Origin of the sequence: Rhizobium deserti (assembly GCF_004358025.1) — a bacterium.
Taxonomy (GTDB): Bacteria; Pseudomonadota; Alphaproteobacteria; order Rhizobiales; family Rhizobiaceae; genus Neorhizobium; species Neorhizobium deserti.
On the sequence record NZ_SMTL01000008.1, the window covers coordinates 1 to 57,111 of the forward strand.

The 57,111-nt window shown below is 61.5% G+C and carries 51 protein-coding genes and 2 riboswitches (1 of these 53 only partly in view); of the genes, 38 read left to right on the forward strand and 13 right to left on the reverse strand.

Annotated elements, in window-relative coordinates:
- Nucleotides 1-180: 180 nt before the first annotated feature.
- A complete protein-coding gene (locus E2F50_RS20800) occupies nt 181-453 on the reverse strand; it encodes a hypothetical protein (protein ID WP_133318111.1) in 273 nt (90 codons plus the stop codon).
- A 34-nt stretch (nt 454-487) separates the two neighbouring features.
- On the opposite strand from E2F50_RS20800, the gene E2F50_RS20805 reads away from it, so the two are divergent.
- The 5 genes from E2F50_RS20805 (at nt 488) to E2F50_RS20825 (ending at nt 8,148) form a co-directional block, all read left to right on the forward strand.
- On the forward strand, nt 488-1,438 hold the full coding sequence (locus E2F50_RS20805; RefSeq protein WP_133318112.1) for a phosphoribosylaminoimidazolesuccinocarboxamide synthase: 951 nt from the start codon (nt 488-490) through the stop codon (nt 1,436-1,438).
- 38 nt (nt 1,439-1,476) lie between these two features.
- Complete coding sequence (locus tag E2F50_RS20810) at nt 1,477-2,079, forward strand: TetR/AcrR family transcriptional regulator (RefSeq protein ID WP_133318113.1); 603 nt, start codon at nt 1,477-1,479, stop codon at nt 2,077-2,079.
- A gap of 149 nt (nt 2,080-2,228) precedes the next feature.
- Nucleotides 2,229-3,428 carry an efflux RND transporter periplasmic adaptor subunit gene (locus E2F50_RS20815; RefSeq protein ID WP_133318114.1) on the forward strand — a complete coding sequence of 400 codons (1,200 nt, stop codon included), beginning with the start codon at nt 2,229-2,231 and terminating at the stop codon, nt 3,426-3,428.
- Nucleotides 3,429-3,472: 44 nt separating this feature from the next.
- Complete coding sequence (locus E2F50_RS20820; RefSeq protein ID WP_133318115.1) at nt 3,473-6,583, forward strand: efflux RND transporter permease subunit; 3,111 nt, start codon at nt 3,473-3,475, stop codon at nt 6,581-6,583.
- Between the two features lie 116 nt (nt 6,584-6,699).
- Nucleotides 6,700-8,148 carry an efflux transporter outer membrane subunit gene (locus E2F50_RS20825; RefSeq protein ID WP_133318116.1) on the forward strand — a complete coding sequence of 483 codons (1,449 nt, stop codon included), beginning with the start codon at nt 6,700-6,702 and terminating at the stop codon, nt 8,146-8,148.
- A gap of 113 nt (nt 8,149-8,261) precedes the next feature.
- Here E2F50_RS20825 and efp read toward each other — a convergent pair whose 3' ends face one another.
- On the reverse strand, nt 8,262-8,831 hold the full coding sequence (gene efp, locus E2F50_RS20830) for an elongation factor P (protein ID WP_133318117.1): 570 nt from the start codon (nt 8,829-8,831) through the stop codon (nt 8,262-8,264).
- A 165-nt stretch (nt 8,832-8,996) separates the two neighbouring features.
- Here efp and epmA point away from each other — a divergent pair, with 165 nt between their 5' ends.
- The 7 genes from epmA to E2F50_RS20865 all read left to right on the forward strand — a co-directional run bounded on the left by epmA (nt 8,997) and on the right by E2F50_RS20865 (nt 17,235).
- Nucleotides 8,997-10,067, forward strand: a complete 1,071-nt coding sequence (epmA, locus tag E2F50_RS20835) for an EF-P lysine aminoacylase EpmA (RefSeq protein WP_133318118.1) — start codon at nt 8,997-8,999, stop codon at nt 10,065-10,067.
- Nucleotides 10,064-11,110 carry a lysine-2,3-aminomutase-like protein gene (locus E2F50_RS20840; RefSeq protein ID WP_133318119.1) on the forward strand — a complete coding sequence of 349 codons (1,047 nt, stop codon included), beginning with the start codon at nt 10,064-10,066 and terminating at the stop codon, nt 11,108-11,110. The genes epmA and E2F50_RS20840 overlap by 4 nt, the downstream gene beginning before the upstream one ends.
- A 313-nt stretch (nt 11,111-11,423) precedes the next feature.
- On the forward strand, nt 11,424-11,675 hold the full coding sequence (locus E2F50_RS20845) for an acyl carrier protein (protein WP_133318120.1): 252 nt from the start codon (nt 11,424-11,426) through the stop codon (nt 11,673-11,675).
- The gene (locus tag E2F50_RS20850; protein WP_133318121.1) at nt 11,675-12,856 is read left to right on the forward strand and encodes an acyl-CoA dehydrogenase family protein; all 1,182 of its coding nucleotides are present in this window, start codon (nt 11,675-11,677) and stop codon (nt 12,854-12,856) included. The genes E2F50_RS20845 and E2F50_RS20850 overlap by 1 nt, the downstream gene beginning before the upstream one ends.
- Nucleotides 12,857-12,905: 49 nt before the next feature.
- Nucleotides 12,906-13,817: an amino acid--[acyl-carrier-protein] ligase gene (locus E2F50_RS20855; RefSeq protein WP_133318122.1), complete on the forward strand. Its 912-nt coding sequence runs from the start codon at nt 12,906-12,908 to the stop codon at nt 13,815-13,817.
- A 5-nt stretch (nt 13,818-13,822) separates the two neighbouring features.
- Nucleotides 13,823-14,812 (forward strand): DUF1839 family protein, encoded by a 990-nt coding sequence (locus E2F50_RS20860; RefSeq protein WP_133318123.1) that lies wholly within the window; start codon nt 13,823-13,825, stop codon nt 14,810-14,812.
- Nucleotides 14,809-17,235 carry a glycoside hydrolase family 2 protein gene (locus tag E2F50_RS20865; RefSeq protein ID WP_245515523.1) on the forward strand — a complete coding sequence of 809 codons (2,427 nt, stop codon included), beginning with the start codon at nt 14,809-14,811 and terminating at the stop codon, nt 17,233-17,235. The genes E2F50_RS20860 and E2F50_RS20865 overlap by 4 nt, the downstream gene beginning before the upstream one ends.
- Nucleotides 17,236-17,299: 64 nt before the next feature.
- Here the strand turns inward: E2F50_RS20865 and E2F50_RS20870 are convergent, their stop codons facing one another.
- Nucleotides 17,300-18,349, reverse strand: coding sequence for a glycoside hydrolase family 5 protein (locus E2F50_RS20870; protein ID WP_245515524.1), 1,050 nt, complete (start codon nt 18,347-18,349; stop codon nt 17,300-17,302).
- Between the two features lie 325 nt (nt 18,350-18,674).
- On the opposite strand from E2F50_RS20870, the gene purU reads away from it, so the two are divergent.
- Together purU and E2F50_RS20880 are read left to right on the forward strand one after the other, a co-directional pair.
- Nucleotides 18,675-19,559: a formyltetrahydrofolate deformylase gene (gene purU / locus E2F50_RS20875; RefSeq protein ID WP_133318124.1), complete on the forward strand. Its 885-nt coding sequence runs from the start codon at nt 18,675-18,677 to the stop codon at nt 19,557-19,559.
- Nucleotides 19,560-20,103: 544 nt separating this feature from the next.
- Nucleotides 20,104-20,301, forward strand: a complete 198-nt coding sequence (locus E2F50_RS20880) for a hypothetical protein (protein ID WP_133318125.1) — start codon at nt 20,104-20,106, stop codon at nt 20,299-20,301.
- A 51-nt stretch (nt 20,302-20,352) separates the two neighbouring features.
- Here E2F50_RS20880 and E2F50_RS20885 read toward each other — a convergent pair whose 3' ends face one another.
- Together E2F50_RS20885 and E2F50_RS20890 are read right to left on the reverse strand one after the other, a co-directional pair.
- Nucleotides 20,353-20,589, reverse strand: coding sequence for an Lrp/AsnC ligand binding domain-containing protein (locus tag E2F50_RS20885; protein ID WP_133318126.1), 237 nt, complete (start codon nt 20,587-20,589; stop codon nt 20,353-20,355).
- Between the two features lie 53 nt (nt 20,590-20,642).
- Nucleotides 20,643-21,566, reverse strand: coding sequence for a LysR family transcriptional regulator (locus E2F50_RS20890; RefSeq protein ID WP_133318127.1), 924 nt, complete (start codon nt 21,564-21,566; stop codon nt 20,643-20,645).
- A gap of 98 nt (nt 21,567-21,664) precedes the next feature.
- On the opposite strand from E2F50_RS20890, the gene E2F50_RS20895 reads away from it, so the two are divergent.
- The 5 genes from E2F50_RS20895 (at nt 21,665) to E2F50_RS20915 (ending at nt 27,219) form a co-directional block, all read left to right on the forward strand.
- Nucleotides 21,665-22,948, forward strand: a complete 1,284-nt coding sequence (locus E2F50_RS20895) for an NAD(P)/FAD-dependent oxidoreductase (protein WP_133318128.1) — start codon at nt 21,665-21,667, stop codon at nt 22,946-22,948.
- A gap of 69 nt (nt 22,949-23,017) precedes the next feature.
- A complete protein-coding gene (gene amaB / locus E2F50_RS20900) occupies nt 23,018-24,559 on the forward strand; it encodes an L-piperidine-6-carboxylate dehydrogenase (protein WP_133318129.1) in 1,542 nt (513 codons plus the stop codon).
- Nucleotides 24,560-24,569: 10 nt separating this feature from the next.
- A complete protein-coding gene (locus E2F50_RS20905; protein WP_133318130.1) occupies nt 24,570-25,583 on the forward strand; it encodes a P1 family peptidase in 1,014 nt (337 codons plus the stop codon).
- A 98-nt stretch (nt 25,584-25,681) separates the two neighbouring features.
- Complete coding sequence (locus tag E2F50_RS20910) at nt 25,682-26,377, forward strand: hypothetical protein (protein WP_133318131.1); 696 nt, start codon at nt 25,682-25,684, stop codon at nt 26,375-26,377.
- A 5-nt stretch (nt 26,378-26,382) separates the two neighbouring features.
- On the forward strand, nt 26,383-27,219 hold the full coding sequence (locus E2F50_RS20915; protein WP_133318132.1) for an alpha/beta hydrolase: 837 nt from the start codon (nt 26,383-26,385) through the stop codon (nt 27,217-27,219).
- Between the two features lie 12 nt (nt 27,220-27,231).
- On the opposite strand, the gene cobD is transcribed toward E2F50_RS20915, so the two are convergent.
- Nucleotides 27,232-28,314 (reverse strand): threonine-phosphate decarboxylase CobD, encoded by a 1,083-nt coding sequence (gene cobD / locus E2F50_RS20920; RefSeq protein ID WP_245515525.1) that lies wholly within the window; start codon nt 28,312-28,314, stop codon nt 27,232-27,234.
- A gap of 5 nt (nt 28,315-28,319) precedes the next feature.
- On the opposite strand from cobD, the gene cbiB reads away from it, so the two are divergent.
- Nucleotides 28,320-29,285, forward strand: coding sequence for an adenosylcobinamide-phosphate synthase CbiB (gene cbiB / locus E2F50_RS20925; protein ID WP_133318133.1), 966 nt, complete (start codon nt 28,320-28,322; stop codon nt 29,283-29,285).
- Here the strand turns inward: cbiB and E2F50_RS20930 are convergent.
- Genes E2F50_RS20930 through E2F50_RS20945 form a run of 4 tightly spaced genes read right to left on the reverse strand, consistent with a single transcriptional unit; the run spans nt 29,269 to nt 32,306 of the window.
- Complete coding sequence (locus tag E2F50_RS20930) at nt 29,269-30,738, reverse strand: cobyric acid synthase (protein ID WP_133318134.1); 1,470 nt, start codon at nt 30,736-30,738, stop codon at nt 29,269-29,271. The two genes, cbiB and E2F50_RS20930, sit on opposite strands and share 17 nt — an antisense overlap.
- A gap of 3 nt (nt 30,739-30,741) precedes the next feature.
- Nucleotides 30,742-31,356 (reverse strand): cob(I)yrinic acid a,c-diamide adenosyltransferase, encoded by a 615-nt coding sequence (gene cobO / locus E2F50_RS20935; RefSeq protein WP_133318135.1) that lies wholly within the window; start codon nt 31,354-31,356, stop codon nt 30,742-30,744.
- Nucleotides 31,353-32,117 (reverse strand): CbtA family protein, encoded by a 765-nt coding sequence (locus E2F50_RS20940; protein ID WP_133318136.1) that lies wholly within the window; start codon nt 32,115-32,117, stop codon nt 31,353-31,355. Before E2F50_RS20940 ends, cobO begins: the two co-directional genes overlap by 4 nt.
- Nucleotides 32,118-32,129: 12 nt before the next feature.
- Complete coding sequence (locus E2F50_RS20945; protein ID WP_133318137.1) at nt 32,130-32,306, reverse strand: CbtB domain-containing protein; 177 nt, start codon at nt 32,304-32,306, stop codon at nt 32,130-32,132.
- A 36-nt stretch (nt 32,307-32,342) separates the two neighbouring features.
- Nucleotides 32,343-32,554: riboswitch (cobalamin riboswitch) on the reverse strand.
- Between the two features lie 59 nt (nt 32,555-32,613).
- Nucleotides 32,614-32,821, forward strand: a riboswitch (cobalamin riboswitch).
- 99 nt (nt 32,822-32,920) lie between these two features.
- On the opposite strand from E2F50_RS20945, the gene E2F50_RS20950 reads away from it, so the two are divergent.
- From E2F50_RS20950 to E2F50_RS20980, 7 genes are read left to right on the forward strand one after another with little or no spacing between them, the layout of a single operon-like run.
- Entirely contained in the window at nt 32,921-33,331 is a 411-nt protein-coding gene (locus E2F50_RS20950) for a DUF1636 family protein (RefSeq protein WP_161974298.1), read from the forward strand.
- Complete coding sequence (cobW, locus tag E2F50_RS20955) at nt 33,328-34,383, forward strand: cobalamin biosynthesis protein CobW (protein WP_133318139.1); 1,056 nt, start codon at nt 33,328-33,330, stop codon at nt 34,381-34,383. Before E2F50_RS20950 ends, cobW begins: the two co-directional genes overlap by 4 nt.
- 28 nt (nt 34,384-34,411) lie before the next feature.
- Complete coding sequence (gene cobN / locus E2F50_RS20960) at nt 34,412-37,702, forward strand: cobaltochelatase subunit CobN (RefSeq protein ID WP_133318140.1); 3,291 nt, start codon at nt 34,412-34,414, stop codon at nt 37,700-37,702.
- A complete protein-coding gene (gene cobG, locus E2F50_RS20965; RefSeq protein WP_133318141.1) occupies nt 37,699-39,039 on the forward strand; it encodes a precorrin-3B synthase in 1,341 nt (446 codons plus the stop codon). Before cobN ends, cobG begins: the two co-directional genes overlap by 4 nt.
- Complete coding sequence (locus E2F50_RS20970; RefSeq protein WP_133318142.1) at nt 39,036-39,665, forward strand: precorrin-8X methylmutase; 630 nt, start codon at nt 39,036-39,038, stop codon at nt 39,663-39,665. The genes cobG and E2F50_RS20970 overlap by 4 nt, the downstream gene beginning before the upstream one ends.
- Nucleotides 39,662-40,456, forward strand: a complete 795-nt coding sequence (locus tag E2F50_RS20975) for a precorrin-2 C(20)-methyltransferase (protein ID WP_133318143.1) — start codon at nt 39,662-39,664, stop codon at nt 40,454-40,456. Before E2F50_RS20970 ends, E2F50_RS20975 begins: the two co-directional genes overlap by 4 nt.
- Nucleotides 40,453-41,226 (forward strand): precorrin-3B C(17)-methyltransferase, encoded by a 774-nt coding sequence (locus E2F50_RS20980; protein ID WP_133318144.1) that lies wholly within the window; start codon nt 40,453-40,455, stop codon nt 41,224-41,226. Before E2F50_RS20975 ends, E2F50_RS20980 begins: the two co-directional genes overlap by 4 nt.
- On the opposite strand, the gene E2F50_RS20985 is transcribed toward E2F50_RS20980, so the two are convergent.
- Nucleotides 41,181-41,969, reverse strand: a complete 789-nt coding sequence (locus E2F50_RS20985) for a cobalt-precorrin-6A reductase (protein WP_133318145.1) — start codon at nt 41,967-41,969, stop codon at nt 41,181-41,183. The two genes, E2F50_RS20980 and E2F50_RS20985, sit on opposite strands and share 46 nt — an antisense overlap.
- A 1-nt stretch (nt 41,970) precedes the next feature.
- Here E2F50_RS20985 and cbiE point away from each other — a divergent pair, with 1 nt between their 5' ends.
- From cbiE to cobM, 3 genes are read left to right on the forward strand one after another with little or no spacing between them, the layout of a single operon-like run.
- Nucleotides 41,971-43,218: a precorrin-6y C5,15-methyltransferase (decarboxylating) subunit CbiE gene (gene cbiE / locus E2F50_RS20990; RefSeq protein ID WP_133318146.1), complete on the forward strand. Its 1,248-nt coding sequence runs from the start codon at nt 41,971-41,973 to the stop codon at nt 43,216-43,218.
- 2 nt (nt 43,219-43,220) lie between these two features.
- Nucleotides 43,221-43,607, forward strand: a complete 387-nt coding sequence (locus E2F50_RS20995; protein ID WP_133318147.1) for a cobalamin biosynthesis protein — start codon at nt 43,221-43,223, stop codon at nt 43,605-43,607.
- On the forward strand, nt 43,604-44,398 hold the full coding sequence (cobM, locus tag E2F50_RS21000) for a precorrin-4 C(11)-methyltransferase (protein WP_133318148.1): 795 nt from the start codon (nt 43,604-43,606) through the stop codon (nt 44,396-44,398). Before E2F50_RS20995 ends, cobM begins: the two co-directional genes overlap by 4 nt.
- Here the strand turns inward: cobM and E2F50_RS21005 are convergent.
- Nucleotides 44,362-45,507: a cobalt-precorrin-5B (C(1))-methyltransferase gene (locus E2F50_RS21005; RefSeq protein WP_133318149.1), complete on the reverse strand. Its 1,146-nt coding sequence runs from the start codon at nt 45,505-45,507 to the stop codon at nt 44,362-44,364. The two genes, cobM and E2F50_RS21005, sit on opposite strands and share 37 nt — an antisense overlap.
- Nucleotides 45,508-45,554: 47 nt before the next feature.
- Between E2F50_RS21005 and cobA the strand changes: the two genes are divergently transcribed.
- From cobA to E2F50_RS21040, 7 genes are all read left to right on the forward strand, one after another.
- Nucleotides 45,555-46,340, forward strand: a complete 786-nt coding sequence (gene cobA, locus E2F50_RS21010) for a uroporphyrinogen-III C-methyltransferase (RefSeq protein ID WP_133318150.1) — start codon at nt 45,555-45,557, stop codon at nt 46,338-46,340.
- Nucleotides 46,337-47,650 (forward strand): cobyrinic acid a,c-diamide synthase CobB, encoded by a 1,314-nt coding sequence (locus E2F50_RS21015; RefSeq protein ID WP_133318151.1) that lies wholly within the window; start codon nt 46,337-46,339, stop codon nt 47,648-47,650. Before cobA ends, E2F50_RS21015 begins: the two co-directional genes overlap by 4 nt.
- 325 nt (nt 47,651-47,975) lie before the next feature.
- Complete coding sequence (locus E2F50_RS21020) at nt 47,976-49,565, forward strand: ABC transporter substrate-binding protein (protein WP_133318152.1); 1,590 nt, start codon at nt 47,976-47,978, stop codon at nt 49,563-49,565.
- A gap of 88 nt (nt 49,566-49,653) precedes the next feature.
- The gene (locus E2F50_RS21025) at nt 49,654-50,676 is read left to right on the forward strand and encodes an ABC transporter permease (RefSeq protein ID WP_133318153.1); all 1,023 of its coding nucleotides are present in this window, start codon (nt 49,654-49,656) and stop codon (nt 50,674-50,676) included.
- Nucleotides 50,673-51,500, forward strand: coding sequence for an ABC transporter permease (locus E2F50_RS21030; protein ID WP_133318154.1), 828 nt, complete (start codon nt 50,673-50,675; stop codon nt 51,498-51,500). Before E2F50_RS21025 ends, E2F50_RS21030 begins: the two co-directional genes overlap by 4 nt.
- Complete coding sequence (locus tag E2F50_RS21035; protein ID WP_133318155.1) at nt 51,493-53,124, forward strand: ABC transporter ATP-binding protein; 1,632 nt, start codon at nt 51,493-51,495, stop codon at nt 53,122-53,124. The genes E2F50_RS21030 and E2F50_RS21035 overlap by 8 nt, the downstream gene beginning before the upstream one ends.
- Before the next feature lie 29 nt (nt 53,125-53,153).
- The gene (locus E2F50_RS21040; RefSeq protein ID WP_133318259.1) at nt 53,154-55,154 is read left to right on the forward strand and encodes a CocE/NonD family hydrolase; all 2,001 of its coding nucleotides are present in this window, start codon (nt 53,154-53,156) and stop codon (nt 55,152-55,154) included.
- A gap of 43 nt (nt 55,155-55,197) precedes the next feature.
- On the opposite strand, the gene E2F50_RS21045 is transcribed toward E2F50_RS21040, so the two are convergent.
- Entirely contained in the window at nt 55,198-56,118 is a 921-nt protein-coding gene (locus E2F50_RS21045; protein ID WP_133318156.1) for an alpha/beta hydrolase, read from the reverse strand.
- A gap of 253 nt (nt 56,119-56,371) precedes the next feature.
- On the opposite strand from E2F50_RS21045, the gene E2F50_RS21050 reads away from it, so the two are divergent.
- On the forward strand, nt 56,372-57,111 hold the 5' portion of the coding sequence (locus tag E2F50_RS21050) for a WecB/TagA/CpsF family glycosyltransferase (RefSeq protein ID WP_133318157.1). It continues 19 nt past the right edge of the window; only the first 740 of its 759 coding nucleotides appear in the window; its start codon is at nt 56,372-56,374; its stop codon lies off the right edge, out of view.

The following is a 57,111-nucleotide window of genomic DNA, read 5'->3' on the forward strand; positions in this document are numbered from 1 at the left end:
CCAATCAGCATGCGCCAACTTAATAAGGATTTCTCAAGAACAAAGGACTTCGTCGCCAGCAGCGCCGCCGCCCTCGTCAGTGAGCGGTTTATAAATCTAACCAACCAAACAAGTCAACACAGGTTTTTCGAAAAACAAGAAAAAGATGTAAGGCGATGATTTGAAACCATAATCCGGAACTCAATCTAAACCGGCAGCCGATACCGGCAAAATCGCCGACCAATACCGCTCTCGGATCAAGACCCGAAGACACACCTCGAAATCTGTCGCGATCAAAACCGCCACGGCATCATGCTCAATGTCTCGCTGATGACCAAAAGATGGGGCGCAAAAGGATGATTTATAAGGGATGATGGGCAAAAGCAGGCCAAGGGCGGCCATACGCTGACCCCCAGCAATGGTCATATTCTTGTGCAGGTGCAGCAAAATATGCGATAGCCAGCACATCAACATGCCATTTTGGGCTCCTATCCGGAAAGAGCATTCCTTGCGCATCCTCTCAGACGCCTTCATCCCCGAGCTCCCCAATTACTATCGCGGCAAGGTGCGCGAAAATTACGATCTGCCCGACGGCCGGCGCATCATCATTGCCACCGACAGGCTGAGCGCTTTCGACCGCATCCTCACCTCCATCCCCGACAAGGGGCATGTGCTGACCCAGACGGCGCGCTACTGGTTCGAGGCGACCGGCGACATCTGCCCCAATCACGTGCTCGCCTATCCGGATCCCAATGTCGTCATCGGCAAGCGTCTCGACATCCTGCCAGTCGAAGTTGTGGTACGGGGGTATCTGGCCGGCACCACCGGCACGTCGCTGCTGACCCTCTATAAGAATGGCGAACGCAATATGTATGGTCTGGCGCTTCCAGACGGGTTGCGCGACAACCAAGTCCTGCCGCAGCCGGTGATCACGCCGACCAGTAAGGCCTTTGATGGCGGCCATGACGAGCCGCTGACGCCCGGCGAGATCCTCGAGCATGGCCTGTTGACGCGCGAGCAGTGGCAAACCCTGTCACACTATGCGCTGGCGCTTTTTGCCCGCGGACAGCAGCTGGCGGCAAAACAGGGACTGATCCTCGTCGACACGAAATATGAATTCGGCACGGATCTCGACGGCAATATCATGCTTGCCGACGAAATCCACACGCCCGACAGCAGCCGCTACTGGATCGCCGACAGCTATGAGGCGGCCTTCCGCAATGGCGGCCGCCCGAAGAGCTTCGACAAGGATTTCATCCGGTCCTGGGTGGTGGAACGCTGCGATCCCTATAAGGATGCCATCCCCGAGATCCCGCAGGACCTGGTCGCCGAAACCGCACAAGTCTACCGGAGTGCCTATGAAACCATCACCGGCCGACCGTTTTCGCCCGACACAATCGGCGAAACTGTGCTTGCCCGGATCCGCCGCAATCTCGAGTCGTTTTTCGTCGCCGGCTGATGCGGGCATCTGGCGCAAGCGGATGATGGGAGGGTCGGTTGAGAAGACCGAGACGCAAAGCCGAGGAAACGAGAGACGATATCCTCGTCACAGCGGAAGCCCTTTTGCGCAAGAAAGGCATATCCGGCTTCTCCATCGCCGACCTGGCCGGCGAGCTGCAAATGTCCCCAGCCAATGTCTTCAAGCATTTTCAGTCGAAAGCGGTTCTTGCCGACGCCATCTGTGATCGCCATATCAGTCATATGATCGGGCGTTTCCAGGCGTTCGACGAACCGGCCCCGGCGCCCGAACGATTGGCCATCGTGGTGCGCAAGCTGATGGAAGCGCATCTGGCCGATATCCGCGAAAACCCATTTCTCTTTGAGATGCTGGTCGTCATGTCTGAAGCCAACCTCCCCAGTGGCCGGCACTATAAGGAGTTGATCGAGAATCTCTTCTCCGACCTTATCCGTCACGGCATTTCCAGCGGCGTGTATACCTGTTCGGCCGATACACCGATCAATCGGACGGTCGCATCCGCCTTTGCCAGCGTCCTGCATCCCGTCTTCTTGATCGGAGGCGACGAGGAGGAACTGCGCGAGCGTTGCACTGCACTTGCCGAACTTGTGAATGCTGCGCTGCAAAAGCCGCTTGCAAAGTGACGATAGGTTACTTACGTCACTTCAATCGACCCGCGGTGGAAACTCTTGGTCCCGGCCACTGTTCCGTAAGCTGCATACGAGTTAACCTTCTTCCTGCCGTCGGACCAATGGTCGGGCGGTGATGCGCAACACCTGCCTTGGACGACGCCATGACCGGACGCAAACTTGCACTTTTCCTCCTTCTTCCCGTTTTGCTTGCCGCCTGCAGCGATTCCGGTGACCAGAAGTCGGCAGGCGGCGCCGCCAATGGAGGCGCGCCGCAAAAGCCGCCGCAGGCGGTCAGTGTGGTCGTTATGAAAAAAGCCGAGCGGCCGATCACCGCCATTCTTCCGGGACGCGCGGTTGCATTCCAGACCGCGGAAATTCGTCCGCGGGTCACGGGCGCGATCAAGGAAATCGCCTTCAAGGAAGGCAGCGAAGTGAAGGCCGGCGACATCCTCTACCAGATCGAGGACAACACCTATGCCGCGGCCTTCGCGCAAGCTCAGGCAACATTGTCAAAAGCCCAGGTCAGCATTCCTTCGGCGCAGGCCAACCTCAATCGCTACGAGCGCCTGGTCAACAGCGGTGCCACACAGATCGAATACGAAAATGCCAAGGTGACTTTGCTGCAAGCGCAGGCCGACGTCGAACAAGCAAAGGCGGCCCTTCAGTCGGCAGAAATCGATCTAGACCTGACGAAGATCCGGGCACCTTTCGATGGCGTTACCACCATTTCCGCCGTCAGCATTGGCAATATCGTCACCGCCAATCAGACAACGGCGCTGACCACATTGCGCCGGCTTGACCCGATCTACATAGACCTCATCGATTCCAGCACCAACCTTCTTGATCTTCGCGCTGCCATGGCATCCGGCCGCCTGAGCGGTGACCCGCGCAAGGCCGACATCCGGCTGAAGCTCGAGGACGGCACTAACTACCCGCTGACCGGCAAGCTGGACATGTCCGAAATGGCCGTCAGTGAAACCACCGGAACCTACCAAATCCGGGCTCTCTTCGACAACCCGGACGACATCATCCTGCCGGGCATGTATGTGCGCGCCAGCATCACCGTCGGCAACGAGAACGGCTACCTCATTCCGCAGCGGGCAGCGACCCGCAATGCCCGGGGTGAACTGTCTGCCAAGTTCGTAGGCGCGGACAACAAGGTGGAAACCCGCACCTTCACGGTGAGCAAGTCCTCCGGGAATAACTGGCTGGTCACCGACGGCATCACAGACGGCGATCGCCTGATCGTCGACGGGTTCCAGTGGATCAGCGACGGCGCTCCGGTTCAGCCGGTGGAGGCGACGGTCAACGAGCAGGGCTTTGCGGTTGAAAAGCCGAAGGTGGACGAAGCCAAGCCATGATCGACGCCGGAACCGCAGCTAGAGATTTGGCAAGGAATATCTGAATGGCGCATTTCTTCATCCGGCGACCGGTCTTCGCCTGGGTCATCGCAATCGTGATCATGCTCGGCGGTGCTCTTGCCATCTCGACCTTGTCGATCTCGCAATATCCTGACATTGCCCCGACGACGGTGCGAATTACCTCCTCCTACAGCGGCGCCAGTGCCGAGACCGTAGAGAAATCGGTGACCAGTATCATCGAAGACGGCATGACCGGCCTCGATGATTTGACTTATATGACGTCGGCTTCCTCCACTGGCCGCTCCACCGTAACCTTGACCTTCGGCAACAGCATTATGCCGGACATTGCCCAGGTGCAGGTGCAGAACAAGCTGCAACTCGTCCAGTCCCAGCTTCCCGACGTGGTGCAGCAGCAGGGAATCGAAGTCGCGCGCTCTACATCCAGCATTTTGTTGGTCGGCGCTTTGGTGTCGACAGACGGAACGCGCAGTTCCGTCGACCTCGGTGACCTCTTCGCTACCTCGATCGAGGATCAGATCCAGCGTCTCGAAGGCGTCGGAAGCATCAATGTCTTCGGTTCCGGCTACGCTATGCGAGTCTGGCTCGACCCGTTCAAGCTGCAGAAATACCAGCTGACGACCTCCGATGTCACTTCTGCGATCGAAGCCCAGAACACCCAGGTTTCGGTGGGCTCTCTGGGCGCGCAGCCCGTTCTCGAAGGCCAGCAGCTGACGGTCACCATGACGGCGCAAAGCCAGCTGACCACTGTCGATGATTTCGAGCGGGTGATCCTCAAGGTCGAGCAGGACGGCGCAACCGTGCGGCTTAGCGACGTGGCACGGGTGGAAATTGGCCAGGAAACCTATGGCGGCAGCTCGCGCCAGAATGCTCGGCCGGCAGCAGGTTTTGCGGTCAACCTGGCAACCGGCGCCAATGCGCTCGATACGGCTTCCCGCGTGCGGGCAGAACTTACGCGTGTTGCCCCAGGCCTGCCTCAGGGCGTGGAAATCACCTATCCCTATGACACGACGCCATTCGTCGAGCTGTCGATCGAAAAGGTCGTGCACACGCTGATCGAGGCGATCGTTCTCGTCTTCGTGGTCCTTTTGGTCTTCCTTCAGAACCTACGGGCGACATTCATACCAATGATCGCCGTGCCGGTCGTGCTTCTTGGCACTTTCGGCATCCTGGCCATCACCGGTTACTCCATCAATACGCTGACCATGTTCGCCATGGTCCTGGCCATCGGCCTGCTTGTCGACGATGCCATCGTGGTGGTCGAAAACGTTGAGCGCATCATGGATGAAGAAGGCTTGTCGCCTTTGGAAGCCACTGAAAAGTCCATGCATGAAATCACTGGCGCCATTGTCGGTATTGCGCTGGTCCTGACGGCCGTCTTCATTCCAATGGCCTTCTTCGGCGGCTCGACCGGCATCATCTATCGCCAGTTCTCGATCACCATTGTCTCAGCCATGCTGCTCTCGGCCCTCATCGCGATCGTGCTGACGCCTGCGCTTTGCGCAACCATGCTGAAGCCGATCAACCACGATAAGAAGGGCCGCGGAATCGGCGCCTGGTTCAACCGCGGCTTCGACCGCACAACCAATGGCTATGTCGGCACGATCGGCTACCTGTTGAAGCGCCCGCTGCGGGTAATGATCCTGTTCGCTTTGATCGTCGGCGGCTGTGCTTGGTTCTTCACGCGGCTGCCGAGCTCCTTCCTTCCCCAGGAAGACCAGGGCGTGCTGATGACGATCATCCAGACACCGGTTGGATCGACGACGGCCCGCACGGAAGAAGTGGTGAAGAAGATCGAAACCTTCTTCATGGAAAAGGAAAAAGACAATGTCGACGCGGTCTTCGGGGCCCTCGGCTTCAGCTTCAACGGAACCGGCCAGAACAACGCCATCGTCTTCACCAAACTCAAGGATTTCGATCAGCGGACGGGCACCGGCCAATCGGCGGCCGAAATCCTGCAGCGCGCCCAAGGCTATTTCTTCAGCTTGCGTGACGCCCAGGTGTTTGCGCTGCTGCCACCTGCGATCCAGGGCTTGGGCAATTCGAGCGGCTTTTCGCTCTATGTCGTCGACAGCGGCAACAACGGCAATGACGCGTTGACCCGGGTGAGCCAGCAACTGATTAGCGAAAGCGCAACCAATCCCTATATCAGCACCCTGCGCTCCAACAGCCAGCGCAATGAAACCCAGATGAAGATCCTTCTCGACCAGGAGAAGCTCGGCGCCATGGGCGTGGATCTCGCTTCGGTCAACTCGATGCTGGCAACCATTTTTGCCGGTCGGGATGTCAATGACTTCACGCTCAACAACGAGCTGAAGCCGGTTTATGTGCAGGGTGATGCTCCTTACCGCATGCAGCCGGACGACATCAAATACTGGTATGCGCGCAATACGGCAGGGGAAATGGTGCCGTTTTCCTCGTTCAGCAAATTGGAATGGGTTAACGGGACGCCGCAGCTGGCACGCTATAACGGCACCAGCGCCATATCGCTGGACGGCTCTTCGAAGCCCGGCGTCAGCACCGGTCAGGCCATGGATGAAATGGAGCGGCTGGTGACGGCGCTGCCCGGCGGCTATACGGTGGCCTGGCAGGGCATTTCGTACCAGGAAAAGTTATCCGGCTCTCAGGCGCCGGTTCTTTATGCCTTGTCGGTCCTGATCGTCTTTCTCTGCCTCGCAGCTCTTTACGAAAGCTGGTCGATCCCCTTCTCGGTCATCCTTGCCGTGCCGATCGGCGTCCTTGGCGCGCTTCTCGCTGCCCACCTCCTCGGCCAGTCGAACGACGTTTACTTCAAGGTCGGTCTGCTGACGACAATCGGTCTGGCGGCAAAGAATGCGATCCTTATCGTGGAGTTTGCTAAGGACCGACAAGAAACTGGTCTTGGCATTATCGAGGCGACCCTGCAGGCTGCGCGGCTTCGGCTTCGCCCGATCATCATGACCTCGCTGGCCTTCATTCTAGGGGTTGTTCCGCTTGCAGTTGCAACCGGAGCGGGCTCGGCGGCGCAGAACGCTATCGGCGTCGGGGTGCTTGGTGGTATGCTTTCTGCAACACTCCTCGGAATTTTCTTTGTTCCGTCCTTCTTTGTTGTCGTTCGCCGGTTATCAAACCGTGAAAAACGAGAGAAGAGAGTGTGAATCTGTTAACGGATTGCTAGCGACTAAGTCGCCGAACCAGTATTTTGAGTCGGCGACGCCAAGTTAGGTTTGCTCTGCAGGATGCGGAGCTATCAGTAAGGCTTTGGGACAAAGACATGACATCCATCCGCGTAGCCGCTCCTCTCGTCCTGCTACTTTTGTCCGGCTGCGTCGTCGGCCCGGACCACACAGCACCTCGTATATCATTGCCGACCAAGTTCGCAGAGGGCTCTAAGGCCAGCAATGGCGACGTTGCCATGAATGCCTGGTGGACGGCATTCGGCGACCGTCGTCTGAACGGCTATCTGGAGCAAGGTCTGTCGCAGAATCTCGATGTTCTCCAGGCGCTGGAACGTATTAACCAAGCGCAGGCCTCTGTCGTCAGCGCCGGCGCAGGAAGCCTGCCCTCGCTCGACCTCGGTTCTCAGGCAGAGCGCAGCGGCAGCAAGGACATCGGCGGCAATGCCGGAGCACTTGCGGCCAGCACCCCGCAGACGAGTGTGAGCGGCGGTCTGAGCGCTTCCTGGTTCCTCGACCTGTTCGGCCTTTATCGCCGGTCCAAGGAAGCGGCGCTTGCCAATCTCGACGCGGCTTATGCCAACGTCGATATCGCGCGCCTGACCCTGTTGTCGCAGGTAGCATCCGCCTATATCGACGTGCGGTATTATCAGGAGCGCATCGCTATCGCCCAGCAGAACCTGGGTTCTCGCCGCGAAACGCTGAACCTGACCAAGCTGCAGCTCGAAGCGGGTGCCGCCTCCCGTCTGGACGTCGTGCAATCAGAAGGTCTGGTTAATTCCACGCTGGCAGATATTCCTGCTCTGGAAACCCAGTTCCGCCAAGCGGCGCACCGGATCGCGACCTTGCTCGGGCTGCCGGCGTCGTCGCTCGTCTCGGAACTACAGAAAAGGAGCGGCGGCCAGCCGGTTGCCCGCTTCAACCCGAAATCTGGCATTCCGGCTGACCTGATCCGTAACCGTCCGGACATCCGTGCCGCCGAACGCGCATTGGCAGCCGCAGTAGCTCAGGTTGGCGTTGCCGAAGCTCAGCTTTATCCGGCCATCACACTGGGCGGCTCGATTACCCCGTCCTACACGAAGTCCGGCGCTGCCGAGGCAGGCCTGCTGTCTTGGTCCTTTGGTCCGTCCCTCAGCCTGCCGATCTTCGACGGCGGAGCACTGCGGGCGAACCTGTCTTCGTCGGAATCGGCAGCTCGTGAAGCCTATCTGGCCTGGAAGGAAACCGTCCTCAACGGCGTGGAAGAAGTCGAGAACGCGCTTGCCGCAGTGGCTCGCGACGGCCGCACTGTTTCGGCGCTGCGGGCCACCGTCAAGTCTTACCAGGAAGCGCTGCAACTCGCGACGGCGAGCTATCGCGATGGTGCATCCTCGCTGCTCGACGTCCTCGACGCGCAGCGCCAGGTCTCCACTGCTCAGGCGAACCTCGCCCAGGCCGTGCAGCAGATGGCGCAGGATTACATCTCGCTTAACGTCGCAGTGGGTGGCGGTTATGCGGTTGGCAAGACCGTAGCGCCGACCAAGGTGGCTCTCGTTGTCAAGAACTGATCGGTTGGATACGGCCGGCTGATGCCGGCCTTTTATCCCGGATACAAAAACCTCCGAAGTCTGACTTCGGAGGTTTTTTGTCGGGCGGTAGCCGCCGAAGCAGCAAGTGCAGCTTAGTTCTTGGCACGTTCCACGTAGGAATTGTCTTCCGTGGCAATGACGACGCGGGTTCCGGCATCGATGTGCGGCGGAACGTTGGTGCGGATGCCGTTCGACAGCATGGCGGGCTTGTAGGACGACGATGCCGTCTGGCCCTTGGTCACCGGTTCCGTCTCGACGATTTCGAGTGTCACGTGGCGCGGCAGCTGGAGGGCCAGCGCAATGCCTTCATGCATCGACAGGATACAGGTCATGCCTTCCTGCAGATAAGCCTTCTGGTCGCCCATCGTATCCACATCCACGACGACCTGATCATAGGTCTCCGGGTTCATGAAGTGGAAGCCTTCGCCGTCTTCATAAAGGAACTGGTGGTTGACGTCCTCAACGAAGGCGCGCTCGACCTGCTCGGTGGTACGCCAGCGTTCCGCCACCTTCACGCCGTCGACGATGCGGCGCATGTTGACCTGCGTGACGGGCGTACCTTTGCCGGGATGGAAGTTTTCCGCGGTGAGAACGACATAGAGCTTGCCGTCGACGTCGATGACGTTGCCCTTGCGGACGGAAGAGGCGATGACCTTGACCATAGGATTCCTTATGTAGCGAACCGGCTTGTAACTGCCGAAAATGCGTCGTAGAGGACCGGGCGATAACCGGCCCGAAGGACGGATCGTCTGCTTTCCGGGCGGAACTACTCCAAAACCGCGCAAAGTGGAAGCCTTGCGGGGGAGAACCGGCAAAGAAAGCCGCAAATGAACTCGTCCGTACCTGCCATATCCCGTCCGCAGTGGTGGAGGCCCGATCGTCATGCCGATCGCCGGCCCTTCCTCCTGGGACGCAACGCGATCCAGACCTGTCTGCGCGACTTTTTCAGAACGCGCGACTTCCTGGAGGTGGACACCGCCACCCTTCAGGTCTCCCCCGGCAATGAGACGCATCTGCACGCCTTCTCGACCGAGGCCCTCACCATCGACGGGCGGGCCGCACCGTTCTATCTTCATACGTCACCTGAATTTGCAGCCAAGAAGCTGCTGGCGGCGGGCGAAGAGCGCATTTTCACCTTTGCGCATGTTTACCGCAACCGGGAGCGCGGGCGGCTGCATCATCCGGAATTCACGATGCTGGAATGGTACCGGGTGGGCGCTGACTACACGCAGCTAATGTCCGATTGCGCCGAAATGCTGGCCCTTGCCGCGGAGACGGTCGGGACGAAGAGTTTCACTTTCAACGGCTTCAAGGTCGATCCGTTCGCCGAGCCGGAGCGGTTGACGCTGGCGGAAGCCTTTGAACGCTGTGCCGGCATTGACCTGCTCGCCTCGGTCGCGGCAAGCGGCGAGACTGACCGTGACGAATTGGCCGCCGGACTCGCCGAAGCGGGAATCCGCTATGCCACAGACGACAGTTGGGCGGACCTGTTCAGCAAGGTGCTGGTCGAAAGGGTCGAACCCAATCTCGGCCAGGGCCGCGCCACGATCCTTTGCGAATATCCGATCTCGGAAGCGGCTCTTGCCCGCCCTTCGTCCCGTGATCCGCGCGTGGCTGACCGTTTCGAGCTTTACGCCTGCGGGGTGGAGCTTGCCAATGCCTTTGGCGAACTGACCGATGCGGGCGAGCAGCGCCGCCGGTTCGAGCACGAGATGGCGGAAAAGGCCCGCATCTACGGCGAGACCTATCCGATCGACGAGGATTTCCTCGCCGCACTGAGCATCATGCCTGAGGCGAGCGGCGCAGCCCTCGGCTTCGACCGTCTCGCCATGCTGGCAACCGGCGCGACACGGATCGAACAGGTCATGTGGGCGCCCGTCGCGGAGGTTTTTCCATGATTCCCGCCCGTTCGTTGAAGACTGCGGAGGAACTGGCATCGGCCGGCTTGGTTCATGCGGAGCAAGTGGATGCTATCAAGGCAGTGGCGGAACGATATGCGATCGCCCTCACGCCGACGGTCGTCTCGCTGATCGACCGCGCCGAAGCGAGTGATCCAATTGGGCGGCAATTCGTTCCCGATGCGGCGGAACTGGTGACAACGCCGGAGGAACGCGCCGATCCGATCGGAGATGAGGCCCACAGCCCGGTCAAAGGCATTGTCCACCGCTATCCGGACCGGGTGCTCCTGAAGGCGGTGCACATCTGCCCCGTTTACTGCCGCTTCTGCTTCCGGCGCGAAATGGTGGGGCCCAAGGGCGACGGTACGCTTTCATCGGAAGACCTGGATGCCGCCTTCTCCTATATCCGCGAGCACAAGGAAATCTGGGAGGTCATCCTCACCGGCGGCGATCCTCTGGTTTTGTCGCCCCGGCGGCTGGCAGCCATCATGCGAAGGTTGGCGGCCATCAACCACGTCCGGATCGTCCGCTTCCACACCCGCGTGCCGGTGGTCGACCCGGATCATGTCGACCAGGCGCTGATCGCGGCGCTCAAGGAAAGCGGCAAGGTCGTCTATGTCGCGCTGCATGCCAATCATCCGAGCGAACTGACCGGCAAGGCCCGTGACGCTTGCGCCCGACTGATCGATGCAGGGTTTCCGATGGTGAGCCAGACCGTGCTGCTGCGCGGCGTCAATGACGATCCGGCCGTACTCGGCGACCTGATGAAGGCTTTCGTCGAGACCCGGGTCAAGCCCTATTACCTGCACCATCCCGACCTCGCACCGGGCACCAGCCATTTCCGACTCGATATCGCCGAAGGTCAGAAAATCGTTTCCGCCCTTCGCGGCCATATCTCCGGCCTCTGCCAACCGACCTATGTGCTGGACATTCCCGGCGGCCACGGCAAGACAGTGATCGGCGAAAGCGCCGTTCGCCGCGAAGGCGGCTGCTATTCCGTCAGCGATTTTCGCGGCGAGGCACATGCATACCCGCCGCGGTGACGTCTCCGGCTCGGCTTTGCATTCATCCTACGGCTCTTGGAACCGACTTCATCGATTTCTGCCTTCTGCCAACACTCCGCCGCCCCGCAGTGTCCTGCCGTGGTGTCAAAGATCGAAGAGCCCACACGAATGCGGAACCTCATAGAGTTCTCGGCTCCGCTCTTGTCGAGCTGGAACATCGGCAGGAGTTTCCTCAAATCCTAGCGAATCCCGCAGCCCGATTTTCACCAGGTTTTTTTCCGGATTTTTATGCTTTCCCGCCTAAGGATGCAGCCAGCGATGATAGCGAAACGAACGATCGGGAGATGTCGAGATGAACGAGACCATTCGCGAACTTCTTGCCAAACTGGGTGGCTTGCCAGTCCCCGTGACAGACTTGGCGGATGACGCCGACCTTTATGCCGTGGGCCTTTCCTCCTTTGCGTCGGTGCAGCTCATGCTCGGCATTGAGGAAGCCTTCGACCTGGAATTCCCCGACAGCCTGCTGAACCGCAAATCTTTTGCCAGCATTGCCGCCATCGAGCAGACGCTGACACAAATCCTCAACAGCAAAGAGGCTGCCTGATGAGCCTTGCCGCGCTCGCAACCGACATGAGCATGAGCCTGCGCGCTCGCCGCGTCGCTGCGGTGGCGGCCGAATTTGCCAACCAGGTGGACCGGGACGCACGGTTCCCGGAAGAGGCCGTTAACGCCATGAAGGTCGAGCGCCTGCTCGGCGTCCAGATCCCTCTCCGCTTTGGCGGAGAGAGCGCTTCCATCGAAGAGCTTGCTGAAATCTGCGTCGTTCTCGGCCAGGCCTGCGCCGCGTCCGCCATGGTCTTTGCCATGCACCAGATCAAGGTTTCCAGCCTTGTGGAACATGGCTGCGAGAGCCCATGGCATATGGACTTCATGCGCGAGCTTGCTGCACGTCAGTTGCTGGTCGCCTCGGCAACGACGGAGGGTGGCATCGGCGGCAATATGCGAAACTCGATCTGCGCCATCGATGTGGACGGCAATACCTGCCGACTTATCAAAGATGCGACCGTGATTTCCTATGGCGCCCATGCAGACGTTATCATGGTGACCTCGCGCGCTCACGAAAACGCTGCCTCCACCGACCAGGTGATGACCGTGTTCAGGCGCGGCCAGTACAGCCTGGAAAAAACCGTCAGCTGGGACACGCTCGGCATGCGCGGCACCTGCTCCGACGGTTTCCTGTTCAAGGGCGAAGCGCCGGCCGTGCAGATCTTCCCGAAGCCGTTTGCGGAAATTGCGGCGCAATCCATGCTGGCCAATTCTCATCTGCTCTGGAGCGCGGTCTGGTACGGCATTGCCGCCGACGCGGTTCTGCGTGCCCAGGCCTTCGTCCGCGCCGCCGCCCGTAAGGCTCCCGGCAGCCAGCCGCCCGGCGCGCTGCGGCTTGCCGAAGCTGCAAGCCTTCTGCAGCTCTTGAAAGCCAACATCCTCTCCGGCCTGAAAGTCTATGCGGATGCGAAGGCCGATCCCGACCAGCTGTCTTCCATGGCTTTTTCGGTCGCCATGAACAACGTCAAGCTGGCCTCCTCGGAAACGATCCTCACCATCATCAACCAGGCGATGATCGTCTGCGGCATCATGGGCTACAAGAACGGCACGCCTTACAGCCTCGGCCGGCACCTGCGCGACGCCCATTCGGCGCAGCTGATGATCTCCAACGACCGCATCCTCGGCAATACGTCGACCATGCTTCTCGTGCAGAAACCGGACACCAGCCTCTTCGGCTGACGCCCACTCGTCACGTCAACGCACATCTTGAAACGAATGAGGTGAAGCCATGGACATGCAAATCTCCTTTCTCGACCGCCTGTTCGATGCCGGCCTGCTGATCGATACGGGTGTCGATGGACTTTATGGCCGCAGCGGCCATTTCGAAGACGTCATCGCCGCCTTCGAACGGCTGATCGACAAAGTCGGTGGCGGCGACGGCGCCGAAGCCATGCGCTTCCCGCCGGGCATGAACCGCGAATTCTTCGAAAAAAGCGGCTACATGAAAAGCTTTCCGCAATTGGCCGGCACGGTCCACTCCTTCTGCGGCAACGAGCTCGACCATATGAGCCTGCTGAAATGCATGGAGGTCGGCGAGGAGGACTGGACGGCGGGCCAGCAGGCAACCGATATCGTGCTGACGCCGGCGGCCTGCTATCCGCTCTATCCGACGATTGCCCGCCGCGGTAACCTTCCGGCCGGCGGCGCTCTTTTCGACCTGCAAAGCTATTGCTTCCGGCATGAGCCATCCAAGGACCCGGCGCGCCAGCAGCTGTTTCGCATGCGCGAATATGTCTGCATGGGCACCGAAAGCCATGTCACCGACTTCCGCCAGCTGTGGATGGATCGCGGCGTCGAGATGATGAAGTCGGTCGGCCTCGAGGTCGAGATCGACATCGCCAACGACCCGTTCTTCGGCCGGGCCGGCAAGATGCTGGTCAACAACCAGCGCGACCAGAACCTCAAATTCGAGCTGCTGATCCCGATCACCTCCGCAGCCAAGCCGACCGCCTGCATGAGCTTCAACTATCATCAGGACTCGTTCGGTCAGAAATGGGGCCTGAACCTCGTCGACGGCAGTGTCGCCCATACGGCCTGCGTCGGCTTCGGCCTGGAGCGCATCGCGCTGGCGCTCTTCCACACCCATGGGCTCGACGTGAAGCAATGGCCGGAACATGTCCGGTCGACACTCTGGGGCTGAAAGCCATGGCCGATACCGCTGTCTTCCCTGCGCTCGATCCGGCCGGCCATATCCCGCACGCCCTGCATTCGGCGGAGCGGATCTGGCCGGAAACCAATTGCTATGTCGATCTGTGGATCGAAGTTCTGGCGGCGCAGGGCCTGCCGCCCGAGGCCATGCTCGGCTTTACGTTGACGCAGGATTTCGAAGGCGACCAGTTCACCTTCTTCAAGGTGCCGCTGGAAGATCTCGAGGCGCTGTACGGCATTCGGGTGACCGAGCTGGCGATCTTCGACCGGCCGGAACGGCATGTGACCGAGCAGATCGTGCGCGGCCGGCTGGCGCTGCTCGAGCTCGACAGCTTCCATCTTCCCGATACGCGCGGCCTCACCTACCGCCAGGAGCACGGCAAGACCACGGTTGCCATCAACCGTCTCGACCTGCAGGCACGCGAGCTGGATTACTTCCACAATGGTGGCTTCTTCACCCTGTCGGGCGATGACTTCGACGGTCTGTTTCAGCTTAAAGCGGCGCCGGAAGCACTGCCTTTCCTGCCTTATACGGAGTTTGCCAAGTTTCCGGCCGCTTATCCGGATGCAAGGACGACCCGGGAAACGGCTTGGAGACTGTTGCGGCATCATTTCGCCCGTCGGCCGGCAAGCAATCCGATCCGGGCATTTGCGACCGTCTTTCCGGCGCAGGTGACGCAGCTGGCGGAGCGGGATTTCAGCGTCTTCCACAAATATGCCTTCAACACGCTGCGCCAGTTCGGCGCCAATTTCGAACTGCTGGCAAGCCATCTTGCCTGGCTCAATCACGCAGCCTTTGCGGAGCCGGAACGCCAGGCGATCCGGATTGCCGAAATCGCCAAATCGACGCAGTTCCAGCTGGCCCGTGCGGTGGCGCGCAAGAGGTTCGAGCCGCTTCCGGCCGTGCTTGAACCCGCTGCGGAAGCCTGGGACCTGCTGATGACTGACCTGGCGCGCACGCTCCACCGCTCCCGCGAGGCTGCGTGACGGCTGTGCGGTTCCTCGACGGAGAGATCAGCCTGCTTGACACGGGCTGGTCGCTGACCCTGTCGGCGTCCGGCGCTTATGCCAGACCGCTGGATATTCCCGCCGCGACCGAAGCCATACCCGCAGCCGTACCCGGCACAGTCGCGTCGGCGCTCGAATCTGCCGGCCGTTTTAAACGTAATGAGCCCCCGCCGCTGATCGACAAGGATGCCTGGTACCGGCGGCCGCTTGCGGGCGAGACGCCCGGGCCGGCTGTGCTGCGTTTCGAAGGTCTTGCTACGGTCGCCGAGGTTTTTTTGGGCGAGGAAGTCATCCTGTCTTCGGACAGCATGTTCGAAAGTCATGATGTCGCCGTGGAACTGACGGGAAACGATATTCTGTCCATCTGCTTTCGCGCCTTGAAGCCGCATCTGGACAAGCCCGGCCCCCGGGCCCGCTGGCGGCCGAGCCTGATGAACAACCAGGGCCTGCGCCTCATTCGCACCACGGCACTCGGCTTCATGCCGGGCTGGGCGCCGCAGGTTCATGCGGTCGGCCCCTGGCGCCCGGTTTCGCTGATCCGTCCGGGAATGCACCAGATCTCCCAGCTTTCGGTTTCCGCCGGCCTGGAGGAGAAAGCCGGCGTCCTGAGGGTCGGCTTCGAATATGACGGACCGGCTGCGGATCTGCGCCTGGCGTGCAACGGCCGTGAAACAATCTGCAGGGCGAGCGAGGGGCGATACTCGGCCGAGCTTTGCTTGCCGGACATCGAAGCCTGGTGGCCTCACACGCATGGGAAGCCGAGCCTCTACGAGGTGACGCTGCGCATTGCGCGCCAGGAATTCCTTGTCGCCCGCACCGGCTTCCGCAGTGTCCTGACGGATCGCGGCGCCGACGGCAAGGATTTCGCCCTCCTGGTCAACGGCGAGAAGATTTTCTGCCGCGGCGCCGTCTGGACAACAGCCGATATCGTGAGCCTGCCCGGCGACCGCGCCTCCTACCAGCCATGGCTGAGGGCTGCTGCGGATGCGGGCATGAACATGATCCGCATACCCGGCATCGCGGCTTATGAAAGTTCAGACTTCTTCCGGCTCTGCGACGAGCTGGGAATAATGGTCTGGCAGGATCTGATGTTTGCCAATTTCGACTATCCGGCCGCCGATCCGGATTTCATGATTCACGTGAAATCCGAAGTCCGGCAATTGTTGCAGGCAGTGCAAGCCTCGCCGTCGCTGGCCATCCTCTGCGGCGGCAGCGAAATCTACCAGCAGGGCGCCATGCTGGGATTGCCGGAGCGAATCTGGAAAGGCGCGTTCTGGGAAGAATTTCTTGCCGGGCTGGCGGCTGAGCATTGCCTAGACTTGCCCTATGTGCCGAACTCGCCGTCCGGCGGCACCTTGCCCTTCTTCTCCAACGCCGGCATTGCCCATTATTACGGCGTTGGCGCCTACAAGCGACCGCTCGACGATGCGCGACGCGCCAATATTCGCTTTGCCGCCGAATGCCTTGCCTTTTCCAATCTATCGGCCAGGGGAAGGCTGGCGGGTGGAAAGGCCGGGATCCCGCGAGACGCGGGAGCCGACTGGGATTTCGAAGATGTGCGGGATCATTACCTGCAGGTACTCTACAACGTGGACCCAGGTCGGCTTCGCCAGGAGGATTTCGACCGCTATCTCAAACTCTCCCGCGCCGTCACCGGCGAGGTGATGGAAGCGACCTTCGCCGAGTGGCGGATGCCGCGCTCCTCCTGCAACGGGGCTCTTGTCTTCACCTATCAGGATGTCATGGATGGTCCCGGTTGGGGCGTCGTTGGCACCGACGGGGAGCCGAAACCCGCCTGGCATGCGCTGAGGCGCGCCTTTCGGCCGGTTCATCTTGTGTTTTCCGACGAAGGCAATAACGGCCTCGACATCCATATCCTGAACGAGACGGCCAAGCCGCTTGACGCGGTAATCGAGGTGACCTGCCTGCGGGATGGCCGGGTTCCCGTCGTATCGGGTCGCCGCGCATTGACCCTCACGGCCCGCGGCAGCGAGAGCCTGGCCTGTACCGATCTGTTTGGCGCCTTCTTCGACACCAGTTACGCTTACCGTTTCGGCCCGCCATCGCATGACGTCACCGTGGCACGGCTAAGCGACGCGGAAACGGGACGTATCGTCGCGGAAGCTTTCCATTTTCCGCTGGGACGGGCAAAGGCGATCCATGAGGCGACATTAGCCACCATCTTGACCCAGGACGGCGAAGAATTGCGACTGGAGATTTCCAGCGACGTCTTCGCCCAATCCGTCAGTATCGATGCGCCTGGCTTCCGGGCTTCGGACAACTGGTTCCATCTGTCGCCGGATAGACCGAAAGTCATCCACCTTGTATCTTGCAGCAATGCGAGCCTGCAGCCCAAAGGCACGGTCCGATCACTCGGCAGTGGGCCAGTCGTGCATTTTTGAAAATAACTGCAGCGACTTCGGCAACGTTATGGTCTGTCCCCGCACCGCAAGGAATTTCCTTAGGTCAGCGGCCGCATCTCCCGCGGTCGGCAAAGATTGTGGCGAGCGTCTGCATTTGCGGACGGTCGCGCCCCTTCAAGGGCTGAATGCTCAACGGCTCGTTCGCCGGCCACCAATCTCCGGCAGCCCAATAGGACCAGCCGAGCCAGACATCCCGATTGGTCTCGATACTGGCCACCATCTCCGCGAGTGCGGCCTGGCAGGTCTCTGCTCTCGGGACGGCAAATTCTCCCAAAAAGCCGCGTCGGCCATTGTCTCGCAACCAGGTGGAAAAGGTGTTCAAGGCCTTGACGGCATCCGGCGCCCGTGAACACTCCTCGTTCTTGCCGGAAAAATCGGCATCGAGATACTGATGGACTTCAATGGCATAATTGTTGGCTGAATCGACGATACCGAGCATGACAGCGGCATTTGGGGTGCCGTAATCGCCGCCAAACCAGCTATGGGCTCCGCTCCATGACGTGCCTGGAACGAGAACGAGATTCTGGGTGCCTGTCTGCCGTATGGCCGCGATGGCGCCATTTGCAGCCGACAGCCAATTCTCCGCAGAGATCTCGTATGGCTCGTTCATCAAACCGAAAAGCACGTCATTCTTGTCTGCGAAAAGCGTGGCAAGCCGCCGCCAGAAATCAGCGAACGCACTTTGCGGAGTTTCCTCCGAACCGATGATCTTGCCGTTATAGCGAGCGTAGTTATGCGGATCGAGGATTGGCGTCATGCCCTTGGCACGCATAAGCTCGACGGTGGCGGCAAGCCGCTTTGCCTCCGCCTGGTCGAATTCCTCGTAGAGTTTCGGCTGCAGCCTTTCCCAAAGAAAAGGCAGGCGCACGGCATTGAAACCTTTGTTGGCGAAATAGGCGACCGTTCCGGATGAAGGATAGATATAGCCCTTGCCATGGGCTTCGCCGACCTCGCCGAATTCGGCTCCGGCGAGGTTTATGCCGCGCAGGCAGGTCACTTCAGCCATGGCGGGCTGGGCAGTCAGGGAGACGCAACCGAGAAAGGCAAGCAGCCGCCATCCGGTCGTCCGAAACTGCGAAAAACGGCTTTTCACCTCTTCCTCCAGATTTTTCCGGCCAAACTGACACCGCAACCTTTAGCAAAGGCTTAAGGAGAGACCCGATCCCGAACGCAGCTGTTTGCGGCGATGTTACGCCTATGAAAGGCGCAAAGGGACCGGTGTTTCCGATTGCCTTCCCTAAGCTTGTGTACAAAAAGGCAGACATTGAATTTGACGCAGATCCGCCGCAAGCAGGCAAGATGAATTCGCGACAGTATCGAATAGCATCATTGCGGGCCATGGCGGCAACTGGATCTCGTCCGAGGCTTCGGTTTATGGAGACGGAGATATGGCGGTTATGCCGGAGGAAAAGAGAGCGATGAACACTTATGTGCTGACCGTCACCTGCAAATCCACGCGCGGTATCGTCGCTGCCATTTCGGGTTTCCTTGCCGAGAGGGGCTGCAATATCATCGACTCGTCGCAGTTTGACGATCTCGACACCGGCAAGTTCTTCATGCGCGTGAGCTTCATCTCCGAAGAGGGGGCTGAACGCACCGCCCTCATACCGGCATTCCAGCCCATTGCCGAACGCTTCGCTATGGACTGGGACATATTCGATGCGAAGGACCGCATGAAGGTTCTCCTCATGGTTTCACGCTTCGGCCACTGCCTCAACGACCTGCTCTACCGTTGGCGAATCGGTGCCCTGTCGATCGACATTGTCGGCGTCGTCTCCAACCATTTCGATTACCAGAAACTGGTGGTCAACAATGATATTCCCTTCCACCACATCAAGGTGACCAAGGACAACAAGCCACAGGCCGAGGCGCAGCTGATGGAAGTGGTTGAAACGAGTGGCACAGAACTCATTGTCCTTGCCCGTTACATGCAGGTCCTGTCCGACCAGCTTTGCCAAAAGATGTCCGGCAAGATCATCAATATCCACCACTCTTTCCTGCCGAGCTTCAAGGGTGCCAATCCCTACAAGCAAGCCTATACGCGCGGGGTGAAACTAATCGGTGCGACCGCGCATTACGTCACGGCCGATCTCGACGAAGGCCCGATCATTGAGCAGGACACGGTGCGCATTACCCACGCCCAGTCGCCCGACGATTACGTATCGCTGGGTCGCGACGTGGAAAGCCAAGTGCTGGCACGTGCCATCCATGCCCATATCCACCACCGCACTTTCATCAACGGCAACCGTACCGTCGTCTTTCCGCCGAGCCCTGGTAGCTACGCTTCCGAGCGGATGGGCTGAGCCCGGAAAGGAATGCCGGAGGTCAGCTCCGGCATTTTTGTCTCGCTGCCCGAAAATAAATGTCCGTGCGGCTTGTTACTGTCGGCAAGCCCGCTTGCTCGGCCTGAGGCGCAAATTCAGACCTCGCTGCCGCTGTCACGAAAATTTCACTGACCTTGCCTTGCTGCTACCAGCATCAATCCCTATCTCGGCTGCGGCTGACGAGACGGCGCAGACGCGAATGAAATTTCACAATTCCGCCTTGCTTCTGTCATCAGCCAGAAAATAATTCTAGCTAATTGGATTTTAGTTGATCCAGAGTTCGGAATTGCTTATGGTTGGCGGTGTGATCAGAGATGATTCCATCCGCCTCCGGCACCAACACCAGTAAGGGAGAGTGACATGTCTACAGTCCTTCACGTCGCCGCCTTCGGTGGCAAAGTGCTCAACATGATTGGCACGGATCGCTGCTCCCTTCCGTGCTGTCGAATGTAACGGTTTCAGTTCCAAACAATTCTGAAATTCATTCGCCAAAGCTGCTCAGCAGCCATTGCGGGAGTCTGCCATGCAGAAACAAGTTATAGAATTCGGCGGCGAGCCTGTCGGTATCGTCATCCCGGACCAGGATCGGCTGAAGTTCATCGCTGTGAAATTTCACGTGATCGACCTGGATGAGCAGCGCTTCAACTCGCCCGACGAGGTGCGCCTGGCGATCCGGGATCTCGTGCGCGCTCGTAATCAGGCGCCGAGCATCATGGTCTAGCGACCAACAGACACCATGAAAAAGCCGCCTCAGGGCGGCTTTTTCATGGGCTCAGAAAGCTGTGAAGGTGATTGTCGTCAGCGAACGTTCTATGCCGGGAATGCAGGCGATCTTCTCGTTGACGAACCTGCCGATCTCCTCGCTTTCCTTGATATAGACCTTGAGGAGCAGGTCCCATTCGCCGCTTGTGGAATAAAGCTCCGAGACGAGTTCCGTCTTGTAGATCGCGTCGGCGACCTCATAGGTTTGGCCTGGTTTGCAGCGCAGCTGAACAAAAATAGGCTTCATGGATTTCTTTCCGCTGATGGACCGCCAGAGCGGCAATGATGGTGATGGCTCGACTATTGGCCGAAGCCTTGATCTTGCGCAAGCCGCTCGGTTTCGAACGCCTGGGTGATCCAGTCCCTGAAAGCGGCAAGCGGAGCATAACTGGCGCGATCCGCAGGATAGGCCAGATAATAGTGTCCGGTTTGCATCAAGCCGCCTTCAACCGCCGGCACCAGCAGACCCTGCTCGATCTCCCGGTCGATCAGGAAACGAGGCAATAAGGCAATGCCGAGCCCCGCGCTTGCCGCCTCGACCATGGTGAGGAACTGGTCGAACAGCATGCCATGCAGCCCATCGAAGACGACGTTCTGCTGGGAAAACCATGCTTCCCAGGCATCCGGCCGGGTGTTGAGATGCAAGAGCGGCGCCTGCAGCAGATCTGCAGCTTTTGCCAGATTGCGGGAGGTTCTGAAGCTTGGGCTGCAGGCAGGCAGAACCTCCTCGTCGGCCAGAAAGGTCAGTGCGGCACCTGGCCAGCGCGAGCTTCCGAAGTGGATGGCCGCATCGAGAGTGTCGAACCGGAAATCGAAGGGCTCCAGCCGGGTAATGAGGTTGACGACAACGCCTGGATGGGCATCGAGAAACCGGCCGATGCGCGGCGTCAGCCACCGCGTCCCGAAGAATGGCAGGACGGCGAGATTGAGCGTACCGCCCGAGGGATTGGCCCTGAGATTGAGGGACGCGTTTGAAATGCGCCGAAGTGCTTCTCGAACTTCCCGGGCGTATCCATCGCCGGCGATCGTCAAGCGGATCGTCTGGCGCTCGCGCAGGAACAGCGCCACGCCGAGCTGCTTTTCGAGCGCGGAAATCTGGCGGCTGACGGCGCTTTGCGTCAGGCCCAGTTCATTCGCCGCTGCCGTGACGCTGCCGGTGCGCGCCGCCGCTTCGAAAGCCGCCAGAAGGGAGAACGAGGGAAGGAAGCGCCGGGGCGGCAGCATGTCATTCCTCCACCGCATGACCTGTTGAGAACAAGTCGATATTCATGGATAGATGAGGCTTGTAAAGACTGAAGACGCGTCCCTTCCGGATAATCATCATGCTCGGCAATCCACGCTCTCATGGCCTTTGGGAAAAGACGGCGCCACCGGCGCCGGCGACCGGCTCTCTTCAAGCGTCCTTATCGGCTGATGTGGTTATTGTCGGTGGCGGTTATACGGGCCTGTCAGCCGCCCTTCATCTGGCGAATGCGGGCACGGATGTCGTGCTGCTGGAAGCGGCGGAAATCGGCTTTGGCGGAGCCGGGCGCAATGTTGGCCTCATCAATGCCGGCATGTGGGTCATGCCGGACGATTTTCCCAAGCAACTGGGTCCGGTCTATGGCGAGCGCGCCCTGGATCTGCTCGGCCACGGCCCCTCCCTCGTCCGCGAACTCATCGAGACACATGCCATTTCCTGCGAGCTCGAAAAGAACGGGACGCTGCATCTGGCGGTCGGGCCCGAGGGCCTGAGGGAGCTGGAGGAGCGGGCTCGCCAATGGCAGAAGCGCGGCGCGCCGGTGACGGTGCTGGATGCGGCGGAAACCGAACGCCGCGTCGGCTCGAGCGCCTATGGCGGCGCGCTTCTCGACATGCGTGCCGGGACGCTGCAGCCGCTCGCCTATGCAAGGGGGCTGGCGCAGGCCGCTATCGGCGCAGGCGCCCGGTTATTTACGGGCAGCGCCGTAACCGGTACGAGCGAGGCGGGAAACAGAAAGGTCGTCGTGACGGCTCATGGCCAGGTGACGGCCGACTGGATTGTCGTTGCAACCGATGCCTACAGTACCGGCCCCTGGGAACAGGTGCGGCGCGAACAGGTACACCTGCCCTATTTCAATCTGGCCACTGCGCCGCTGAGCGACAACCTGCGCCGCTCCATCCTGCCGAACGGCGAAGGCTGCTGGGACACCAAGGACATCCTTTCCTCCTTCCGCATGGACCAGGCGGGACGCCTCGTGTTCGGCTCGGTCGGAGCGCTTCGCGGCACCGGCATTGCCGTCCACAAGAACTGGGCACGCCGTTCGCTAAAACGGATTTTTCCGCAGCTGGCGGATGTCGTGTTTGAAGCCGAGTGGTTTGGCAAGATCGGCATGACCGACAATGCCCTGCCGCGGCTGCACAAATTCGGCCGCAACGTCATCGGCTTTTCCGGCTATAACGGCCGCGGCATTGCGCCTGGCACCAGCTTCGGCAGGGTGCTGGCCCGCCATATCCTTGGTGAGATCGCCGAGGCTGACCTGCCGCTGCCGGTGACCCCGATCGAGGAGCCGGGCTTCCGGCCGATCAAGGAAGCCTATTATGAAGCCGGCGCGCAGCTTGCGCATCTTGCCGGGGAGCGCTTCTGACACCATTCGACGGATTGTGTAAAAGCAGCCGACTTGTAGATTGACGCCCATCGTGACCGGAGACTGTATATGACGCTTGCCCAACTGGATCTCGCCGCCGAAGTGCAAACCATCCTCGGCAAACTCGGCGTCGCCGCAGACCGCTATACCGGCGGCACGCTGGCCGTGCGTTCGCCGATCACCGGCAAGGAGATCGGCCGGCTGTCCGAGGCGAGCGCCACCGATGCAGGTCAGGCGATCGATGCCGCCCACCAAGCCTTCCTGGAATGGCGCCTGGTGCCGGCGCCCAAGCGTGGCGAACTCATTCGCCTGCTTGGGGAGGAACTGCGCGCCGCCAAGGCGTCGCTCGGTCGCCTCGTCTCCATCGAAGTCGGCAAGATCACCTCCGAAGGTCTCGGCGAAGTGCAGGAAATGATCGACATCTGCGATTTCGCGGTCGGTCTGTCCCGCCAACTCTATGGCCTGACCATCGCCACGGAACGCTCGGAGCACCGGATGATGGAAACCTGGCATCCGCTGGGTCCGATCGGCATCATCTCCGCTTTCAATTTCCCCGTCGCCGTCTGGTCCTGGAATGCCGCGCTTGCCATCGTCTGCGGCAATTCAACCATTTGGAAGCCTTCGGAAAAGACGCCGCTGACGGCGCTTGCCACGCAGGCCATCTTCGAAAAGGCGCTCGATCGCTATATCGCCGAAGGCAGCAAGGCGCCGAAGAACCTGTCGACGCTGCTGATCGGCGGCCGCGAGGTTGGCGAAGCGCTGGTCGACCACGAAAAGGTGCCGCTCGTTTCAGCCACCGGCTCCACGGCCATGGGTCGCGCCGTCGGACCGCGGCTGGCGCAGCGTTTTGCCCGATCCATCCTCGAGCTCGGCGGCAATAATGCCGCCATCGTCACGCCGACGGCCGACCTCGATCTGACGCTGCGCGGTGTCGCCTTTTCCGCCATGGGAACGGCAGGCCAGCGTTGCACCACACTGCGCCGGCTCTTCGTGCATGACAGCATCTACGATGCCCTCGTGCCGCGGCTGATCAAGGCCTATCAGTCGGTGACCATCGGCTCGCCTCTGCAGGACGGCAATCTGGTCGGCCCGCTGATCGACAAAGGTTCGTTTGAAAAGATGCAGCAAGCGCTGGAAGCGGCAAAGGCCGAGGGCGGCAAGGTGACCGGCGGCGCGCGTGTCCTTGATGGCGAATCGGCTGATGCCTATTACGTCCGTCCGGCGATCGTCGAAATGCCTACACAGGCGGGACCGGTGAAGGAAGAAACATTTGCGCCCATCCTCTACGTGATGCGCTATTCCGATCTCGACGAGGCGCTGCATCTGCACAATGACGTGCCGCAGGGTCTTTCTTCCTCCATTTTCACCAATGACATGCGGGAAGCGGAAGCTTTCGTTTCCGACTGCGGCTCCGACTGCGGCATTGCGAACGTCAATCTCGGTCCATCGGGCGCCGAAATCGGTGGCGCCTTCGGCGGCGAAAAGGAAACCGGTGGCGGACGCGAATCCGGCTCGGATGCCTGGAAAGCCTATATGCGCCGCGCCACCAACACGCTGAACTACGGCCGCACCCTGCCCCTGGCGCAGGGCGTCAAGTTCGACGTGATCTAGGCGCGGCCCGATGGCGCCGCTGAACCTCCTGACCGATATCGAAGGCGTGGCCGTCGGCCATGCCACAGATCTCATGCTCGGTTCCGGCGTCACCGCCATCATCTTCGACGAACCGGTCATCGCCTCCTGCTCGGTTCTCGGAGGCGCGCCGGGCGGTCGCGACACCGCCCTGCTCGATCCGGCGATGACGGTCGAGGTCGTGGATGCCTTCGTGCTGTCCGGCGGCTCCGCCTTCGGCCTCGATGCGGCGGGCGGCGTTCAAGCCGGTCTCAGGCAGATCGGCCGCGGCTTTCCCGTCGGTGCTGCGAAAGTGCCGATCGTGCCGCAGGCGATCCTGATGGACCTGCTCAACGGCGGCAACAAGGACTGGGGCCTGCATTCGCCCTATCGCGACATGGGCTATGCGGCATTCGGCGCCGCCACGAAGGGAAGCTTTCCTTTAGGGACCGTCGGCGCCGGAACCGGAGCCTCGACCGCGACGATCAAGGGCGGCCTCGGCTCGGCCAGCGCCACCACATCGGCCGGTCACAAGATCGCGGCGCTCGTCGCGGTCAATGCCATGGGCTCGGCGACCGTCGGTGGAGGGCCGCATTTCTGGGCCGCCCCCTTCGAACGGAATGACGAATTCGGCGGCCTCGGCCTGCCGCAAAGGTTCACCGAAGACCACACGGCGCTGCGGATGAAGGGCGTCACCCTCCAGGCGACGACCATCGGCGTTGTCGTGACCGATGCTGTTCTGACCAAGGCGCAGGCCCACCGCCTGTCGATCATGGCCCATGACGGTCTGGCTCGTGCCGTGCTCCCGACGCATCTGCCCGGTGATGGCGATACGATCTTTGCGGCCGCCACCGGGCTGAAGCCGCTTGGCGATATGGCCGCTTTTGCGGAGCTTTGTCACCTGGCTACATTAGTAACGGCCCGCGCCGTGGCACGTGGCGTTTATGAGGCGACTGCACTGCCGGTGGCAAATGCACAGCCGGCCTGGCGAGACGAGTTCCGAACTCTAAGGTTGCTTAATAAATAAATTGCAACCCTAGATAAAATTGCTATGCTGAGCACGAGCCTGTGTAGCGAGGATCGGGGGGATCATCCACTGGCTTTCCGAAGCAAGGGGGCAGTTACTTGGAACCGGTCAATTCTCTCATAGCAGGAATCGCATTTGGGCAGTTCGGTGCAATCATCTCAGCCATTGCCGCGCTTGGAACGGCTTCATTCGGCCTTGTGGATGCGTCCAAAGCCTTTAAAGGGGGCATTTCCAATGTCGGGTACGGCTTCATCAAATCGGCCCTGACGCCTTTCGAGGCGGCACTCGCAACAATCGATCGGGCCGACCCTTTTGCCCTACCGCGGGCAAATTGGCTTAACGGTCTACCGACTTCAGATCAAAAAGCAGCGGCCAGAAATCTCATCAGGCTGGGGTTCAATTCCCATACCGCCGAAAGAATGGCCGCCAATGTCCTTCCGGACAATGCCGTCTTGCTGAAGGCCATAGCAGTGAAGATCGAGACAGGCGAAGTCCCGACAGAGGTCGAACTAGCGGTACTGGCAAGGTTTGACGCTATCATTGATGCCCGGCTCGACTCTGCCTTCGAGCGCGCCGACCAGAAATATCGGAATACGTCTCGCGTGGCGGCAGCCGGCATTTCGGTCGTACTTGCGGAAGCAGGCGCCATGTCGGTTTATGGCTCCGCGGGTGCAGACGTCCTTCTTCTTGGACTTATTGTCGGGGTCATTGCCGTCCCTGTTGCGCCCGTTGCAAAAGATCTCGCGTCAGCCATCTCGACTTCCGTGGCAGCCTTTAAGACCATCAAGCGGTGAGGGCTATGACCCTTTTCCTGAATTTCCGGACCAGCCCGGTCGGCGGAGCCATCGCCACTCACCCGGCACTTCAAACAGGCAGCGACACATCACCGCTAGCGCCGCTCAACCCGGAAGGGTTCAAGCGAGCGACAGCAGACAAAGACGTGCTCTTCGCCATCCATGGCTACAACAACAGTCAGCGAGACGCCGTGTGCAAGCTTGCCCGCTTAGACGGCTTGCTCAAGCTCCCGGAGACGGCCGTCCTTATCGGGATTCTGTGGCCAGGGGACTCGCATGCCGGGTTTGTCAGCTACCCGGTCGAAAAGCCGACAGCTTCACGCGCAGGCCGTCTCTTCGCTCAGTTCTGCAATAGGGAAATGAAGCAGGCAGCCAGCTTTTCGTTTGTCAGTCACAGCCTGGGGGCGCGCGTCGCTCTTGAAACTATTCGTGGCCTAGATGCCGGCGCCCGCTCGGCTTGCCTCATGGCTGCGGCTATCGAGCGCAACTGCCTGGAGAAGGAATATGCCGACGCCTTTGCCAAGACAGGCCATGTCTATATTCTTGCCTCGATGAAGGATGACGTTTTGCGTCTAGCCTTTCCGCTTGGGAACTTCTTTGGCCACCTCTTAGACCCTACCGGCAATCCCTTATCGAAAGCGCTTGGCTATTGCGGGCCTCCACGAGCGATAGGCAATATGGTGCGCCCCTGGCAGATCAGTCCGGACCTTGATTATGATCATGGAGAATATCTGCCGCCGCCAGTGCCGGGTGTTGCCTTTCCCGATCCCAAGGGCACGTGGATGGAGCCGGCAAGTTTTGTCCGTCGAGCGTTCAACCTCCAGCGGCAGCGGTGGCCATGACCGCACTGAGCCTTAGCCTCGCGTAGGATCAAAGGCGCTGAGCGCCTCTTCCACGCGCGGCCAGCCGTACGGATCGGGAAGGCCGATCCTCAGATCCTCCGGACGCTCCTCAAAGCGGCGTGTGATGATCCCGCGCTTTCCAAGGTGCTGAAACAGCGACTGTGCGCGCCGATCGCGGATAAGACGGAAGAGCGATGTACCGCCGAAGACCGTCAGGCCCGCCTTGTTCAGCAAGCCATCCAGCCGCGCCGCCTCATCATGCAGTTTTACCTGCATCTCGGCTTTCCAAGCCGTATCAGCCAAAGCTTCCAAACCCACATGCAGGGCAGGACCAGAAACCGCCCACGGACCCAACTGTGCTTCTATTCTGGCAACGATATCCGGATGGGCCAGCGCAAATCCGAGCCTCAGGCCCGCCATCCCGTAGAACTTGCCGAAGGAACGCAGCACCACTAGGCCGCCGTGATCCACCAAGCCTGCAGCACTTTCTGCATCGGAAACATCCATGAAGGCTTCGTCGACCACCAGAAGGCCGCGTCTGGCTTGCATCACGGACGTGAGGGCAAGAAGATCTTTTCGGGTCACGATGCGGCCGGTGGGATTGTTGGGGTTGACGACGACGGCCAGATCCGCGGATGCCAGCTCATCGAAATCTTCCGTTTCGACCATAGCGAGACCGGCGAGACGGGCAGCGCGCGCATGTTCCGCATAGGTGGGAGACAGAACAGCGGCCCTGCCTTTCGCCGGGCCGAAGGCCGGATCGGATCGTGGGCCGCCAACAAGCCCGGCGATGATCGGCAACAGGATCTGCGTACCCGGCGCGGCAACCACGTGCTCCGCAGACGGCGCCTCATAAGCGCGTGCCGCGACCTCCTTCAGCCGGCATGCCGAATTCGGCTCTGGAAGCCGCGCAAAAACGTTGCCGGGGATGGCAGGGTGTGGATAGGAATAGGGGCTGATGCCGGTGGAAAGATCGATCCAGGGTTCGGGTGCCTGGGGAAACAGGGCGCGGGCATGGTTGAGATTGCCGCCATGGGCGATCGGGCTGCTGGCTTCAAACAGATCATCGTCCTCTCCACCTGCTGGGCCCGTCACTGCTTATGTTCCTTCTTGCTTTCGCTGCTCTCGTCGTGGAGCGGATCATCGGCTACCCGGATTGGCTGTTTCGCCGCATCGGCCATCCGGTCACCTGGATCGGCTGGCTGATAACCCAACTGGACGATCGGTGGAATCGCGAGACGGCGGAGTTCCAGGAGCGAAGGCGCATGGGGGTGCTGGCGCTTCTTGTGCTGATCGGTGCCATGATCGCGATTTCGCTGTTGGTGGAGACGGCACTGCTTTCCGTCGTCATCGGGCCGGTCCTGCTGGTCCTCGTGGCCGCGACCCTGCCGGCCCAGAAAAGCCTCGACAGTCATGTCGATGCCGTGGCTACCGCCCTGGAAACCGGTGGCATCGAGGCAGGCCGAAAGGCCGTCGCGATGATTGTCGGTCGGGACCCGGAACACCTTGACGAGGCCGCAGTCTGCCGGGCGGCGATCGAGAGCCTGGCGGAGAATTTCTCGGACGGTATCGTAGCGCCGGCCTTGTGGATGGGGGTTGGCGGCCTGATGGGAGGCGCCGTCTACAAGGCGGCCAATACGGCGGACAGCATGATCGGCCATCGCTCGCCACGCCATGAAGCTTTCGGCTGGGCCGCGGCTCGCTTCGACGACCTGATCAACCTGCCGGCTTCGCGGCTGACGGCCTTGCTGTTTGCGGCAGCCGCCTTCTTCATTGAAGGCGCTTCGCCCCGCGAGGCGATGCGGGCGGTCCTGCGTGACGCAAAACATCACCGGTCCCCGAATGCCGGCTGGCCGGAAGCGGCCATGGCGGGAGCTTTGGGAATTGCTCTTGCCGGACCCCGCAGCTACGGCGGCCGGATAATCGAAGCTCGTTTCATGGGCGAAGGCGGCAATCCGCAGCTGACCGTCTGGCATATTCACATCGCCTTGAAACTGGCCCGCATTGCCGACGCCATGCTGATCGGCCTGTTCGGGCTGCTGGCTTTGGTCATCTGGCTAATCTGAGCAGTGCGTCAAGCTCGAGATGCTGTTCCATGTGCGCAGCCAGGCGATCCAGAACCTCCTCGATCCCCGCCTCGTAATCCAGCTCCGATGCCGAGCCGCCGAGCCGCATCAGCCAGCTCGTGCGTTGGCGGTCGTCCGCAAACAGACCATGCAGGTAAGTACCCCAGACGCGCCCATCGGCAGACCTTGCGCCATCCGCTCCACTTGCGAGCGTCGAGAACGGCCGCGCGCAATCAGGCCCGAAGGTTCGGCCGACATGCATTTCATAGCCGGATAACGAGATCGTGTCGAAACTGGTGCCTTGCGCGGCCTCTAGCCGCTTTTCGCCTGTCAACACCGTTTCGACATCGAGCAAGCCGAGGCCCTTGACCGTGCCCGGCGGCCCCTCGATGCCGTCAGGATCGGAAATCATTCTTCCCAGCATCTGATAGCCGCCGCATAGCCCGAGCACGCGGGCACCACGACGGTGGTGGGCGGCAATGTCCACGTCGAACCCGGCCTCCCGAAGCGCCGCCAGATCTGCAATGGTCGCCTTGGAACCGACCAGCAGCACGAGATCGCAGTCAGCGGGAATAACCTGACCGCTGCGGATGCGCATGAGTTCCAGCTGCGGCTCCGCTTCCAGCGGATCGAGATCGTCGAAATTCGAGATATGCGGCAGGATCGGCACGGCGATCCTGATCTTGGCGCTGCACCGGCGCACGCCGGCACCTTGGAGACCCAGGGCATCCTCCGCCGGCAGCCGTGCCGCATCGGCAAAATGCGGCAGGAGGCCCATGGAGCGCCAACCCGTATGCTCGGCGATCAAGCGCATGCCATCGGCAAACAAGGCGGGATCGCCGCGGAAGCGATTGACGATGAAGCCGCCGATCATTTCGGCGTCTTGCGGTTCGATTACCAACTTTGTGCCGGCTAGGCTCGCAATGACGCCGCCGCGGTCGATATCGCCGATCAGAACGACGGGCACATCCGCGGCGCGGGCAAAGCCCATATTGGCAATGTCGTTGCGACGAAGGTTGATTTCCGAGGCGCTGCCGGCGCCCTCGACCAGCACCAGATCGGCCTGCGCCTTGAGATGTTCAAAACTCTGCAGCACCCGCGGCAGCAATTCGGGCTTAAGTTTCTGATAGTCGGCGGCCTTGGCGTTGCCTTCGACCCTGCCCTGGACGACCACCTGCGCGCCGACATCGCTTTGCGGCTTCAGAAGGACGGGGTTCATATGGACGCTGAGGGGCACTTTCGCCGCCCTTGCCTGAAGCGCCTGAGCTCGGCCGATCTCCCCGCCATCGGCGGTGACAGCTGCATTGTTCGACATGTTCTGCGGCTTGAACGGCATGATCCTGAGGCCGCGCAAGGTGAAGGCGCGGGCGAGCCCCGCCACGACCAGCGACTTGCCCACATCCGAGCCGGTCCCCTGGAACATCAAGGCGCGCGCCGGGCCGCTCCCACCCATGGCCTAGAACTCTATGCCGGCCTGAGCCTTCACGCCGGCCTTGAAGTGGTGTTTCACGAGCGTCATTTCGGTGACCAGATCGGCCGCCTCGATCAGCGCGAGCTTGGCATTGCGGCCGGTCACAACGACGTGCAGGTCCACCCGACGGGCTTCGAGGGCGGCAATCACCTCGTCCAGCTCGAGATAGTCGTAGCGCAAGGCGATGTTGAGCTCGTCCAGGATGACCAGACCGATCGTCTCGTCCGCCATCAGGTCGAGCGCCTTTGCCCAGGCCCTTTCGGCAGCGACGATGTCCCGCTGCAAATTCTGGGTTTCCCAGGTAAAGCCTTCGCCCATCGTGTGCCAGACGACCCTGTCGCCGAACACGGCGAATGCCGGCTGCTCGCCTGTGGACCAGGCGCCCTTGATGAATTGCACCACGCCGACGCGGCGGTTACGTCCCAGCATGCGCAGCGCAAGCCCGAAAGCAGCCGTGGACTTGCCCTTGCCGGAACCCGTATGGACCATGAGAAGACCTTTTTCCAAGGTCTTCTCGGCCACTTCCGCATCCTGCACCGTCTTGCGGTTGGCCATCTTGGCGCGATGACGCTCTTCAGCCGCCGGATCGATCTGCTTCACCGGGATACAAGCCCAGGCGCCGCGTTCGCGGCAGCCTCTTCGCCTGACCGAAACTTCGCGCGAACCAGTGCCGCCAGCGTCCCAAGCACCGCCCAGAAGACGAGGTTAGTCGCGAAGACTGCATTGACGAAGCGCGCCTCCAGATCCATCGGAACGGCGGTCTCATGGCTCGGTGGCAGGGGCGCGCCGACCAGATGGGGCGCAATGAGCAGGAGGATTGCGAGGACGGCAAGCACGGCGGAGTGGGAATAGGCAAGGAGGCCAAGGCTGACGGCGGTGCAGGCTGCCGTGGCGATCCACCAGACCTGACGCGGGCCAAGTTCCGCAGCCGGCATGCCTGGCAATTCAGGCGGCAATCCAAGGCCGGGCGCCAGAACGACTGCTACAAATCCGGCAATGCCGAACAGGAGCCCGCTGCGCCAATTGTTCAGTCCGCCCATAGCCTCGCAGACGGCGACGAACACCAGGGCAAAGCCGATGCCGGAAAGCATGTTTGCAGCAGCCGTGTAAAGAAAGCGCTCGAGCCCATCCGCGGGCGTCCACGCGCCCTCATGATGGTGCTCGTGTGAAGGCGCAGCAGCGCCTGCGCTTGGGACGGCTTCATGGCTATGGCTGTGGCCCGCTCCGGGAGCGGCATTTTCGAAGACTTCCGCCTGCAGAATAAGCGGCACGGTCGACAGGCTCTGCATCACGGTAAGCAGCAATCCGGACAATAGTCCGGCGACCACCGCCGTCAGGACGATGTTACGAAACAGCGACATTATTGGATTTCCTCAGTGGCAGGGGAAGGCGAGCGAGTGGCGCGTATCATGGGCGGCATTGTGGACGACTTCCAGATGCGAGAAGCCGACAAAGCCAACGATGAACAGGCCGAGCAGGGCCGTCATGCTGAGGGGAATGATCTTCGAAGCGGAAATGCTGACTGCGCTTGCAGCAGAATTCGTAACCATGGTCTCGTCCTTTCGCCCTCCACCCGAGGGCCGTTTACGTTACTCAAGCCTCTGGCAGGTCTCCTGGCTCGCGGATCGGACGCCTTTTCCCGCCTTCCCGGATTTCTCCAGTGGCGTCGCGGCTGGAAGGCCGCGTGGGCAAAGACTTTCCGCTTACAGTTGCGGGGGCAGCCGCGGCATTGACGAAGAAGCTCGTCGCACCGCATTCCCTCGAAACCCTTTCGGGCACCATAGGCTTGGGCACTATAGACGAATTCGGCACGACGGCAATCGCCTTTGCGACGCATTGACAGGCACGGGCAACGGGGCTTAGGTGAGACCCAACGGTCCTTTTCCGGCAACGGGAAGGGCTAAGAGAGAATGCGGTGCGACCCTGTCACAAGGGTCAATGCCGCGGCTGCCCCCGCAACTGTAGGCGGTGAGCCATTTGCCGAAAAGCCACTGGGACAACCGGGAAGGCAGGCAAACGGCGACGACCCGCGAGCCAGGAGACCTGCCGTTCCATATGCCGGCTTCAACGGGCGGGGTGCTCCGGAGAAGATCATTAATCAGCGCAGGTGACTTGTCCCCTGTGCAGCGCCCCGATTGAACCCATGCGGGATGCGCACCGAGCGATGACTGACAAGCAGCAAGACGATCCGGCAGCAGCCGATGGCGCAGATGTGACGATCTTCGTCTGCACCAATTGCCGCGAGGCCGCCGATAGCGAAGCCCGCCCAGGTATCGCCCTGATCGAAGCCCTGCGCCAGGCGGCCCTGGACAAGCGGCTCACCGTCAAGCCGGTAACCTGCCTGGCCAATTGCGAGAAGAGCCCGAGCGCCGCCTTCAACCACCGTTCCGGCTGGTCTTACGTGTTCGGCCACCTGTCGCTGGACAATGTCGACGACATCATCGCCGGCGCCATGATGCTGGTCAGCGACGACCGTGGCTTCCTTCCCCTTCGCGGCCGCCCCGCCTGCCTGCGCGGCAAGGGCATGACGGCACGCGTTCCGCCTTTCCATCATTACGAGGACATGCCCCAATGAGCGCTTCTTCCGCCCCTGCTTACAATTTCGGGCGCGTTCCCTGCACCGTCGTCACCGGCTTCCTTGGGGCCGGCAAGACAACGTTGATCCGCAACCTGATCGAGACCCTCGAAGGCAAGCGCCTGGCGATCATCGTCAATGAATTCGGTGACGTCGGCATAGACGGCGAGGTTCTGAAAGGCTGCGGCATCGAGACCTGCCCGGAAGACAATATCATCGAGCTGGCCAATGGATGCATCTGCTGCACGGTGGCTGACGATTTCGTGCCGGCCATCGACCGGATCCTGGCCATGCAGCCCCGCGTCGATCACATCCTGATCGAGACCTCCGGCCTGGCCCTGCCAAAGCCGCTGGTTCAGGCGTTTCAGTGGCCGGACGTCAAGGCCCGGGTGACGGTGGATGGCGTGATCGCCGTCGTGGACGGTGTTGCGCTGGCGGAAGGCCGCGTGGCCGACGATCATGACGCGCTGGAGGCCCAACGCCAGGCGGACAGCTCCATCGATCACGACGATCCGGTGGAGGAAGTGTTCGACGACCAGGTTGCCTGCGCCGACATGATCGTGCTCACCAAGACCGACCTCCTGGACCAAGCAGGCCTCGCCGCTGCCAAGGGTCGCCTGCAGGCACATTTGCCGAGGGCGGTGAAGATCGTGACCGCCGCCAATGGGGCAGTGGACCCGGCTATATTGATTGGCCTTGGCCTTGCCGTGGAAGACGATATCGAAAACCGCAAGACCCATCACGATGACGAACTCGACCATGATCACGACGATTTCGACAGCTTCGTCGTTGATCTTCCAATGGTTGCCGATGCCGAGGAACTGGCCGCCCGCATTTCCGCCACGGCCGAAGCGGAAAACGTGCTGCGCATAAAAGGCTTCGTGGAAGTCGCTAACAAGCCGATGCGCCTTCAAGTGCAGGCGGTAGGATCACGCGTGAACCATTATTTCGACCGCGCCTGGGGTGCGGATGAAGCCCGCCAGAGCCGCCTAGTGGTGATTGGCGAAAAGGGTCTGGACCGGGCCGCAATCGAAAAGATGCTCGCCGCCTAAGGCTGCAAGGAACGAAGCCGGGAAAAGGATGCACATACTCGCCACCACATCGTCGTCTCTGGACGACCTGATCGAGCCGGTCGACCTTAACCAGTTGCCGGCTGATGTGGTGGTCTTGTCCTTTTCCGGCAGCGACCTGAACGGCATCGCCGCAGCCTGGAAGGATGCCGGCGCAACGCTCTCGCTCGCCAACCTGTCCGAGCTCCGCCACCCCATGTCCGTCGATTTGTGGATCGACAAGACGGCGGCGAAGGCAAAACTCGTTCTCGTGCGCATTCTCGGCGGTTATGATCGCTGGACCTATGGTGTCGAGCAATTGTCCCGGATGGCGCGGCGCCGGAACATCCACCTCGCCATGCTGCCGGGCGAATGCAGCATCAGCGACGAGCGGCTGGCCGCCGCCTCGACACTGCCCGCTGAAACGCTTTCGAGCCTGCTCGGCTGCTTTCGTGAAGGTGGCCCCGACAACATGCAGCTTCTGGCGCGGCAGCTTGCGGCAATCGTCGAGGACGATAGGACACCTCTGCCGCAAGCCGCACCCATGCCGAAGGCTGGGTTCTACCGGCCGGGCCAGGGAATTGTGCCTGTCGCCGATGTGCTGCACGAGGTCGATGCCGCAGCCCCTCGCCTTCCCATCCTGTTTTACCGCTCTATGTTGCTTGCCAATGATGCTGCACCCATCGACGCCTTGTTCGAGGCGTTGGCTGCGCGAGGCTTCGCCCCCGTTCCGGTCTTCGTCAGCAGCCTGAAGGATGCGCCTGCCATTTCCTTTGTAGAAGGGGCAATCACCGAGCTCCATGCCGCAGCCGTGCTTGCCACGACAGCCTTTGCCAGCGGAACTGACGAGGCGGGACAGAGCCTTTTCGACCGCACCGTCGTTCCGGTCTTCCAAGTCGTGGTCGCCACCACCCGGCGCGACGGCTGGACGGAAGGCCGGCGGGGGCTCAACCCTTCCGACCTCGCCATGCATGTGGTTCTGCCTGAACTCGACGGACGCATCCTGGCCGGCGCCATCTCCTTCAAGGGAGGCGATCATTCCTCGGCCCTCGTCAACCAGCCCGAGCCGGACCGCGTGGAACAGGTGGCGGAGCGGATCGGTGCCTTCCTGCGGCTGAAGACCACGCCGACTAGGGAGCGCCGGGTCGTCATCCTCATGCCGGATTATCCGAGCGCTCCGGGCCGCACCGGTTATGCGGTCGGCCTAGATGTGCCGCAGAGCGTCTTGAGCATGCTGCACCAGCTTTTACTAGCCGGCTACCGGGTTGAGAAAATTCCTGCGACGGCACGCAAACTTCTGGACCGGCTGGACGCGGAAGGAGCTGGCTTCATCCTATCTGAATACGCCGTGCCTGCCGGCATAGAGGCCGCCTGGGGACCTCCCGAGAGCGATAATGATGTGCGTGACGGTGCCTTCCGCTTCCGGGCTGCGCAGTTTGGCCATGTGACGGTGGCGCTTGCGCCCGATCGCGGCCGTAATGCCGACCGACGCGCCGATTATCATAGTCCGGACCTGCCGCCGCGTCATGCACTGGCGGCGTTTGGCCAGTGGATGCGCAAAGGGCTTGGCGTGCATGCGCTCGTACATGTAGGGGCGCACGGAACGCTGGAATGGCTGCCTGGCAAGACGGTCGCACTGTCGCAAGCGTGCTTTCCGGAAATCGTCACTGGCGGGCTGCCGGTGATCTATCCATTCATCGTTTCCAATCCCGGTGAGGCGGCCGTCGCCAAGCGGCGCATTTCGGCCGTGACGATTGGCCACCTGCCGCCGCTGTTGACTGGCGCCGGGCTGTCCGACGAACAGAAGAAGCTGGAGCTTTTGGTCGACGAATATGCTCAGGCAGACGGTCTCGACCGCCGCCGCCGCGATCGGCTGGCCGGCCTGATCGTGGAAGCCGCACGGGACACTGGCCTTGCCTCCGAAGCGGGCGTTTCGACGGGCGATGATCCGGACACTGCGCTCGCCCGTATCGATGCGTTTCTTTGCGACCTCAAGGATTTCGCCATCAAGGACGGACAGCATGTCTTTGGGGAGGTAGCGGAAGGCGACAACGATCCGCTGCGGGTCGCAAGTGCGCAGGCGGAACGGCAGGCGCTGCTCGACGCACTCGATGGTCGCCATATCCGCCCGGGCCCTTCGGGGGCGCCTGCCCGCGGACGACGCGACGTGATGCCGACGGGGCGCAATCTCTTTGCCAGCGACCCGAGAAGCCTGCCGACGCCGACCGCCTATGAGCTGGGCAGGAAGGCGGCCGACGAGATCCTGCGCCGTTACCTGCAGGACCATGGTGACTGGCCGAAAAGCCTGGTCTTCGATCTTTGGGGCAGCGCGTCCCTGCGCAGCGGCGGCGAAGAAGTGGCGCAGGTGCTGGCGCTGATGGGGGCACGACCGCTTCAGGATCCGGCCACGGGCCGTATGACCGGCGTCGAAGTTCTGACGCCGGCCCAGCTAGGTCGGCCGCGCATTGATGTAACGCTGAGGATTTCCGGCCTTTTCCGGGACATGTTCCCGCCCCTGATCGCCCTGCTCGACGCCGCCATGCGGGCCATAGCGTCGCGCGAGGAAGCGCCGGGCGACAATCCGCTGGCGGAAGACATGCAGAAGCTCGGTCAGCTGCCGCCGCGCATTTTCGGCTCTGCCCCCGGCACCTATGGATCCGGTGTGGAGGAGAGGCTAGCCGACGGCAGCTGGAGCGAGCGCGAGGAACTGGGCCGCATCTATCTCGATACAACCAGCCATAGCTTCGGCGGTGCCGAGGGTGAAGCAACTGCGCAACCCGGCGCCTTTGCCGACCGCGTCGGAGAAGCGGATCTTCTGGTCCATACCGGCGACGACCCCGGCCGCGATCTTCTCGACGGTTCGGCAGATGTCGCCTTCATCGGCGGATTTTCTGCAGCGATCGCGGCGCTGGGCGGCAAGGCCGACGTGATTGCCCTCGACACGACCGATCCCCATAATCCCAAGGCCCGTTCGATTTCGGAAGCCGTCACCCGGGTGGTGCGTGCCCGCGCCGTCAATCCACGCTTTATTGCAGGGCAGATGCGACACGGGCCCCGCGGCGCGGCAGAACTGGTAGAAGCGGTCGACCGGCTGATCGGCTTTGCGGAGACCACGCATGCCATTCCTCAATCACTGATCGAGGCCACCTACGACGCCTATCTGGGTGACGTTGGGGTGCGCGACTTCCTGCTGTCGCAAAACCCGGAAGGCGCGCGCTACATGAGCCAGCGGTTCAGCTCAGCACTTGCCCGCGGGCTTTGGCATCCGCGCCGCAACGCCGTCCATGCGGAGCTGGAAATGCTGGGAAAGGAGGCCGCATGATCGCATCCGTGATCAGCCGGCCGGCCCTGGACATGCGCAGAGGCGCCTGCCCCGCCTTGTCCGCCCCGATGATGACCGGCGACGGTTTTCTGGCACGCGTGCCGTTGACCGATATGATCACGCCGCAGCAGCTTGCGGAGATCTGCAGGCTGGCGCTGAGGCACGGCAATGGCATTTTGGAAATTTCCGCCCGCGGCAATCTCCAGATCCGCGGTTTGACGGAAGCCTCGGCTCCCTTGCTGGCCGATATGATCGCGCTCGACCTGCCTTTGCGTGACGGCCTCGCAGTCGAGGTCCCGCCCTTGGCTGGCATCGATGAGACGGAGATCGCCGATCCGCGTCCGCTTGCCCAGGCAATTGCCGACGGCGCCAAGGCGATCGCCGGACTTGCTCCGAAGATGTCGGTCATTGTTGATGGGCATGGGCAATTGCGGCTATCGGACCTGCTCGCCGATATCCGTCTGATTGCCGTTTCCGCTGCAGATGACATCTGCTGGAAGATCCTGCTCGGGGGGACAGAAGAGTCTGGGCGCGTTTTCAATGTTTTACGTGAAACACAGGCTGTCGAAGCGACGCTTGACCTGTTGCGCGAGCTATCAACCCTCGGCAGCAAGGCTCGGGGCCGCGATCTGGCCGACAACACCTTGGACGCGGCGATGCTTGATCAGGGAAGATCGGGTATGCCGGCCTCCCCTAGAAGGCAAGAGGCCGGACCCTTCGGCCTCATCCGGCTATCGGAGGATCTGCACACCGTTGGCATAGGTCCTGCTCTCGGCCAGGCGAGTGCAGAGAGACTCATCGCCCTTTGCAAGGCTGCGGAAGCTCTAGGAATAGAAGCGCTAAAGCCGGCTTTCAATCATTCGCTGCTCTTTTTCGGGGCAAAGCAGGCTTGCGAGACGCTTGCCGACTTCGCTTCTGGCGCTGGGTTTATTAGATCGGCGGCTGATCCGCGGTGCCAGATCGCCGCCTGCCCGGGCAGCCCGGCATGCGCTTCCGCGACCATTGCCACGCATGATATCGCCGCAACGGCAGCAAGCCAATGTGGCGAGCTTCTCGACGGATCGTTCACGCTGCATGTGACAGGATGCGCCAAAGGCTGTGCCCATCCGAAGGTTTCGAGCCTTTCGATCTGCGGCACCAGCAATGGGGTTTCCCTCATTGCTGGAGGAAAAGCGGCTGATGCGCCCTTTGCATCCATTGCTTTTGCCGATACCAACGCCACGCTTCGCTGCCTTTCCGACCTGGTGGGCTCGGAAAGGCGCGAGGGAGAAACCTCTGCTGCCTGCCTTTCCCGGCTTGGACCGCTGCGGCTGGCGGCTGCCACAGGACAATCATGAACAGCTACGACTATATTCGCGAAGGCGACGCCATCTACGAGAAATCCTTCGCGATCATCCGGGAGGAGGCCGATCTGACGGCCTTCTCCAGCGAGCAGGCGGAGATTGCCGTGCGCATGATCCACGCCTGCGGCCTTGTGGAAGCAACAGAACATTTCCGCTTTTCCAGCGATTTCGTGTCGCAAGCCCGAGGCGCTCTGCATGTGGGCAAGCCGATCTTTTGCGATGCCGAAATGGTGTCTCACGGGATTACCCGCGCCCGCCTGCCGGCCGACAACAAGGTGATCTGCACGCTGCGCGACGGCCGCACGATGGGACTCGCCAAAACGATCGGTAATACCCGCTCGGCCGCGGCGCTTGATCTGTGGGACGAAATGGAGGGCTCCGTAGTGGCGATCGGCAATGCGCCGACGGCACTGTTCCGGCTTCTCGAAATGCTGGACGCCGGCGCGCCGCGGCCGGCCGCGATCATCGGCATGCCGGTCGGCTTCGTCGGCGCGGCCGAATCCAAGGAAGCGCTGATGGTATCACGGCATGCCATTCCTTATGCCGTGGTGCGGGGCCGCATGGGCGGATCGGCCATGACTGCGGCCTGTGTCAACGCATTGGCGAGGGCGGGACTTTGAACGCGGCGGTGGTGAAGGGCAAGCTGACCGGTGTCGGCACCGGCCCGGGCGATCCGGAACTGCTGACGCTGAAGGCGGTGCGTGCCATTCGGGAAGCGGATGTCATCGCCTTCTTCTGCAAGAAGGGCTCGGGCGGCAACGGTCGCGCCATCGTCGAGGCGCATGTCAGGCCTGGCACTGCGGAACTGCCGCTGGTTTATCCGGTTACGGTGGAGACGCAGAAGGACGAGGCGGATTACAGGGGTCCGATCGCGGACTTCTTCGATCGTTCCGCCGAAGAGATCGCAGCGCAGCTCGATGCCGGCAAGAACGTGACCGTTCTGAGCGAAGGCGATCCGCTCTTCTACGGATCCTATATGCATCTGCATGTGCGTCTTGCTGATCGCTACCAGGCCGAGGTGGTCGCCGGGGTGACGGCCATGTCCGGCTGCTGGTCGATGACCGGCCTGCCCCTGGTGCAGGGCGACGACATCCTGAGCGTATTGCCGGGCACGCTGTCTGAGGAAAAGCTGGTGGAACGCCTGTCCGATACGGATGGTGCCGTCATCATGAAGGTCGGCCGCAACCTTCCGAAGATCCGCCGGGCGCTTGCCGCCGTCGGCAAATTGTCTGGTTCGCTCTATGTGGAGCGTGGCACTATGGCGAACGGTGCAGCCGTCCGGCTGGAAGAGCGCGACGAAAGTCCGGCACCCTATTTTTCTCTGGTTCTGGTGCCCGGATGGAAGGCGCGTCCTGTGCAAGCTGTGGCCCCGCGGGAAGAGACGGTGGCGGTGCTCGAGGTTGGGAAATGACGGGGTCGCTGACGGTCATCGGCCTCGGCCCGGGAAATCCGGACCAGATAACGCCCGAAGCACTTGCTGCAGTTACGGCTGCAGAGGATTTCTTCGGCTATTTCCCGTATATCGACCGTTTGAACCTGCGGCCTGACCAGCGGCGCCACGCGTCCGACAACCGGGAGGAACTGGCGCGTGCAAAGGCGGCACTCGACATGGCAGCCAGGGGCGGCAAGGTCTGCGTCGTATCCGGCGGCGATCCCGGCGTGTTTGCCATGGCGGCGGCTGTTTGCGAAGCGATCGACGAGGGCCCCGCCGAATGGCGCGCAATCGAGCTGTCCGTGGTTCCCGGTGTCACCGCCATGCTGGCCGTCGCGGCGAAGGCAGGAGCGCCTCTCGGGCATGACTTCTGCGCCATCTCGCTTTCCAACAACCTGAAACCCTGGGCCGTCATCGAAAAGCGACTGGCGGCGGCAGCCGAGGCGGGCTTCGTGATGGCCTTTTACAATCCGATCAGCAAGGCACGGCCGCACCAGCTGGACAAAGCCTTCGACCTGCTTCGCCGCCACCTGCCGGGCACAGTGCCGGTGATCTACGGCCGCGCCGCCGGACGGCCCGACGAGGCGATCCGGATCGTCCCCCTTTCCGAGGCACGGGGGGACATGGCCGACATGGCAACTTGCGTGATCGTCGGAACGGGCGAGACAAGGCTTGTGGAGCGGGAGGGGCGGCGCCCCATCGTTTATTCGCCGCGCTCCTTCAAAGGCGTAGAGGCAGGCGGCGCATGAGCAACCAACGCGTCCAGCATCGCAAGGAGATCATCAACCGTTTCGGCGGCGCGAACATTTGGCAGGGTTGGTCGGCGGATCAGGACGACTTCGATACCAAGAGCCCGCGCTGCTGCAATCTTGCCGTAGCTGGCCGGCCCGCCGCTGTTCTTGGCGACGATGGCGTCGATACGGTGCTCCTGGAGCAGTCGAACCTCGTCGACTTCCGCAAAGGGTCCGCGCGAGGTCAGGTACTGCGCGTTCGGCACGGCAAGCGGAGGATCGACCGGGTCGACGCTGCGGATCAGGTATTCATGCTGCGGCGCCGCCTCGAAGGGCAGCAATTCCTGTCGCCCGAGCGTCAGGAAGATGGACCGTCTGTCCTGCCCGACTGCACTGACGGCTTCGGCAACGTTCTCCACCTCCGTCCAACGGTCATCGGGCTCCCTCACCCAAGGATGCCGACGCAGCGCCAGAAGTGGAATGGAAGCCAGTTCCGCGGCCGCCGCCGCATTGCTGGAGATCTGCGCCGCATAGGGATGGGTCGCGTCGATCAGGATCGAGACAGCCTTCTCCCTCAGATATTGCGCCAAACCTTGCGCGCCACCGAAACCGCCAATTCGAACGGGAACGGGCTGCACGGCCGGCACTTTGGTGCGACCGGCAAGCGACAGCTCGGTTGTGAAGCGCTGATCTACGGCGAGTCGTGCCGCCAGCACCTTGGCTTCTGCCGTGCCGCCCAGAATGAGAATGGAGCGTATCAAAATGCCTCCTGAATCAGAGCGGAAAGCTTTAAAGCAAAGCCGCTGGCTGTCCATCGTCGGCATAGGCGAAGACGGTGTAATAGGGCTCGGGGAAAACGCTCGCGCCGCCATTTCTGCAGCGTCGGTCGTCTTTGGCGGCAGGCGACATCTGGAGCTCGCGGCGCCGCTAATCCGCGGTGAACCGAGAGCCTGGGCAACGCCCTTCGACGCCGCCATGCGCGATGTGGTGGCAATGCGCGGCGAGACGGTCTGCGTGCTTGCCTCGGGCGATCCTTTTTTCTTCGGCGTCGGCGCGACGCTGTCGCATCAGGTGCCGCCAGAGGAATTTCTGGCCTATCCCGCACCCTCGGCTTTTTCACTGGCGGCCTCGCGAATGGGCTGGCCGCTGCAGGAGATCGAGACGGTTTCGCTGCATGGACGGCCACTCGACCTTATTCGGTCGCTCCTGCATCCAGGCCGAAGGATCCTGGCGCTGACTTCCGACGAGAAAGGCCCGGCAGAGCTCGCAGCGCTTCTCACGCAAACCGGCTTCGGTAAATCGCGCGTGACGGTGCTGGAAGCCTTAGGCGGCGGGGCCGAACGCATCCGCTCCGTGCAGGCGGACGAGTTCGCACTAGCCGACGTCCATGTCCTGAACCTGGTTGCGGTGGAAGTCTCCGCGGGTTCCGGAGCGCGCATATTGGCGCTTGGGTTTGGCCTCCATGACGCACTGTTCGAGCATGACGGGCAGATCACCAAGCGCGAAATCCGGGCGTTGACGCTGTCGGCGCTGAGCCCGCGTCGCGGCGAGCTGCTGTGGGATATCGGCGCGGGTGCCGGCTCCATCGGCATCGAGTGGATGCTGTCGGACCCTTCGATGAGGGCACTCGCCATCGAGGCCCATCCGGAGCGTGCGGCCCGCATCCGGCGCAATGCTGCAGCCTTCGGTGTGCCTGGTCTTCATATCGTGGAAGGCCAGGCGCCGGCGGCACTGGCGGGCCTGCCGCAGCCGGACGCCATCTTTATCGGCGGCGGCGGCAGCGAGTCCCGCGTGCTGGACGCCGCGGTTGAAGCCTTGAAGACGGGTGGACGGCTGGTTGCCAATGCCGTCACATTGGAAATGGAAGCGGTTCTGCTGACGGCACAAGCGAAGCTGGGCGGCAGCCTCGTTCGTTTCGACATAGCGCGTGCAGCACCGGTCGGCTCGATGCAGGGGTGGAAACCGTCGATGCCGGTGACGCAATGGACATGGGTTAAACAAGGGTTGTGAATATGATTGTAGCAGGATTGGGATGCCGTAGCGGGACGTCCGCAGAGCAGATGTTCTTTGCGCTCGAAACGGCATGTGAGGAAATCGGCATCGAGCCGAAGGCCATCACGGCCTTGGCAACCGGAGAAATCCGCCGGCAGGAGCCTGGCATCGTCCAGCTTGCTGAAAAGCTGGGCCTACCGCTGCATATTGTCGATGACGGTGCCCTTGCTGCGGCGGAACCGCGGACCAAAACGGTTTCCAGGCACAGCGTCAACCAGACGGGCTCCTCAAGCTTATCCGAGGCGGCCGCGCTTTCCGTGGCAGGCGAGACGTCGGAGCTGATCCTGCCGCGCATCATCGCCTATGGTGCCACTTGCGCCATTGCCAGATCCAGAAACGCAGCATGACCGTCCACTTCATAGGCGCCGGACCGGGCGCGGCAGATCTGATCACCGTGCGCGGCCGCGACATCCTCGGACGTTCTCCGGTCTGCCTCTACGCCGGATCGATCATGCCGAAGGAAGTCCTCGATTATTGCCGAACCGATGCACGCATCGTCGATACGGGTTCGCTGTCTCTGGATGAGATCGAGGCCGAATATCTCGCCGCTCACAAGGCCGGCCATGACGTGGCCCGGCTGCATTCCGGCGATCTGTCCGTCTGGAGCGCGGTGGCCGAGCAGATCCGCCGGCTGGAAAAGCACGGCATCGACTATACGTTGACCCCAGGCGTGCCGTCCTTTGCCGCCGCCGCCGCTGCGCTAAAGCGCGAGCTCACCATTCCTGAAGTGGCCCAGAGCCTGGTTCTGACCCGGGTTTCCGGCCGCGCTTCAAAAATGCCGGAAGGAGAAACGCTCGCCGCCTTCGGCCGAACCGGCGCGACGCTTGCAATTCACCTCGCCGTTCACGCCCTCGGCCGGATCGTTGAGGAATTGACGCCGCTCTATGGTACGGAATGCCCGGTGGCGATCGTCGTTCGCGCCTCCTGGCCCGAAGAGCGTATCATCCGCGGCACGCTTCAGACGATCGAGAAGAAGCTCGCCGAAGAGCCGGCCGAACGAACGGCGTTGATCTTCGTCGGCAAGAGCTTGAACGCCTCCGATTTCGTGGAGAGCCAGCTATACAATGCCGACTATGTGCGCCGCTTCCGGCCGGGCTGGGATCAGCTGGTGGCCGAAGCAGGCGAAGGCTCGAAATGATTGGACGGCGTAAATCCGGTTCGGCCAATAAGCCGGCCCTCGCGGTCGAAGACCAAAATTTCCAAAGCGATCTGTGGATGCGACAGCACCTTGGCGGCCGTCTGCCAGGCAAGTGCGGCGATACGGTCGCCAAGCAGAAGATTGGCTTCGCCCGCCAGCTGAAAGGCGTGAGAGACTATGTTGGCACCGGCAATCTTTGCAACCAGTTCACCATCGGCGCCGGCCTCGGCGGCGAGCTTGGCCAGAGCCTCCAGATCGGCAAGCCCGCGCTTCGAATGCACGTCGAGCATGCCTTGTGCGAGCTTGGTCATCTTGGCCACGCCGCCGGCGATCGTAACCTTCGGCACTGGATGATCGCGCACATATTTCAGCATTCCGCCGACAAAGTCGCCCATCTCGATCAGCGCCACCTCCGGAAGGCCGTGATGAGCCTCGACAGCCTTCTCCGAGGTGTTTCCGGTGGAGCCGGCGATATGGGTAAGACCCGCAGCCCGCGCCACGTCGATTCCCCGCCAGATCGAATGGATCCAGGCCGAGCAGGAAAACGGAATGACGATGCCGGTCGTGCCGAGGATCGAGATACCGCCGACGATTCCCAACCGTCCATTCAGCGTCTTTTCGGCGATCCTCTCACCATCGGCCACCGAGATCTCCACCTCGAAATCGCTTTCGTAACCGTCACACTCGGCAACGGCCTCGACAACGGCTTGACCGATCATCTTGCGCGGAACCGGGTTGATCGAGGGTTCGCCCGGCGGCAGCGGCAGGCCGGGACGGGTGACCGTACCGACTCCGCGGCCTGCCTTGAAGACAATGCCGCTTCCGGGCGCGGCGCGTCTCACGGTACTCATGATCAAGGCGCCGTGGGTGACATCGGGATCGTCTCCGGCATCCTTGACAATACCGGCCGTGGCGAAGCCTTCGCCCTTGTCTTCCATGGCAAGCGCAAAGCCGGGACGCTGCCCACCCGGCAGCGTCACCTCGACTGCAGCTGGAAACCTGCCGGAAAGGAGCGCAAGACAAGCAGCTTTGCTCGCCGCCGCCGCGCAGGTTCCCGTGGTCCAGCCACGGCGCAGGTTCTTGCTTTCTGGTTCAATGGCGGCTTCCATGGCCGTTTCTATAGCCCGGCTGGCTGCGGGCGGCAAAAGGTTTGCATATGCATTTGAGTGATCGCCTCCAGGAACTTGTCGGGGCACCCCTTTTCGACCCGGGACATGTCTGGCTGGCTGGCGCCGGACCAGGCCATCCGCGCTACCTGACGCTCGAAGTGGTGGACGCGCTGTTCAAGGCCGACGTCATTGTCCATGACGCACTCGTGTCGGATGCCGTTCTGTCGCTGGCGGCCACGGAAGACCTCGTTTTCGTCGGCAAGCGTGGCGGCCGGCCTTCGGTCGCGCAGGAGAATATCACGGTGAAGCTGATCGAGCTTGCGCGGGCGGGCAAGCGAGTCCTGCGCCTCAAAGGCGGCGACCCCTACATTTTCGGCCGAGGCGGCGAGGAGGCCGAGGCGCTGGTGAAGGCCGGCGTGCCCTTTCGAGCCCTGCCCGGCATGACCTCGGCGCTGGCCGCCCTGGCTTCCGCCAATATTCCCGCCACCATGCGCGGCTTGAGCCGCTCCATCACCTTTGCAACCGGCCATGCCGCCGGAATGCCCGGCGATTTCGACTGGAAGGCCTTGGCAAGGACCGGTGAGCCGATCGTTGTTTATATGGGGGTGAGCACCATCGGCACGATTGCCCGGCTGCTCATCGAAGGCGGGCGGCAGCCCGATACGCCCGTGGCTGTTCTGATGGCCGCGAGCACGCCGCATGAACGGTCGCTTGTTGCGACGCTCGAGACCGTCGAAGCGGAAGTGGCACGCCAGAATTTCGCGGCCCCGGCGCTGATCGTGATCGGCAGGATCGTTTCCATGCAAGCCGTTTTATCCGGTGCCGAGGCATGAGCGCCCGCGCTCTTATTATCGGCGCGTCGCGCTCGGGCTCCGGCAAGACGAGCGTAACGATCGGCCTGCTTCGCGCCTTCCAGCGGCGCGGCATCAAGGTCCGCGGCATCAAGACCGGACCCGATTATATCGATCCCGGCTTCCATGAGGCGGCCACGCAGCTTCCCGGCCTGAACCTCGACAGCTGGGCCATGGCACCCGACCTTTTGCGGCATCTGGCGCTGGAGCATGCGGTGGATGCGGACCTGGTCCTGATCGAAAGTGCCATGGGCCTGTTCGACGGGATCCCGAGCGAGCCGAACCGTTCGGGTGCCGCCTCCGACCTCGCCCGCCTTTTCGAACTGCCGGTTCTGCTTGTGCTGGATGTATCCGGGCAAAGCCAGACGGCTGCGGCCGTTGCCTGCGGCTTCATGCATTATGATCCGGCAGTCAAGATTGCCGCCTGTATCCTCAACCGCGCAGGCAGCGAACGGCATCGGAAGCTGTCCGGCGATGCAATCGAGGCAATCGGCCTGCCTGTGGTGGGAACCGTGCTACGCGATCCGCTGCTCAGCCTGCCGGAACGCCATCTCGGCCTGGTGCAGGCCAGCGAGCATCCGCAGATGCACGCTCATATCGACCGGCTGGCCGATGTCATGGAGCAGTCGCTGGATCTCGATGCGATCTACGCTGCAGCCATGCCTTTCGCCATGCCCGGCGGCTCGCTTGAAAAGGCTCTGCCGCCGCCGGGTCAGCGAATTGCTCTTGCCGAAGATGCGGCCTTCACCTTTCTTTATCCGCATCTCAAACGGCAATGGCAGGCAATGGGAGCCGAGCTTGTTCCCTTCTCTCCGCTTGCCGGCGAAGCACCGCCTGCAGAATGCGACATCTGCTGGCTACCGGGGGGCTATCCGGAGCTTCATGCCGGAAAACTAGCCGCCTCGGAGAGTTTCAAGGCGGGCCTCAAGACTTTTTCCGAAACCAAACCCGTGCATGGCGAATGCGGCGGCTACATGGTGCTGGGTGAAACACTGGAGGATGCCGAAGGCGTCACGCATGCTATGACCGGCCTCCTTTCCCATGCAACGAGCTTTGCCAAGCGCAAGATGAATCTCGGCTATCGCCGGGCGACGCTGCAGGCGGCTTGCGGCCTCGGGCAACCAGGTGACACTGTTCGCGGTCATGAATTCCACTATGCCAGCGTCGTCTCGGCTGGCCATGACGAGCCTGTCGCCACCATCGAAGATGGCGCGGGCCGTGAAATCGGGCCGTCCGGGGGAAGACGCGGACACGTGAGCGGCAGCTTCTTCCACGCAATTGCGCGCGATTAATCGCGGCGTTACAACGAGGCCGGGCCGGCGTGCACAGCCGAGACAGTCGAGAGCTGGAAACCGTCGCATCAGCATCACTTTATGTCGCACAGGATGCAGCGCCGGTTGACGATCCACCTCTTAATCCTTGAAAGATATCGGGCTGGCCGCCGGATAAGATGCGAAGACACGATCTGGCCAGCGCCATGCCACGAAAGGACGGTACATCCGGCAGCAACCGGACGCATTCCCACCATGAAATGAGCGAAGCCGACCAAGCGGAAGAGGAAACTGCCGGCAACTGCGCCAACGTATTCCAACGCAAAAACGAAAAAGGAACAGGGGAATGAGCGATTTCACAAAATACCTGGCCGGTCGTGTGACCGCCGGCGGCATGAACCGCCGCGAGTTCATGGGCCGCAGCATGGCCGCTGGTTTGACGCTGGCCGCTGCAAGCCAGCTCTTCGACACCAGCGCCAATGCACAGCAGCCCAAAAAGGGCGGTCACTTAAAGCTCGGACTGGAGGGCGGTGCCGCGACCGACTCCATCGACCCCGCCAAGGCGACCTCGCAGGTCATGTTTACGGCTGTCCGCACCTGGGGTGATACCCTGGTCGAAACCCATCCGCAGACGCGCGCGCCGCTTCCTTCGCTGGCCGAATCCTGGGCGCCTTCGCCGGATGCCACCGTCTGGACCTTCAAGATCCGCAAGGGCGTCAAGTTCCACGACGGCAAGGATATGACGACCGACGATGTTGTCGCCACCTTGAAGCGTCATAGCGACAGCAAGACGGAATCCGGTGCAGCCGGCGTCCTCAAGTCGATCAAGAGCATCGAGAACAAGGGCGGCGACTTGGTCGTGACGCTGGTTTCCGGCAATGCCGACTTGCCGCAGATCTTCACGGACTACCACCTGGTGATCCAGCCTGATGGCGGTGTCGACAAGCCGACGGCGGGTATCGGCACAGGCCCCTACAAGGTCACCAGCTTCGAGCCCGGCGTTCGCATGACATTCGAGAAGAACGCCAATGACTGGCGTTCAGACCGTGGCTTCGTGCAGACCGTCGAAATGATCACCATGAATGACGCAACCGCCCGGATTGCGGCCCTGTCTTCCGGCCAGGTCAACTTCATCAACCGCGTCGATCCGAAGACGGTGTCGCTTCTCAAGCGCTCCCCCAATGTCGAGCTGCTGACGACGGCGGGCGGTGGCCACTATGTCTTCATCATGCACTGTGACAAGGCGCCATTCGACAACAACGACCTGCGCATGGCGCTGAAATATGCCATCGATCGCGAGGAAATGGTCAAGCGTATCCTTGGCGGCTACGGCAAGGTAGGCAACGACTTTCCGATCAACGATACCTATGCGCTCTTCCCGGAAGGGATCGAGCAGCGCACCTACGATCCGGAAAAGGCGAAGTTCCACTTCAAGAAGTCCGGCCATAGCGGATCGGTGCTGCTGCGCACATCCGAAGTCGCCTTCCCAGGCGCCGTCGACGCTTCCGTTCTCTTCCAGCAGAGTGCCAAGAAGGCCGGCATCGATATCGAAATCAAGCGCGAACCCGGCGATGGCTATTGGTCGAACGTCTGGAACGTGCAGCCCTTCTCCGCCTCCTATTGGGGCAGCCGCGCCACCCAGGACCAATTCTATTCCGGCGCCTATCTCTCCACCGCCGACTGGAACGATACACGCTTCAAGAACGAGAAGTTCGACAAGCTGCTCATCTCTGCACGCGGCGAATTGGACGAAAGGAAGCGCAAGGACATGTATCGCGAAATGGCGGTCATGGTGCGTGACGAGGGCGGCACCATCCTGCCCATGTTCAACGACTTCGTGAACGGGGCCACCAAGCAGGTGAAGGGATATGTGAACGACATCGGCAACGACATGTCGAATGGATATTTAGCAAGCCGGGTCTGGCTCGACGCCTGACGTCTGAAGGGCTTGATCGCCCCTGATGTGCCTGGACCGCGAACCCGTTTCGCGGTCCCACTTGCCATTTCAGAACCGGAACACGCTCATGTCCCTTACTGCTGAGCCCAAACCCGCAGAGGCTGCAAGCATGCCCGACCTGAAATTCAGGGCCCGGTTCCCCTTGTTGACGCTGATCGTCGAGCGTCTGCTGCTGTCTCTCATGCTGCTTTTGGCGGTTTCGGTGCTGATCTTCGGCGGCGTCGAAGCTCTGCCTGGGGACTTCGCCAGCACCTATCTCGGCCAATCGGCCACCCCTCAGGCCATCGCCAACATCAGCGCCGAACTCGGGCTCGATAAGCCTGTCGTCAGCCGCTATTTCTCGTGGCTGGGCGGCGCCTTGCAGGGAGATTTCGGCACCTCCTGGGCCAGCCGCAATTCTGTTTCCGAACAGGTGGGGCGGCGCCTGGGCAATTCACTTTTCCTGGCAGGCTTTGCCGCGGTCATCGCCGTACCCCTTGCGATCGGACTGGGCATGCTTTCCGTTCACTTCCGAAACCGAATGCCGGACAAGATCATCAACGTCATCTCTCTTGCGGCGATCTCGCTGCCGGAATTCTTTATCGGCTATCTGCTGATCCTCTACTTCGCGGTCAATTTCGGCATCGCGACCTTCCCCGCCACCGTCTACGAGAGCATGGGCCTCCTGGAGCGGCTGAAGGCCATTGCCCTGCCGACGGCGACCCTCGTGCTTGTGGTGCTCGCCCATATGATGCGGATGACCAGAGCGGCCATTCTGTCGGTCATGTCGTCGGCGTATATGGAGACAGCCGAGTTGAAGGGCTTGTCAGCCGGCCGAGCCATCATCAAGCATGCGGCGCCCAACGCGCTTGCTCCCATCATCAACGTCGTGGCGCTCAACCTCGCCTATCTCGTGGTCGGCGTTGTGGTGGTCGAGGTCGTGTTTGTGTATCCGGGCATGGGCCAGTACATGGTCGATGCGGTTACCGTTCGCGACATGCCCGTCGTGCAGGCCTGCGGCCTGATCTTTGCAGCGGTCTACATTCTCTTGAACATGCTGGCGGATATCTTAGCAATTGTCGCCAATCCACGCCTGAGGCATCCGCGATGAGAGCACGCGACATCCCCATCACTGCCTGGATCGGCATGTTCGGCATTCTGCTTGCCGTTTTCTGTGCCCTGTTTGCCCCCTTCATCGCACCTTATGGAGAAACGGAAGTTGTGGGCGGCGTTTGGCAGGAGGCCGATGCCCAGTTCTTCTTCGGCCTCGATAATCTCGGCCGCGATATCCTGTCGCGACTGATCTACGGAGCCCGCACGACCCTGCTCGTGGCCCTGGCTGCTACCGTCATCTCTTTTTCGCTGGGGATCATCCTGAGCTTCATCGCCGCGGTTTCAGGCGGCATGATCGACACGGTCTTTTCCCGCTTCAACGACCTGATGATGTCGATCCCGACGCTGATTTTCGCGCTCGTCGTGCTGGCCGTCCTGCCGCAGCACCTGATCGTACTGATCCTCGTCATGGCGATCCTCGATTCGACCCGCGTCTACCGACTTGGCCGGGCCGTGGCGCTGGATGTGGCTGTGATGGAATTCGTTGAAGCGGCCCGATTACGCGGCGAAGGCACCGGCTGGATCATCTTTCGCGAAATCCTGCCCAACACGCTGTCACCGCTGCTCGCCGAGTTCGGCCTGCGCTTCGCCTTCGCCATCCTCTTCCTATCCACCCTCTCCTTCCTCGGCCTCGGCATCCAGCCGCCGACCGCGGACTGGGGCGGCATGGTGAAGGACAACAAGGACGGCATCATCTTCGGCATTGCCGCCGCTCTGGTGCCGGGAAGCGCCATCGCGGGGCTCGCCATCTGTGTCAACCTGGTGGTCGACTGGCTGCTGAGGCGGACGTCAAGCCTCAAGGGAGGGCGCGGCGATGCCTGAGCTTCTGTCGATCCGCAATCTCAAGATCGAGGCAACGAGTTATCCTCCCGGCGAGCCGCCCAAGCGGATCACCATCGTCGACGACGTCTCGCTCGACCTGCAGAAGGGTAAGGTACTAGGGCTGATCGGGGAGTCCGGCGCCGGCAAGTCGACGATCGGATTGTCTGCCCTCGCCTATGGCCGTGGCGGCGCCGACATTACCGGCGGCCAAGTGCTTCTCACTGGCACCGATATCCTGACACTTGGCAAGGGCGGCATCCGCAAGCTGCGGGGAGCGCGCGTGTGCTATGTGGCGCAGTCGGCGGCTGCCGCCTTCAATCCCGCTCACCGGCTGGGCGACCAGGTGATCGAGGCTTCGGTCAAACATGGGCTGATGAGCAAGGAAGAAGCCCGGAAAAGGGCGCTCTATCTTTTCGGCGTGCTTGGCCTGCCCAGCCCTGAAACCTTCGGAGACCGCTTCCCCCATCAGGTTTCCGGCGGTCAGCTACAGCGTGCCATGACAGCGATGGCACTTTGTCCGAACCCCGAGTTGATCGTCTTCGACGAACCGACCACAGCTCTCGACGTGACGACGCAGATCGACGTATTGGCGGCAATAAAGCATGCCATCGAAGAGACCCATACGGCAGCGCTCTACATCACCCATGATCTGGCGGTCGTCGCCCAGATCTCCGATGACATCATGGTTCTGCGCCATGGAAAGATGGTCGAATACGGCTCTGTGCAGCAGATCATCGAGGCGCCACGGGAAGATTATACCCGGGCGCTGGTGAATGTCCGCCAAGCCATGCGCCAGGAGGCGCCGGACCAGAGCCAGGCACTGCTGAAGATCGACAATGTCAGCGCGCAATATTCAAATGGCTTCAAGGTGCTGCACGATGTCTCGCTGCATCTGTGCAAGGGCCAGACGCTCGCTATCGTCGGCGAGTCCGGATCGGGAAAGTCGACGCTGGCCCGCGTCATCACAGGTCTGCTGCCGCCGAGCCAGGGGCAGATCACCTTCGAAGGCAAGCCCCTCACGTCAGCACTGAAGAACAGAAGCCGCGACGAGCTGCGCCGGATCCAGCTGATCTACCAGATGGCAGACACGGCCATGAATCCGCGTCAGACCGTGCGCGACATCATTGGCCGGCCGCTAACCTTTTATGACGGGCTGCGCGGCGCGACCAAGACAGCCCGCGTCAAGGAATTGCTTGAGCAGATCGAGATGAGCAACGGCTTCATCGACCGCTATCCGGCCGAGCTTTCCGGCGGCCAGAAGCAACGAGTTGCGATAGCCCGGGCGCTTGCTGCCCGCCCTGAGCTCATCCTATGCGACGAGCCGACATCTGCACTCGATCCGCTGGTGGCAGAGGGCATATTGAAGCTCTTGATGAAGCTCCAGGCCGAGCAGCAGCTCTCCTATGTCTTCATCACCCATGACATAGCCATTGTCCGCGCCATCGCCGACTGCGTCGCGGTCATGCATCGTGGCCGTCTGGTGCGGTTCGGGCCAAAATCCCAGGCCCTCTCTCCACCCTTCGACGATTATACCGATCTTCTTCTAAAATCCGTGCCGGAAATGCAGCTAGGCTGGCTGGAACGGGTGCTAACGACCCGGCGCATGGCAAGTGCCGGAAATTGACCAAGCAGGCAATGAAAGTGCATAACGAAATGACCGACCGCTCCTTTACCGTCATCGACAACCAATGGATCAGGCTGAAGGACGGAACGCGGCTTGCCGCCCGCATCTGGATGCCGGACGGTGCCGAAGCCGATCCGGTGCCGGCCGTGTTCGAATTTCTGCCCTACCGCAAAAGGGACGGGACGAGCGCCAGAGACGAATCCACCTATCCTGCCTTTGCGGCAGCAGGGATTGCCGGCGTCCGCGTCGACATCCGCGGCTCCGGCGAATCGGATGGTGTCATCGACGGTGAATATACCGAGATTGAACTGGCAAATGCTTGCGAGTTGATAGCCTGGATTGCCGAGCAGCCTTGGTCGAACGGCAGGGTCGGCATGATGGGCATATCCTGGGGCGGCTTCAATTCGCTACAAGTGGCGGCATTGCAGCCGCCGGCGTTGAAGGCGGTCATCTCCATCGCCTCGACCACCGATCGCTACAATGATGATATCCACTACAAGAACGGCTGCCACCTTTCCGCCCAGCTTTCCTGGGCGGCAACCATGCTCGCCTATCAGTCGCGCTCCCCCGATCCGGATATCGTCGGCGATCATTGGCTGAAAATGTGGATGGAGCGGCTGGAGAATGAGCCCTTCTTCATGGAGGAATGGCTGTCACACCAGCGTCGCGACGCGTTCTGGGAGCATGGGTCGATCTGCGAGGATTTTGCCGCGATCCAGATCCCGACGCTGGTGATCGCCGGCTGGGCCGATGGCTATCGCAACACGCCGCTTCTCACAGCCGCAGGACTAGGCGAGCAGTCGAAGGCCCTAATCGGACCATGGGTGCACAAATACCCGCATTTCGCTTGGCCAAAGCCACGCGCAGACTTTCTGGGCGAGGCGATCGCCTTCTGGAACCGCTGGCTGCGCGACGAGGAAAACGAGATCGAGAGGCTGCCGCAGGTGCGGGCCTTCATTCTTGATGGACCCAAGCCTGCTGTTCGGCGCGATGTGGATCCCGGCTTCTGGGTCTCGAAAGAGCGCTGGAGCGAGCCGCAGATGGAAAGCTTCTATGTCGACCAGTTCGGCACATTGTTGGACGGCATGCCGATCCCGCATGCGCCGCCCCATGAGGTCTACCTCAAATCGCCGCTCGATACCGGGATCTCGGCCGGCGAATGGTTCACGCTGAAGCCAGACGCCGAGCTTGCCGGCGATCAGCGCGTTGACGACGGCGGTTCGCTTGTTTTCCAAAGCCAACCCTTGAGCGAGCCGAAGATCTACCTTGGACGCCCGTCACTAACGGTGACCCTGCATTGCCAAGCGGAACTCGCCAATCTTTGTGCACGGGTTGTTGATGTTCATCCCGATGGGACTACCACTCGCGTCTCCTTCGGCGTCATCAATCTTGCCCATCGGAACGGCAACGCTGCCCCGCAGCCGTTGACACCGAGCGAGCCGGTGACGATCCGCCTGGAACTCGATACCTGCGGCTACCGTTTCGGCGAGGGCCACCGGATCCGGCTATCGCTGTCCACCGCCTATTGGCCGATGATCCTGCCGCCGCCAGTCGATCCGGGCCTGACGATCGATCTCGCCTCGCTCGGCCTTGCCATGCCTATGCTTGGCGAACATCAGACCTTCGAGATGAAGCAGCCGGACAACCCGGATCCACTGCCCAAATACATTGAGCAGGCGCCTGCTCAGACACAACGCAGTGTCACGCGGGATCTGACCGGCAACTGCACGCATTACACGATCCACGAAGATACTGGGCTCTTCGAGCACCCGGATACGGGATTAGCCACGCGGCAATTGCGTGAGGAAACCTGGTCTATCAGCGCCGATGATCCTCTCTCCATGACGGGTAGCTGCACCTGGACATGCGACATGCGGCGCGGCGGCTGGTCGGTACGCACCATCTCGGCTGCCCAGATTTCCTGTAGCGTCGAGGACTGGCTGATCAGTGCTTCGATCTCTGCGCAACAGGGCGAGAAGCACATCTTCGACAAGACCTTCGAAAAGGCCATCCCCCGCGACCTGATGTGAAGGAAGTAAGGTTCGGGATCCGTTTATCAGGCGGTCAAGCCAGTCATTCTGCTGCGGCGAATTCGCGTACGGCCTCGCAAAGTGCTTGGAAGGCCTCCTGCGCGCCCTGGCTCATATGCCGAGCCCTCAGCCAGGCATGCACCATCTGGGGCTCGTCGCGGTACACGACAGACACGCCCACCGCTTGCAGCCGTTGGGCATAGTCTTGTCCATCGTCCCGCAGCGGATCGAAATGCGCCACGGTGATATAGGCAGGCGGGAGATTGGATAAATCCGAGGTCAGCAGCGGATGCGCCACCGGCTCGTCCGCGGGCGCCTTCAGGACCGAGCGGTAATAGGCCACGTCCGCCGTCGTCAGGCCCGGTGCATTCGCCATCTCCTCGTAGGAACCGGAGACGAGGTCACCGCCGAGGCCTGGATAGATCAGGACTTGGCCTATGATGCCTGAAAGACCTTCCTCTCGAGCCCGAAGCGTAAGGCCGGCCGCAAGAGTGCCGCCCGCACTGTCGCCAATCACGACAATCTTCCTGCCTTCCGCCAGCAAATGCTTTAGAACTCCAAAACAATCGTCTGTCTGGGCTGGCCAGACATGCTCCGGCGCCAGCCGATAGTCCACCGACACCAGTTCGGCCTTCGCCTGATCGGCAATTTCGGCGCAAATCGCATGATGGCTTTGGAGCGAGCCGACGACGAAGCCGCCGCCGTGCAGATAAAGAAGGAGGGTTGATGTCTCGAGCGCCGCAGGCCGATAGCGACGGGTCGGAACGGAGAGCATCTCGTTGAAAAAGGTAAGCCCGACCGGCAGCTCCCGATCAAAGCGGGCACAGAGAGCATCATACCAGGAGCGTTGTTGTTCAATGGGGGCATCGACCGCATCCGCCGGGTAGAAGGCGTCGCAGATCCTCAGAAATTCGTTTATCCCCTCCTCGTGCGGGAAAGGAGAATTCTTGGGCTCTGAAGTCATGAGTGATCCCGACGGCTGGTCACAGGTCAGCCTAGGAGGCAACCGCTCCGCTTGCAACCATCCAGACGGTCTTCGAGACTACCGGCGTGCAGCGCAAAAACCGCCGACATTAACTATCTCGGGCTATTTCAATTGAGAAAGCTCAGACCCGCTGTATATCGGTTTGCCAGGGGACGTCGCGATTATCACGGCAAGAGCAGCCAAAGGCAGACAATTGGCAGAGGTCAGTACCCAAATTCCCGCTGAATCGCCCATGTCGGACTGGCCCACCACGCTGCTGGGAGGCTTACCGGTTGTTCGCTGCAGCATGGAAACGGCCGCTGAAGGCTTCATCGATCACGCTCTGCGCGCCCGCGGAAGCCATGCGCGACCCTTCTATTCCACTTCAGCCAACGGGCAGGTCATTGCCCTTTGTTCGAAAGAACCGTCTCATAGAGCGCTGATGGCGGAAGCGGACCAGATTCATGCGGACGGCATGCCGATGGTCATGTTCTCCAAGTTTTATTCTTCCCATCCGGTGTCGGAACGCATCGCCACAACGGATCTTGTCCATGCGGTCGCTTTGAAGGCACAGCAGGCTGGGGTGAGCTTCTATTTCCTGGGAGGAAAGGAAGAGGTCAATGCCAAGGCCGTCGCCGCCATGCAGGCAGCCTATCCAAAATTGATTTTTGCAGGCCGCCGCAATGGGTATTTCGGGCCGGAGCAGGAGGATGCGGTCATTGCCGACATCCAGGCAGCCAAGCCGGATATCCTCTGGGTCGGCCTCGGCTTTCCGCTCGAGCAGGCATTCGTCAGCCGCAATCTCGATCGGCTCAGGGAAGTGGGGGTGATAAAGACGTCTGGAGGCTTGTTCGATTTTCTGTCGGGCCGAAACTCCCGTGCTCCGGCATGGATGCAGCGGGCCGGCCTGGAATGGGCCTACCGCATGATCAACGAGCCGCGGCGCCTGACCTTGCGTTACCTGGTGACAAATCCGATCGCACTCCATGCACT

Bases quoted from the DNA above. Each gene is read 5' to 3' on its own strand.
- E2F50_RS20800 (WP_133318111.1), bottom strand. From the start codon at position 453: ATGTTGATGTGCTGGCTATCGCATATTTTGCTGCACCTGCACAAGAAT.
- E2F50_RS20815 (WP_133318114.1), top strand. From the start codon at position 2,229: ATGACCGGACGCAAACTTGCACTTTTCCTCCTTCTTCCCGTTTTGCTT.
- E2F50_RS20820 (WP_133318115.1), top strand. From the start codon at position 3,473: ATGGCGCATTTCTTCATCCGGCGACCGGTCTTCGCCTGGGTCATCGCA.
- E2F50_RS20825 (WP_133318116.1), top strand. From the start codon at position 6,700: ATGACATCCATCCGCGTAGCCGCTCCTCTCGTCCTGCTACTTTTGTCC.
- efp (WP_133318117.1), bottom strand. From the start codon at position 8,831: ATGGTCAAGGTCATCGCCTCTTCCGTCCGCAAGGGCAACGTCATCGAC.
- epmA (WP_133318118.1), top strand. From the start codon at position 8,997: ATGAACTCGTCCGTACCTGCCATATCCCGTCCGCAGTGGTGGAGGCCC.
- E2F50_RS20840 (WP_133318119.1), top strand. From the start codon at position 10,064: ATGATTCCCGCCCGTTCGTTGAAGACTGCGGAGGAACTGGCATCGGCC.
- E2F50_RS20845 (WP_133318120.1), top strand. From the start codon at position 11,424: ATGAACGAGACCATTCGCGAACTTCTTGCCAAACTGGGTGGCTTGCCA.
- E2F50_RS20850 (WP_133318121.1), top strand. From the start codon at position 11,675: ATGAGCCTTGCCGCGCTCGCAACCGACATGAGCATGAGCCTGCGCGCT.
- E2F50_RS20855 (WP_133318122.1), top strand. From the start codon at position 12,906: ATGGACATGCAAATCTCCTTTCTCGACCGCCTGTTCGATGCCGGCCTG.
- E2F50_RS20860 (WP_133318123.1), top strand. From the start codon at position 13,823: ATGGCCGATACCGCTGTCTTCCCTGCGCTCGATCCGGCCGGCCATATC.
- purU (WP_133318124.1), top strand. From the start codon at position 18,675: ATGAACACTTATGTGCTGACCGTCACCTGCAAATCCACGCGCGGTATC.
- E2F50_RS20880 (WP_133318125.1), top strand. From the start codon at position 20,104: ATGCAGAAACAAGTTATAGAATTCGGCGGCGAGCCTGTCGGTATCGTC.
- E2F50_RS20885 (WP_133318126.1), bottom strand. From the start codon at position 20,589: ATGAAGCCTATTTTTGTTCAGCTGCGCTGCAAACCAGGCCAAACCTAT.
- E2F50_RS20890 (WP_133318127.1), bottom strand. From the start codon at position 21,566: ATGCTGCCGCCCCGGCGCTTCCTTCCCTCGTTCTCCCTTCTGGCGGCT.
- E2F50_RS20895 (WP_133318128.1), top strand. From the start codon at position 21,665: ATGCTCGGCAATCCACGCTCTCATGGCCTTTGGGAAAAGACGGCGCCA.
- amaB (WP_133318129.1), top strand. From the start codon at position 23,018: ATGACGCTTGCCCAACTGGATCTCGCCGCCGAAGTGCAAACCATCCTC.
- E2F50_RS20905 (WP_133318130.1), top strand. From the start codon at position 24,570: ATGGCGCCGCTGAACCTCCTGACCGATATCGAAGGCGTGGCCGTCGGC.
- E2F50_RS20915 (WP_133318132.1), top strand. From the start codon at position 26,383: ATGACCCTTTTCCTGAATTTCCGGACCAGCCCGGTCGGCGGAGCCATC.
- cbiB (WP_133318133.1), top strand. From the start codon at position 28,320: ATGTTCCTTCTTGCTTTCGCTGCTCTCGTCGTGGAGCGGATCATCGGC.
- E2F50_RS20930 (WP_133318134.1), bottom strand. From the start codon at position 30,738: ATGGGTGGGAGCGGCCCGGCGCGCGCCTTGATGTTCCAGGGGACCGGC.
- E2F50_RS20940 (WP_133318136.1), bottom strand. From the start codon at position 32,117: ATGTCGCTGTTTCGTAACATCGTCCTGACGGCGGTGGTCGCCGGACTA.
- E2F50_RS20945 (WP_133318137.1), bottom strand. From the start codon at position 32,306: ATGGTTACGAATTCTGCTGCAAGCGCAGTCAGCATTTCCGCTTCGAAG.
- E2F50_RS20950 (WP_161974298.1), top strand. From the start codon at position 32,921: ATGACTGACAAGCAGCAAGACGATCCGGCAGCAGCCGATGGCGCAGAT.
- cobW (WP_133318139.1), top strand. From the start codon at position 33,328: ATGAGCGCTTCTTCCGCCCCTGCTTACAATTTCGGGCGCGTTCCCTGC.
- cobN (WP_133318140.1), top strand. From the start codon at position 34,412: ATGCACATACTCGCCACCACATCGTCGTCTCTGGACGACCTGATCGAG.
- cobG (WP_133318141.1), top strand. From the start codon at position 37,699: ATGATCGCATCCGTGATCAGCCGGCCGGCCCTGGACATGCGCAGAGGC.
- E2F50_RS20970 (WP_133318142.1), top strand. From the start codon at position 39,036: ATGAACAGCTACGACTATATTCGCGAAGGCGACGCCATCTACGAGAAA.
- E2F50_RS20980 (WP_133318144.1), top strand. From the start codon at position 40,453: ATGACGGGGTCGCTGACGGTCATCGGCCTCGGCCCGGGAAATCCGGAC.
- cbiE (WP_133318146.1), top strand. From the start codon at position 41,971: ATGCCTCCTGAATCAGAGCGGAAAGCTTTAAAGCAAAGCCGCTGGCTG.
- E2F50_RS20995 (WP_133318147.1), top strand. From the start codon at position 43,221: ATGATTGTAGCAGGATTGGGATGCCGTAGCGGGACGTCCGCAGAGCAG.
- cobM (WP_133318148.1), top strand. From the start codon at position 43,604: ATGACCGTCCACTTCATAGGCGCCGGACCGGGCGCGGCAGATCTGATC.
- E2F50_RS21005 (WP_133318149.1), bottom strand. From the start codon at position 45,507: ATGGAAGCCGCCATTGAACCAGAAAGCAAGAACCTGCGCCGTGGCTGG.
- cobA (WP_133318150.1), top strand. From the start codon at position 45,555: ATGCATTTGAGTGATCGCCTCCAGGAACTTGTCGGGGCACCCCTTTTC.
- E2F50_RS21015 (WP_133318151.1), top strand. From the start codon at position 46,337: ATGAGCGCCCGCGCTCTTATTATCGGCGCGTCGCGCTCGGGCTCCGGC.
- E2F50_RS21020 (WP_133318152.1), top strand. From the start codon at position 47,976: ATGAGCGATTTCACAAAATACCTGGCCGGTCGTGTGACCGCCGGCGGC.
- E2F50_RS21025 (WP_133318153.1), top strand. From the start codon at position 49,654: ATGTCCCTTACTGCTGAGCCCAAACCCGCAGAGGCTGCAAGCATGCCC.
- E2F50_RS21030 (WP_133318154.1), top strand. From the start codon at position 50,673: ATGAGAGCACGCGACATCCCCATCACTGCCTGGATCGGCATGTTCGGC.
- E2F50_RS21035 (WP_133318155.1), top strand. From the start codon at position 51,493: ATGCCTGAGCTTCTGTCGATCCGCAATCTCAAGATCGAGGCAACGAGT.
- E2F50_RS21040 (WP_133318259.1), top strand. From the start codon at position 53,154: ATGACCGACCGCTCCTTTACCGTCATCGACAACCAATGGATCAGGCTG.
- E2F50_RS21045 (WP_133318156.1), bottom strand. From the start codon at position 56,118: ATGACTTCAGAGCCCAAGAATTCTCCTTTCCCGCACGAGGAGGGGATA.